This window comes from Cupriavidus sp. IDO (assembly GCF_000812465.1).
GTDB lineage: Bacteria > Pseudomonadota > Gammaproteobacteria > Burkholderiales > Burkholderiaceae > Cupriavidus.
This window is the reverse complement of record NZ_JWMA01000063.1, coordinates 1-57,286: the sequence shown is the minus strand read 5'-3', so window position 1 is coordinate 57,286 and position 57,286 is coordinate 1. Positions and strand designations below refer to the sequence as shown.

Genomic DNA, 57,286 nt, shown 5'->3' with positions numbered 1-57,286 from the left:
TCGGAGCGCAGCTCCTGGGCTTCGAAGCCGGCCTTGTCCAGGCGGGCCCTTGCCGACTTGTCGGTGATCGAGACGAGCCAGATGCCGAGGAAGCCGATCGTCATCGAGAACAGTGCCGGGGACGTGTACGGGAACGGCGCGCTCTTGAAGTGGAACACGTCGACCCAGACGGCCTGCGACAGGATGGTGAGAATCACCGCCGACAACAGCCCCATGAAGCCGCCTATTGTCGCGCCTCGCGTGGTGCAGCCCTTCCACAGCACCGACATGAACAGCACCGGGAAGTTGGCCGAGGCCGCAACGGCGAAGGCAAGCGACACCATGAACGCAATGTTCTGCTTCTCGAAGACAATGCCAAGGACCACCGCGACCAGGCCAAGGATGACGGTCGTGATGCGCGATACGCGCAGTTCATCGCGACTGCTTGCGTTGCCATGCTTGAACACCGTCGCATAGAGATCGTGCGAAACGGCTGATGCACCGGCAAGCGTCAGGCCGGCAACAACGGCCAGGATCGTGGCAAACGCCACCGCGGAGATAAAACCGAGGAACACGTTCCCGCCTACCGCGCTGGCAAGGTGTACGGCCGCCATATTGACGCCGCCAAGCAGCTTGCCGCTCCCATCCTGGAAGCTCGGGTTCGTTCCTACCAGCACGATCGCGCCGAAGCCGATGATAAAGGTCAGGATGTAGAAGTAACCGATCCAGGTCGTCGCCCAGAACACCGACTTGCGCGCCTCCTTGGCGTTGGGCACGGTGAAGAACCGCATCAGGATGTGCGGCAGGCCAGCCGTGCCGAACATCAGGGCAATGCCGAACGAGATTGCCGAGATGGGGTCCTTGATGAAGTTGCCGGGACTCATGATGGAGTCCTTCTTGGCGTGGACCTCGACGGCTTTCGCAAACAGGGTCTCGGGGCTGAAGTGATGCTGGGCCAGCACCATGAAGGCCATGAACGAAGCGCCGCCGAGCAGCAGGCAGGCCTTGATGATCTGCACCCACGTCGTTGCGGTCATGCCGCCGAACAGGACGTACACCATCATGAGCGTACCCACGATGACCACCGCGATCCAGTATTCCAGCCCGAACAGCAGCTTGATCAGTTGCCCGGCGCCCACCATCTGCGCGATCAGGTAGAACGCGACCACCACCAGCGTGCCCGACGCCGCGAACGCACGGATCGGACCCTGTTTGAAGCGGTACGCCGCAACGTCGGCAAAGGTGAACCGGCCAAGATTGCGCAGCCGCTCCGCCATCAGGAAGGTGACGATCGGCCAGCCGACGAGGAAGCCAATGGAATAGATCAGGCCGTCATAGCCATTGGTGAAGACTGCGGCCGAAATGCCGAGGAATGACGCTGCCGACATGTAGTCGCCGGCAATCGCCAGGCCGTTCTGGAAGCCGGTGATGCCGCCCCCGCCCGTGTAGAACGCCGCTGCCGATTTTGTCTTCTTTGCCGCCCACTTGGTGATGAACAGCGTGCCGATGACAAATACGACGAACATTCCGATCGCCGTCCAGTTGGTCGGCTGCCGCACCGCCTGCCCAAGGTCTCCACCAGCCGCGAGCGCGGCCGATGACAGAAGCAGCGCCCCGCAGGCAACGATAGCGTGATTCGCTTTCATGCCACCTCCCGCTTGATCTGCTCTGTGAGCTTGTCGTAGGTACCGTTGGCATGGCGCACATAGAGCCCGGTGATGGCAACGGTAAAGACGATCACGAACAGGCCGATCGGCATGCCCCACGTCATCACGCCACTTCCCATCTTCGTGGCAAGCAGCTCCTTGTCGAAGGCAATCATCAGGACGTAACCGTAGTAGATAACGAGCATGATCGCGGTCAACGACCATCCGAGCCTTGAGCGCTTGCGGACAAGCTCGCGATATCGGGGATTTGCCTTCAGTCTTGCGACCAGATCTTCATTCATCTATGTCTCCTGCCAGGGGTGCCTTGCAATGCCGGATGCAGCCGGTACAGCGCCGGACGCGAGGGTTAGCGTCAATGTGCGGTGCCGATAAGGCATGCACGGCGGCGTCATCCGAAGTCCGTGCTGGATAAGTTAACGTGCGCCGCTTACCCACTTCTTACACGGGCCGTCGAATTGCCCCGGGGTAAACGCGTAGCCGGTACGTGCGAAGGACGGAAACGCCACCACCCGCTGCGTGGGGCTGCGATGGAGTGTCGGAATCGGCACGGAGTCCAGGTGTGGGAGGCTGATACTTCGAAGGAGAAATAAAGTTCTTCGCCGGATTGCGGCGTTTGGGTTCTTGGATGCGCTGCTGTTTCGCCGGCGTAGCCGGCGACTCCCTTTTTGACTGCGCCAAAAAGGAAGCAAAAAGCGCCTTCTTGCCCGCCGGGCGGGAGTCTTATCGTAGCGTGCCTGCGTTTTTGTACGGGTATTCGCTTCAGGGCATAGCTGGACTGCCTGCCGCGCAGATCGCCAGGGGCAACGCCGGGAACGGCGCTGTCCTCCTGACCTCGTGAGAGCGGAGTGGCTCCATAATCTAAGGGCGTGCCTACGGCAAGAGGTTCTGGACCACAACCGTGGTGCGCGATGTCGCTGGGCATACTGACTGGCATCAAGCTGCTTGCCACTCCCCTCTCACGAGGTCGGGAGGACGGACTGTCAATGCCTCGCGCCGTCTCGTCACAACGCGGCAGGCATCGTAGCTATGCCCTGAAGCCAATACCCGTACAAAAACCGTCGAACACTACGATAAGACTGGCCGTCCGCCGAGGACAGACGGCGCCTTTTGCCTACTTTTGGGCGCCGTCCAAAAGTAGGTCGCCCGGCAGGGCGAAACGGGGCCGTCGACCTTCGACAACGCCAGCCACAGCCACTACCCTCAGTCACATCAGCAACAGCCCCTCCAATACCCCAGCCCCACAAATCGGCGAACCCAAAAAAAGCCCCACGGAATGCGTGGGGCCAGATGGAACTACACGTCATTCGCCTTACGGCCGGTCAACCGAGATGTCGTAGAAATTATCAGCGGGATTGACGCTGACCGATATGCTCAGACCCGTGTTGGGCAGGTTCATGCCGATCGTTTCCTTGGCGCCGGTCGACGCCGCACGATAACGCAAGCCATCCGACGGCTTGTTGTTCTGCCAGGTGTCGATACGGCCGTCGCTGGTACGTTTGCGCGTATAGGTATTCGCGGTCGTGTCTACGGCTGTGACCGTGACGGAGTCCGTGGTCAGGTTGGTGGGGTCAGGGATCAGGCCGGCGCCATTGATCACCGCATCCCAATAGGAATTGGTGGACCCCACCGCAGGCAGGCTGCGCGGCGTCGGCCGCTTTGCGATCATGAAGCCGTTCGCATGCAGGATTACGACTGCCATTTGCCCGTCGACGCCCTTGAAGGCGAACGCACGCGCGGTACCCGTCGAATCCGTGACGGTGAAGCCGCCGTTCGTGTTGACTGAGATCGCAGGCAGGTCTCCGGCAGGCCAGGGAACGCAGCCGCTCAGGTTGCAGTCGGCAGCGCCGGTGAACTTTCCGGCGCCGTCCACGGTGAACTTGATCATGCCGGGCGAGAGCATGCCGCCGCCGTCGGGCCGCTCGTAGCCCAATGCAACCCAGTCCCCGGCGAGTTCGCTCAGCGGAATGGTCTGTTCAGGGATCACGAGGCTTGGCGCGCCGGCGCGGCGCTCAAGGGTGATACCCGATTTGGAGACCATCAGCCGGGCGTTGGTGTTGCCAATGCGGCAGGCCTCGGTTGCGTTCGGCTGGAACTGCTCGACGGCCCCGGTGGTAACGTTCGTTCTCGTCAGGTTCACCGCATCGACGGTGAACCGCTGCGCGGTGTTGGTGGTGAGATCAACTTTCTGGACGTTGCCGCTGCGGAACGACGCACAGGAAGCCGCCGCAGGCTGAAGGATAGTTTGCACCCCGCCCGCCGAGCCTGTATTGGCCGCTACCGCGGCGGACAGGTCGGAAATGGACGTTTGCGAGGATTTGAGCGCGGCGCCCAGCGTATCGAGCCTCTGGTCAAGCGCGTTGCCCGGGGTATCGCCGTGCGCGGCGACCAGCGTGTCCTTGAGCGGATCCAGCCCGGCCAGGTCCACCGTCCCGGTCAGGATCAGCTTGACGGCGTCCAGCGCGGTGGACACACCGTCCGTGGTCAGCTTCGCCTGTGCCTGGGCGTCAAAGCTGTCAAAGAATGCCGCGGTGCTCCCACCGGCGATCGAAGCGGTGACCAGCTCGGTGAGAGGGGTGATGTTGGCTACGGCAGCGGTGCCGGCTCCGGCGTCCACGATCGAGTGAAGCGTCGTGCCATCAGGCGTTACGACGCTGAGCACGCACGGACGCGTGGCATTGGGGATGCTGATGGTAAACGTGCCGTCAGCAGCCGTGGTGGCCGTGCCGCTGCCATTGGCGCATTTGGCCTGGACCGTGGCATTGGGGAGCGCGGCCCCTACAGCCGCCGTGCCCGCGATCCTGGTGGTCGGAGTGATCGGCGCTTGTGGCGCTGACGACTGCGTGTCTGACCCGCCTCCGCACGCGCTCAGCGCCGCCGCCGCGATGGCGGACACAAGAAGTTTGGTTTTCATTGGTTGGATTTCCCCCGGACTTTAATAAAAATGAATGAGGGATCGTCGTCGTTCCACCCGATCCCGCTGGGCAATCGAAACCACCCGGCGCGATTCTCCGAAAAACACGGGTCGGCGCGCATCATTCATTCAGATGAAATTCAGGCAACACCCCCAATGCGAGGGGCATGAATTCTCCGATTCCTTGTGCAAGCTGGAGCAAGCCGGAAACAAGACTGTCAACACGACAGCAATTAAGCACCTGCAGAAAAAAATGGCTTGGGGAGAAGGGGAATTGCCAACGGATGATTTAATCGGGGACCTCTATGAGGCCGCGCTCCGACAGGAAGGCTTTCTGGATGTGTTTCAGCTTGTCACCGAAAGTCTGGGGGCCAATGTATTCCACATGTTCAGCTGGGATGGGCTGCGCAATGCGCCCCAACTTTCCATATACACGCCGGACGTGAACTGGGATGCGGTCATCCAGCGCTACGAACAGTATTACGGCGCCCTGGATCCACGGCGTGCCTTTGTTGAAAGGGCCGCCACAGGCGAATTCGTCTTCTGTCAGGATCACCTCAGCGAGCAAGACGTCGCGCGCAGCGAATTCTTTCAGGACTACCAGATTCCGTCAGGTTTGCGCTATCTGACGGGCGTACGCCTGGCTCGTGCAGGCGGCGATGACATTCTTCTGGGCCTGCTGCGAGCGAAGGAAAGACCGCCCTACACGGAGCGGGACCGGGCAGCCGCGGCGAGCATGGCCGGACATTTGCAGCGCTCCATCAACCTCTGGCAAGACGCCAGGATCCTGCATCGCGACGCGGCGCTTGGCAATGAACTGATGGAACAGCTGGGCCTTGCGGTGTTCGCGCTGGACAGAAATTCCCGGGTCGTCTTTGTCAACCAGGCCGCTGAAGCCATGCTGCGCGCGACCAGTTGCCTGAGACTGGACCACCAGCGACTGGCTGCGACTGTCGCGGCCGAAAATGACGGATTGCAGGCAGCCATGGCGCGCGTGGAAAAAACACGCAAGGGCGAAAGCCTGGCGTTGCGTGCAGCATCGGGGGCGCCGCCTGAAATCTTCCTGAGTATCGCGTACCTGCCCGGCCGGGATACGCGTGCGGCGTTTGGTGATGCCACCATCCTCGTCACGGCCAGGCGGCGCGGCACGACACCGCTGGTTAGCGCCAGACAGTTGCAGGAGGCCTTCAGGCTTACCGTCGCCGAGGCGGCCGTGGCTGAGGCGTTGATCCGCGGCAAGGCCCCTGACGAGTATGCCGCCAGCGCGGGCGTTTCGCTCGCCACCGTGCGTACGCAATTGCGCGCAATTTACGACAAGACAAACACGCGATCCCAGGCAGAAGCCGTGGGCGCGATGCTGTGGGTGCTATCGCAGGCCAGGAACGAGCGTTAGCGCTTCCTGATACCGCGGCCCGGACTTCTCGATCGGCTCATGGAGCCTGTCTCCGGCGACTGGCATACTCAATGAATCACGGACCACAAGAGTAGCCAATGAACGTACGCACACTTGGCGCACAAGACCTTGAGCTTGTCTGCTGGCATCGGGAAGACATGTTCCGCGACGCGGGTTGCGCCGAGGATGTGCTACAGACCATGACGCAGCACTTTCGCAACTGGCTGCGGCCCCGCCTTGGCGATGGCACGTATTTCGGCTTCATCCTGTCCGAGGACGGACAGCCGGTGGCGGGAGTCGGCCTGATGCTGATCGACTGGCCGCCCCACCCGTCGCACCCCGCACAGGACAAGCGAGGTTACGTGCTCAACCTGTATGTCGAGCCCGCCTGCCGACGCCGCGGACTGGGCCATGAACTGATGCGCCTTGCAGAGGCCGAACTCGCCGGGCGCGGCGTCAAGTTTGCGGTGCTCCACGCCACGCAGAAAGGGCACGACCTCTATGCCGGGTTGGGCTGGAGCGGCACAACGGAAATGTCGAAGCCTGTCAGCCACGCCAGTCCGGGTTGACTTGCGCCGCGCTGTAGCGGGAAGGACGCGTACCTTGGCGGCTGGCCGCGAAAGCCGGCACGCTCAGAACGCCTTGGTAAGCTCCAGGCCGCCGTAGAACGCGCGCGGCACGCCACCAGTCTTCTTGACGCCGCCATAGAAGCCGAGCTTCACAGTCTGGCCCAGCGAAATGCCGGTGAGCACAAGGCCGCCCTGCGTGGCGTGGTAGAACGGGTCGCCGTGCTTGATGATTTCCGCGCCGGCCCACGCTTCGCCGAAGACCTTGTAGAGAAGCCGGCCGCGCGCCCAGTACGCCTTGGGTCCGAAGGTGTAGCTCGCGATCCCGTTGACGGCCCAGTGTTTCGCAAACTCCTGCTGGCCGAGAACCGTCAGCGCCAGGCCCCATTCGCCGCCGTCCGAGCGATTATCGGCACCCTCGGGCGACACGCGGTTATAGCGGTAGCGCGCGCCGGCCGTAGCCTCGGCCCATCCGGTCTCCCAGCCTTTCTGCACGCCCAGTGCCGCCTCTGCCGACTGCCCGTTCACCGTCACGGTCGTGCCGTTCGAACCGTATTTGTAGTGGTAGTCGCTCACGACGAGCTTCTGCGTCAGGAACGATACGGGCAGCAATTTGCCGGTGAGGCCGACATACTCGCTGCGCTCGCCGCCGCCGGCGAAGGTGGCACCGCCGAACAGCAACGGACCGGCCTGGGCCGCCACGGTGCCGAATGTCGCTGCACCGCCCAGCAAGGCTATGGCGAGTATCCGGCAAGTGTTCTCGATGCGCGCGTCCCGCGTCATGCTGTTTTCCCCTGTCAAGCCGCCGAGCTGTGCGGCGCGATGTTGTAGAGATGGAAGTCCCCCGTCGGCGTGATGAGCCTGCCGGTCGGAGTGAGGCTGACCGTTTCCTCGGCCCTCTTGCCTCCAAGCGGCTGCCGCAGCGTGGCACGGACGTTGAGATCCAGTTCGATGCTGCTGAACAGCAGCGGTGCCGCGCCCTCGATGGTAGCGATGGCCACCGGCAGCATGCCCGAGCGCAGCGGCTGCATCAGCAACCCGGCTGCCCAGCTTTGCGCGAGCGAAGGCGCCTTGCCGTCGCGGCGCAGCAATTCGGCCAGTCGCGTGAGCGGCGGTGTCTCGGTTTCGCGCAGATTGCCCATGTCGAGCTGAAGCCTGCTGCCAAACAGGAAGGTTTCGAGCGCGCCCGTATTGCCGCGCGCCTCCCAGTTGAAATTCAGGCCGATCGACGTGCCGGCGGTACTGCCCGGACCAGGGCCCTTGATGAACGTCGCCACGGCGGTATCCCGCACGATCAGGTTGGGCAGGTGGATGGCCACGTCGATGTTGCCCCCACGCGTCAGCGGTGGGATCCCTTCGCCGATATAGAGCGCACCGTTTGGCGACAGGTCGGATGTCAGGCCCAGATAGGTCTTGTCATGCATCGTCAGCGTGACCGGCACCCGCAGCGGAAAGCGGTACTCGCCGCGGCGGTTGCGCGAATGCTTGTACGAGTACAGTGCCACGATCAATGCCGTGCCAAGCGTCGTCAGCGTCCAGAACAGCGTTACCAGGCCCGCGCCCACCGGAATGCTGCTGTTGTACATCCGGTACAGGCCGACCGGCACGCTTGTCGCCGCCACGCCGGCGATGATCAGCAGCGGTGACAGCCACAACCACATCTTGCCGGTCTGCGACAGTTGCTTGTCGGTCACCGCGAACGGAATATTCTTGCGGAACAACCCGACGCTGGTCGACATGAAGGCGAAGAACCGGGCCATCGCGAACTGCTCGCTCAGGAACAGCGAGTTGTAGCCGCGCCCGAGTTCCAGGTGAACCAGCATCGACAGCAGGTAATACAGGCAGAACAGCACCAGGAACGTGTCCAGCGGCGCAACAATGGGCAGCACGCCAAACAGGAAGACAGCCGGTGGGGCGAGAAAGAACACCAGCTTCTGCCAGCCCTCGAAAAAGAACAGCGCCGATGCAAAGTAATTGAGCCGCTGACCCAGCGTCAGCCCCCGCCCGAACAGGATATTTTCACTGCGGAACACCTGCATGGCACCCATGCCCCAGCGCATGCGTTGCTTCAGGTAGGTATCGATGCTGTGCGGCGCCAGCCCGAACGCCAGCGACTCGGCGTGGTAAACGGAACGATACCCTCGCTTATGCAGCCTGACAGCCGTGTGCACGTCTTCGGTCACCGTCTCCGTCGCAAAGCCACCGATCTCCTCGATCGCGGAGCGGCGGATGACGGCACAGCTGCCGCAGAAGAACGCAGCGTTCAGCGCATCCTTGCCACGCTGGATGACCTTGAAGAAGAGCGCCTGTTCATCCCAGACGCGCTTCTTGCCGAGCCGGTGGTTGAACGAGTCGATATTGAAGAAATCCTGCGGCGTCTGCACGAAGGCGACCAGGGGGTCGCGGAAATAGCCCAGCGTCTTGACCAGGAAATCATTGCGCGGTGCGTGGTCGGCGTCGAAGATCGCGATGAATTCACCCTCGCTGTACTGCAGGGCATGGTTGAGATTGCCGGCCTTGGCGTGCGCATTGTTGTCGCGGGCGAGATAGCGGCAGCCCAGCTCCTCGGCCAGTGCCCGCATCGATTCGCGGCGGCCGTCGTCCAGCAGCCAGGTGACATGCGGATAGTCCATCCGCCTGGCGGCGAGCAGCGTCCGGCGGATGAGGTCGACCGACTCGTTGTAGGTCGGCACGTAGACATCCACCACGATGCCCGGCTCTGGCGGCGGCGCCTCGCGCACGCTGAGCCGGTAGGTCATCAGCACGAACAGCAGCCCACTGATATAGCCGTACAGCTCGGCCGCATAGAGCGGGATGGAGACCACCGGGGCCGACATATTGACTGTGCCCACGCGCCAGCCCATATAGACCAGGCCGCACAGGATGTACAGCGCGACAAGCCACGTGATGTAGGGTTTGGGCTGCTCAGTCTTCATTTTGGCTTCCCATGCGGAAACCTTTTCAGCCTGGACCGCGACGCCCCCCTGCACACCAGAGCAAGGGGACAAGAGTCGCTCGCCCCTGACCATGGCCGCGGGGCAGAACGGCCCGCTGTCAGAATTCGCCAGACCTCAAGGCAGTAAGGACGAGTTAGTTGTTCGGCCGGAATCAGGGATCTCAACCGACACAAACCATGTTCATCATACGTGACATGAGGCCCTTTCTGTTGCCCGGCGCACAGACTTTTTTACTAACTACAGGGTTGCTTCATTCCGATTCCGCTGCGCGACTTCCAGAACGAAGAAAGCGCCGGATACGGCGCATCATGGTGCAGGCCAGTGCACGGCAAGTCATGCGACCGGGCGGGCATGGCGAGGACGGTGTTCTAAACAGATGTTCGAAGGGATCGCACTTCTTGCAAGCAGCAGGCGACTTGGCGAATGTGCGCGACGAGGCACCGCCGCGCACACCGCGTACAGCCCTCAGGCCGTCCGCCGCACCACCCTGGCCCGCAGATCCCCCATCAGCGGCCAGACCAGCACAAAGACAGCCAGCGCCATGATCGTGCCCACCAGTCCGTTCGACCAGAAGATGTCCAGCGCGCCCGACGACACCAGCATGGTCTGGCGGAACGCATTCTCGGCACGGTCGCCCAGCACCAGCGCAAGCACCATCGGCGCCAGCGGATAGTCCAGCTTTTTCAGCACGTAGCCGATCACGCCGAAGATCAGCATCAGCCAGACATCGAACAGCGCGCCGTTGACCGTATAGGCGCCGATCGCGCAGATCACCAGGATCAGCGGCGCGATGATCGAGAACGGGATGCGCAGGATCGCGGCGAACAGCGGCACCGTCGACAGCACCACGATCAGGCCGACGATATTGCCGAGGTACATGCTGGCGATCAGCCCCCATACGAACGGGCCCTGCTCGGTGAACAGCAGCGGACCGGGTTGCAGGCCCCAGATCATCAGGCCGCCCAGCAGCACGGCGGCGGTCGCGGAGCCGGGAATGCCGAGCGCCAGCATGGGCAGCAGTGCGCTGGTGCCCGCGGCGTGCGCCGCGGTTTCCGGCGCCACCACGCCTTCGATATTGCCCTTGCCGAACGAGTCCGGGTCCCTCGCCATCCGCTTGGCCACGCCATAGCCCATGAACGACGCCGCCGTGGCGCCGCCGGGCGTGATGCCCAGCCAGCACCCGATCACCGACGAGCGCAGCACCGTCATCCAGTAGCGCGGCAGCTCGGCCCAGGTCTTCAGCACCACCTTCATGTCGATGCGCGCCTGCTTGCCGCGGAACGCCACGCCCTCCTCCATCGTCATCAGGATCTCGCTGATGCCGAACAGGCCGATCACCGCGACCAGGAAGTCGAACCCGCGCAGCAGTTCGGTCGAGCCGAAGGTCATGCGCAGCGTGCCGGACACCGTGTCCATGCCCACCGCCGCCAGCACGAAGCCCAGGCACATCGCAATCAGGATCTTGGGCCTGGACTCCTTGCCCATGCCGACAAAGCTGCAGAACGTCAGCAGATAGACCGCGAAGAACTCCGGCGGACCGAAGCGCAGGGCGAACCTGGCGACCAGCGGCGCCAGGAAGGTGATCAGCAGCACCCCGGCCATCGCCCCGAGACAGGAGCCGGTGAAGGCGGAGGTCAGCGCCTTGCCGGCCTCGCCGCGCTGCGCCATCGGGTAGCCGTCGAAGGTGGTGGCCACCGACCAGGCTTCACCGGGAATATTGAACAGGATGGACGTGATCGCCCCGCCGAACAACGCGCCCCAGTAGATGCAGGACAGCATGATGATGGCGGAGGTCGGGTCCATCGAGAAGGTCAGCGGCAGCAGGATTGCCACGCCGTTGGGGCCGCCCAGCCCGGGCAGCACGCCCACCACGATGCCCAGCAGGATGCCCACGAACATCAGGCCCACGTTCTGCCAGGACAGGGCGACGGCAAAACCGCCCATCAGTGCATTGATTTCTTCCATGGCCTGCTCCTCAGTAGCCCAGCATGGCTTCGATGGGGCCCTTCGGCAGCGGCACGCGGAACTGGATCTCGAAGATCCAGAACAGCACCGCGTTGACGCCTACGCCGATCAGCACGGCCCGGTACCACCGGGACTTGCCGATCCAGACCATGAATCCCGCCATGAAGACCGACGAGGCCACGTAGATGCCCAGCACGCCGATCAGCGAGACATACACCGTGAGCGGCACCAGGATCACGCAGACCTGCCGCAATTGCTGCCAGGTGGCGAAGATTGCCTGGTTGTTCGCGCGCAGCCCCTGGTATGCCACCAGCACGCTGCACACCAGGATGATGGCGCCCACGCGTAGCGGGAAGTAGCCCGCTTCCGGGCCGTCCGGCGCCCAGCCGGCGCCAATGCTGTAGTTGCTCCAGATCACCACCAGCGCGCCTGCCAGCAGGCACAGCGCCACCACCAGCTCCATTGCCCTGACTGAGATGCCGCCTTGCCCGGGCATCTCCGCTTGCTTCGCATCCATTTGAACGACTCCCCCGCATCCGGTTGGTCATTGGCTCCGCCCCGCGGGGCGGAGCCGTGCTCGCTTATCGCGACGCGACGAATCCGGCCTCCCTGATGATGTCGCGGTGCGCGGCCTCGTCCTTCGCCAGGAAGTCGGTAAGCGCCTTGCCGGTGATGAAGTCATTCTTCAGCGCGCTCTTTTCCAGGTACTCCTTCCACTCCGGCGTGGCGACGACCTTCTGCATCAGGTCGACGTAGTACTTCTGCTGCTCCGGGGTGACGCCGCCGGGCAGCATGAACACGCGCAGCATCTGGTACTGGACGTCCAGCCCCTGCTCCTTGCAGGTGGGCACGTCATGCCAGCTCTGGGTCTGCGTGACCTTGTTGCTGTAGCTCATGCGCTCCGGCGCAAATACGCACAGCGCGCGATGCTCGCCCGCACGCCACTGGGCCACCGACTCGGATGGGTTGTTGACGTTGGCATCGATGTGCTGGCCAGAGAGCTGGGTCGCGGCCTCGCCGCCGCCCTTGTAAGGCACGTAGATGAACTTCGCGCCGGTCTTCTTCTGGATCAGCGTGGTGATGATCTGGTCTTCGCGCTTGGAGCTGGTGCCGCCCATTCTGGTCTTGCCGCCGCTGGCCCTGGCCGCATCGATAAACTCGCTGACGGTCCTGTACGGTGCGGCGGAATTGGTCCACAGCACGAACTCGTCCTGCGCCACCATCGCCACCGGCGTCAGGTCGCGCCAGCTGAAGGGCAGGTGGCTCACCATCGGCACCGTGTAGAGCGCGGACGAAGCCACCAGCAGCTTGTGCGGATTGCCCGGCGAAGCCTTGGTGTCCATCAGGCCTTCCGCGCCGCTGGCACCCGCCTTGTTCAGCACGATCACGGGCTGGCTCATCAGCTTGTGTTTGGCGATGATGCCCTGGATCGAGCGCGCCATCTGGTCCGAGGCACCGCCGGCGCCAAACGGCACCACGATTTCAACCGGCTTGTTGGGTTCCCACGCGATTGCCGGGGTGCTCACCGCGGCCATGGCGCCGATTGCGAGGGCCAGAAACTTCCAGGCGTTCTTCGTCTGCATGCTTGGTCTCCGTTGGTTGGACTACCGTGGCCGCTTGGTTGCGGCTTTCTTTATTCAGGCCAGCGTCACGCGGCCGGGTACTAAACCTGACTTTCCGGCTGCAGCGCCATCGCCAGGACGCGCGCCACGTGCACAGCCTCGGCATCGGCGCCGTCCAGGATCTGGTGTCGGCAGCTGGTGCCGTCCGCGACCACGATGGCATCCGCCGCCCGCTTGCGCACCGCCGGCAGCAGCAACAGCTCCGCCATCGCCTGCGAGGCATCGAAATGCTCGGCTTCGTAGCCGAAGCTCCCCGCCATGCCGCAGCACGACGATTCCACCGGCGCAACCTTCAGGCCCGGAATCCATCCCAGCACGGTCTGCACCGGCGTGAAGGCATCGAAGGCCTTCTGGTGGCAATGGCCGTGCACCACGGCTTCGGACGCTCTCAGCGGCTGGAGCGGCAACGCCAGCCGGCCGGCCTTCTGCTCCCGCACCAGGAATTCCTCGAACAGGAACGACAGGCTGGCCAGCTGCTTCGCTTCCTCGCCATAGCCATAGCTGAGGAACTCATCGCGCAGCGACAGCAGACAGGACGGCTCCAGCCCGACTACCGGCACGCCCCGTTCCACGTAGGGACGGAACGCGTCGAGCACGCGCCTTGCCTCTTCCTTCGCCTGGTCGACCAGCCCGGCCGCCAGGAAAGTGCGGCCGCAGCAGAGCGGGCGCTCGCCGGGGCGGATACTGAAATGCACGGTGTAGCCCGCCGCTTCCAGTACCGCCTGGGCGGCACGCGCGTTCTCCGGCTCCATGTAGTTGCTGAAGGTGTCGACGAAGAGCAGTACCTCGCGGCTGCCCGCGCGGTTATCGGCTTTCGGGCTGGCATGGCGCGATTGCAGGAACGGCTTTCGAAAGCGTGGCAGCGAGCGCTGCGGGGCAAACCCGATTACGCCCTTGACCCATCCGGATACGCCCGGAATGCTGTCGGCCAGCGCCAGCAGCCCGGACACGCGGCTGGCCAGCGCCGCATAGCGCGGCATGTAGGCCACCAGCCGCTCGCGCAGGCTGATGCCATGCTGCTTCGCCCAGGCATGGCGGGCTTCGATCTTGAGCTTCGCCATGTCCACGCCGGTCGGGCAGTCTCGCTTGCAGCCCTTGCACGACACGCAGAGATCGAGCACCTCCTTCACCTCGGGGCTGGCCAGCCCTTCCGGCCCGAGCTGGCCCGATACCGCCAGCCGCAGCGTGTTGGCGCGGCCGCGCGTCACGTGCTGCTCGTCCTTGGTCACGCGATAGCTCGGGCACATGGTGCCGGCGTCGAACTTGCGGCAATGGCCGTTGTTGTTGCACATCTCCACGGCCGAGGCCAGCCCGTGCGTGGCCGTGTCGGTGCCGGGCGCGGTCTCCTCGCCGGTCATCGGATCGCGCCGCACATTCCAGGCCGACCAGTCCAGCGCCGGCGTGAGCGGCAGCGCGGCATAGCCGGGCGCGAAGCGGAAGTTCTCGCGCGCATCCATCTTCGGCGGCCGCACGATCTTGTCGGGATTGAAGCGGTTGTCCGGATCGAACAACACCTTGATCTCGCCGAACGCGGCGTTGATGCGCGGGCCATATTGCCAGGCCACCCATTCGCCGCGGCACAGGCCGTCGCCATGCTCGCCCGAATACGCGCCCTTGTACTCGCGCACCAGTTCGGCCGCTTCTTCGGCAATCTCGCGCATGCGCACCGCGCCGTCGCGCCGCATGTCGAGGATCGGCCGCACATGCAGCGTGCCGACGCTGGCGTGGGCGTACCACGTGCCTTCGGTCTCGTGCCTGTGGAACACCTCCGTGAGCCGGCGCGTGTACTCGGCCAGATGCTCCAGCGGCACCGCGCAGTCCTCGATAAACGACACCGGCTTGCCGTCGCCCTTCATGCTCATCATGATGTTGAGGCCGGCCTTGCGCACGTCCCACAGCGCTTTCTGCGCGCCGGCCTCCGGCATCTTCACCACGCTGTCGGGCAGCCCCAGATCGCCCATCAGTTCGGCAAGCTGCGCAAGCTGTGCGAGCAGCGCCGCGCGGTCCTCGCCGGCGAACTCCACCAGCAGGATGGCCTGCGGATCTCCGACCAGCGCCTTCTCGACCACGGGGCGGAAAGCCGGGTTCTCCATCGACAGGTCGATCATGGTCCGGTCGACCAGTTCCACCGCCACCGGGCGCAGCTTCACGATATGCTGTGCCGCGTCCATGGCCTGGTAGAAGGTGGGGAAGTTCACCACGCCCAGCACCTTGTGCGCCGGCAGCGGCGACAGTTTCAGCGTGATCTGCCGGCTGTAGGCCAGCGTGCCTTCCGATCCCACCAGGATGTGCGACAGGTTGGCGTAGCCGTCGTCGGTATAGGCGCGTGGGTTCTGGCAGTCGAACAGGTCGATGTTGTAGCCCGCCACGCGGCGCAGCACCTTCGGCATGCGCTCGGCGATCTCTCCGCGCTCGCGCATGGCAATGCGCTCCAGGCCGCGCAGGATGCCTTCGGCGCGCCCCGCGGCAACCGGTTGCGCCAGTGAACCGAAATGGCACTCGCTGCCGTCGGCCAGCACTGCGTCGATGCCGAGCACGTTGTGGACCATGTTGCCGTATTCGATCGAACGCGAGCCGCACGAGTTGTTGCCGGTCATGCCGCCGATGGTGCATTGCGCGCCGGTCGAGACATCGACCGGGAACCACAACCCATGCGGCTTGAGCCATGCGTTGAGGTGATCCAGCACGATGCCGGGCTCGACGGTGACGGTGCGCGCCCCGGCGTCGAAGGCAACCACGTTGTTCAGCCACTTGCTGTTGTCGATCACCAGCGCCTCGCCCACGGTCTGGCCGCACTGGCTGGTGCCGGCGCCGCGCGCCAGCACCGGCACCTTCTGGTCGCGGGCGATGTCCAGCGCGCGCAGCAGGTCGGCCTGGTCGCGCGCCACCACCACGCCGATCGGCATGATCTGGTAGATCGAAGCGTCCGTGGCGTAGCGGCCCCGCCCTGCCAGGTCGAACAACACGTCGCCGCGCAGCTCCTTGCGCAGCAGCGCGGAAAGTGGCGTGGTGGCGCGGCTCTGCGACGGCACCAGATGGATCGGCTTGACGAGCAGGGATGAGGATGAATGGTTCATGGTGTTCCACGCGCTTGCCTTCTCCGTGCTTGCCGCACCGCTGACGGCCCGGGCTTGCGGAGGACGGCGGTCTGCCGGAGATGAGGTCTCTCCGCATGATGAATTTTGAATGCAAAATACTCTAGCAGACAAAATCTGTGCATCCAAGGCGAAAGACACAGGCCAGACGCTCTCGTATACCCAGAGCTACTGGACAGCTGCGGCGATGCAGTAGAATGGGCGAAACGTAGGAATAAGGACTTTGTATGCAAAATCCAGTCAGTGGCGACCCTTCCCGGTCAGGCCCGGTACTGCCGAAAGTGGAGCGGCAACGCCTGCATGACACGGTGGTGGACCACCTGCGCAAGTTCATCGTGGAAGGCGTGCTGGCGCCGGGCATGAAGCTCAACGAGCGCGAGCTGTGCGAAACGCTCGGCATCTCGCGCACGCCGCTGCGCGAGGCCTTCAAGGTGCTGGCCGCCGAAGGCCTGATCGATATCTCGCCCAATCGCGGCGCGAGCGTGTCGCGCATGACCGAGGCCGAGATATGGGAAAGCTTTGAGCTAATGAGCGGACTGGAAGCGTTCTCCGGCGAACTCGCCTGCGAGCGCATCACGCCCGCGGAGCTGGCCGAGATCAAGGCCCTGCACTACGCCATGCTGGCGTGCCGCGCACAGAACGACCTGCCCGGCTACTACAGCCGCAACCAGGAAATCCACGACCGCATCAACGAGGCCGCGCGCAACTCGGCGCTGCGCCAGACCTACCAGTCGATCAACCGTCGCCTGCAGGCCATGCGGTTCCGCTCCAATCACCAGAGCGACAAATGGGACCGCGCCGTGCACGAGCACGAAGACATGATCAAGGCGCTGGAAGCGCGCGACGGCAAGGCGCTGTCCGCCATCCTTCGCCGTCACCTGCTGGAGAAGCGGGACTCGGTGCTGCAGATCCATCCGGACCCGGTTGGCGAGCCGCCGCAGAACGCCTGAGGGGCAGGAATCGCCGCGGCCTCGGGGTCGCGGCGCAAGGAGGCCATGCGGCTTGCAATGCACGTTTGGGGAGCATTCGCGACCGGATCCGGGGAATTGCGATCCCCCCTGCACTGCCGGGAGAAATCATTGAACGCTGCCGCCAATGGCTGCCTAAAATGAATCCCCACCCTTCCAGCAGGAGCCGCGATGAACCCCGAGACCGTTGCCGTGACGGAAACGACGCCTGAAGGCCTGACGGCCCTCACCAGCCACATCGCAAACGCCGCCGCGCAAGGTCAGCTCGACCCGGAGTTCGTCCGCAAGCTGTGCAAGCGCATCGGCAAGGAGCTGGAGCTGATGCAGGCGGCGGGCATGCTCAGCCCGCCTGCCCTCGCAGGCCTGGAAGAAGCGGTGCAGGCATTGCGGTGCACCGCGGACCACGAGGAGAGCGCCATGCTGACCCGGGCGCTCCGGCGCCTGCGCGAAGAGGATTCCGGTCCGCACGGCAACGCAGCAGGAAGTCCCTGCTGAGCCACCACCGGCGGCGACCTGAATTCGTGCCGCGCATCGCGAGGTCCGCTCAGGTCAGCAACGCCAGCAAGGCGCACTGCGCGGACTCGCCATCGCGTGCGCGCTTGCGCTTGTAGCGGCCGTCCGGCTCCATTTCCCACGCGTCACGCTTGTCCCGCAGGTATAGCTTCAGGCCCTCTGCAATCACCCGTTTCTTCAGGCGCGCATCCAGCACCGGAAAGCAGATCTCGATGCGCCGGAACAGGTTGCGGTCCATCCAGTCCGCGCTCGACAGCATCACGTCTTCCGCCTTGTCGTTGTGGAAGTAGAAGATCCGCGAGTGTTCGAGGAAGCGTCCGATGACGGAGCGGACACGGATGTTGTCGGACAGCCCCGGCACACCGGGCCGCAAGGCACAGGCGCCGCGCACGATCAGGTCGATCCGGACGCCGTCGCGCGACGCATCATAAAGCGCCTGGATCAGGCCGGGCTCCAGCAGCGCATTCATTTTGGCAATGATCCAGCCCTTGCGCCCGGCCTTGGCGTGCTCGGCCTCGCGCCGGATCGCCTGCAGCAGCGCCTTGTGCATGGTGAACGGCGACTGCCATAGCTGCGCCATCTTGCTGGTCTGGCCCAGCCCGGTCAGCTGGCTGAACACGTGCGCCACATCCTGCGTGATTTCCGCATTGCTGGTCAGCAGCCCGAAGTCGGTATAGAAGCGCGTGGTCTGGCTGTGGTAGTTGCCGGTTCCCAGGTGCGCGTAGCGCCTGAGCTTCCCGCCTTCGCGCCGCACCACCAGTACCATCTTGGCGTGCGCCTTGTATCCGACCACGCCATAGACCACATGCGCGCCGGCCTCTTCGAGCTGCGCGGCCCAGCCGATATTGGCCTCTTCGTCAAAGCGCGCCAGCAGCTCCACCACGGCGGTCACTTCCTTGCCGTTGCGCGCGGCTTCGATCAGCGCGGAAAGCAGCACGGAATCATGCCCGGCGCGGTAGACGGTCTGGCGGATCGCCACCACGTCCGGGTCCTGCGCCGCCTGCCGGACGAAGTCCACCACCGGCGCGAACGACTGGAACGGATGATGCAGCAGGATGTCGCCGTCGCGGATGGCGCGGAAGAGGTCGGGCTGCTGCTGCAGCGCCTTGGGCAAGCCGGGGCGGAACGGCGCGTACTTGAGATCCGGCCGGTCGACCTTTTCCGGGACATTCATCAGCCGCACCAGGTTGACCGGCCCGTTGACCGAGAACACCTCCGTCGGGGACAGGCCAAACTGGCCTTGCAGGAACGCGGTAATCGCGGGCGGGCAGTTGTCGGCCACCTCCAGCCGCACCGCGTCGCCAAGGTGCCGCTGCGGCAACTCGCCCTGCAAGGCTTCGCGAAGGTTCTTGACCTCTTCCTCGTCAACGAAGAGTTCGCTGTTGCGCGTCACGCGGAACTGGTAGCAGCCGCGCACCGTCATGCCGCTGAACAGCTCGCCAACGTGCGCGTGAAGAATCGAAGACAGAAAGACAAAGCCGTGCTGGCAGCCCGCAACGTCCGACGGCAGCGCAATCACCCGCGGCAGCGCACGCGGCGCCTGCACGATCGCATTGCCGGAGCTGCGCCCGAACGCATCCTTGCCCTCCAGCTCGACGGCAAAATTCAGGCTTTTGTTGAGCACGCGCGGAAACGGATGCGCCGGATCCAGCCCGATCGGCGTCAGCATCGGCATCAGCTCATTGAAAAAATACGCGCGGATCCACTCCGCCTGCACGGGATTCCACGACGGGCGGCGCAGGAAGCAGATCTGCTCCCCGGCCAGCGCCGGGGTCAGTACCTCGTTGAACATCCGGTACTGCAAGTCGACCAGCTCCCGCACCCGCGCATTCACCAGGTCGTAGAGGGCCTGCGCGGACAGTCCGTCGGGCCCGGTGGCCGGCGCCTGCACTAGGCACTGCTCCTTGAGCCCCGCGACGCGGATTTCATAGAACTCGTCGAGATTGCTGCTGAAGATGCACAGGAAGCGCAGGCGCTCCAGCAACGGCGTGGCCGGGTCGGCGGCCTGCATCAGGACACGCCGGTTGAACTCGAGCTGGCTCAGTTCCCGGTTGACATAGAACTCATTGCCGCTCAGCGCCGCGGACAACGGATCGGGCACCGCGGGCTGGTCCAGGTCGGCATCGAGGGATAGTGCGCTTTGCGAGGGATTCGAATCGTCTTCCATGTGATGCCGGGTCGAAGGTTGCCGCCGCTGTATCAGCGGGGCCCCGAATCGATTCTAGTCCACTGAATCATTGATCCAGGGGATCTGTTGGCTCGGCCGGCAATCTGAAGCGGGCTAACGCCAGATAGGAGAGCCGTAGAACGTGCCGGTCCGGGGATTGGACACAACGTAGTCGTGGCTGCGCGCCCATAGTTGCGCCTCGAGGAAAACCTCCGGCTCGCGCCGCCCCCATTCGCTGGTCATCAGCGGCTCGGTCTCTTCATCGGAAGTCAGGTACACGGCGGCCCTGTGCTGCGCGGGGCGACCAGGTGTTCCGGGCATTGTTACGGTACGAATCGTCACTAGCATGGAATCGCGTCGGAATGCCATTGGGTTGCCAGGCTATTATGCCGGATAAACATGACTTTCCCATGAAATTCCCGTTTAGCCAACCCGATCTGAGGACGAAACCGGCCTCTTATTACCGCTTATTACCCGACTGAATTCCGCTTCCATTCGCCCGGATTTCAATCCGCAAGGGGAAACCCGAATTCGTTCCGCGCGAGGTCTTTCTCAAAATCCGGAATCCAGGATCCCCCGCCCGTGGCGCGATAGACCTGCAACGCCCCGCCCACGACGCGCGCTACCGTCACCGAGCGGATTCCTTCTCCTGCGCGCTGATCCGGTTCGTCAGCACTGACTTCAAAGTCTTCGCTGACAAAGCCATGCCGCGCACACGCCAGCGTAAAGGCGTCGCGCTCATTCCCCGGGAAATCGTAGATGCGCTTCTGGACCATGGCTGATCTCGCACCTTCCGGCAGGCGCCGGCAATGATTGGCAGGGCGGGAACCACGAATGCTGCACCTCGCACGGAAACGAGGTGAGTATAGGAAAGCGCGGGCGCCGCTTCAAAGGGTATTGCAGGACCCGGCCCGATTCCGGCAGGCACGCATGCAGTCCCACGCTGGAACTTTGCACGCCTGCCGACTACGCTACAGGTCGGCCCGCCCTACCCGTGCGACACGGGACGCCGGCGGACACTGACATGCTGGAGGACCCATGAAGACCGCTATTGCATTCGCCATTGCAGTTCTCGTACCGGCAACCGTCCTCGCCGCCGGCCCGCAGAATCCCGCTGACCGCTACGACTACAACATGCGGAGCACCAACAAGGACGGCTACGTGCCGGACACGGAACGGGCGACCAATAAGGAGGGCTACGTTCCGGATACCGCGCGGGCCAACGACAAGTTCGATCCGTATACCCAGGGCGCCAACAAGAGCACCGCCTCCGCGCTGACGGATGACAAGACGACCGCCCAGAAAGGGTCGAAGAAGTCACACAGCCACAAGAAGGCGCCGACGACCGGCATGGACAAGTAAGGCCACGGGCCAGCCGCCGGCGCCCGGCTCACCCGTCAACGCGGGAGGGCGCCGCGGCCACCCCATGCATCACGAACCGGTCCCGGCCCGAACGCTTGGCCTGGTACATCGCGGCATCGGCTTTCTCCAGCAGGGGATCCAGGTCCTCTGAAGCCGGCCGTTCGCACACCGCCCCGACGCTGACCGTCACGAATGGCTGCGCCGCCGCGCCGGCATGCTCGAGCTTCAGGCTGCGGACCGCGGCCACCAGCGCCTCGCCCAGGCTGCACGTCACTGCCGCGCCGGCGCCCGGCAGGACCAGGGCAAACTCCTCGCCGCCCAGCCGTGCGCAGAAATGCGCAGGATCGGTAATGGTGCAGGAAATGGCGGCCGCCACCTGCCGCAGGCATTCGTCGCCGGCGACATGGCCGTGCCGGTCGTTGTAGTGCTTGAAGTTGTCCACATCCAGCACCAGCAGGCCGAGCGGAGAGCCCTTGGCATGGGCCGTCAGCACGGCAGCCGTGGCGGCACGCTGGAAGTAGCGGCGATTGAGCAGGCCGGTCAGGGCATCACGGTCGAGATCGTCCGCCAGCCTCGACAGCTCCTGCTCGGTTGCATCGAGACGCACCGTCAGGGCATTCTCCCGCGACCGGTAGTGGCTGACATCGCGCAGGAAGGCAATGGTGCCGATCGCCTTGCCGTCCAGGCGGCGCACCGGTTCGAGCGTCAGTTCGTATTCGGCGCCGCCGGCCGCGACCGGCAGGAACGATTGCGGCGCAAGCGTGCCCGCCCGGGTCGCCTCGATCGCGTCCGCCCACGCCGCGGGCACGCTGTCACCCGGCTGCAGCCCCGGCAGCAGGCGCAACGAAGCCGGATTGAAATCCACCACGCGTTGGTCGGCATTGACGATGACGCAGCCCTCGCGCAGCGCATCGAAGACGCGCAGGCGGGCATAGTGCCCGATATCGTCCAGGTGGGTGCGCAGCGCGCACAGCCAGACCAGCACGCTCATCATCGAAAACGTGGCCGGGGTCAGGTCGCCGCCCAGCCGTCCGGTCCAGCCGTTCAGGTACGCGATATGGGCGCACAGCGGCAAGGCAAGGCCGCAGGCCAGTATGGTGCGCCCGCCACGCGTCAGGCTCGCATTCGGCACGCGCGCGGTCAGCAGGAAGTACAGGCTGGCAAACAACAGCAGGTATGACCATGCGGCGATCACGAAGTAGGCCGCCCCGTGCACGAAGATCGCCGGCGGCCGGCTGCCCGGCGGGGCCAGCGTCACCGAGCGCCAGATCAGGTGATGCCGCTCGTTGGTGAAGACCAGCACCAGCGTCAGCAGGTTGATCAGCACCGGGATCGTCAGCCGCGACCATGGCATGACATAGCGCGGGCGGCTCAGCTGGATCATCGCGCACAGCCACGCAAGCGGAACGGCCACGATGCCGAAATACTGGAGCTTGGCCCACAGGATCCGGCTATCGAGATCGGCCGAACTCAGCTCCATCAGCCTGCCGCCGCTCCACAGCGCAACGCCGGCCGTCAGGGCGAGGAACGCCTTGACGACGGGATCATCCCGGCGGGACCAGGCCGCGACACCAGCGCCCAGGCTGGCAACCACTGCGAAGGTAAGGCACAGGACAAGAAGGTACGGGGGCATTCGACGAGTTGCGGGCTGGCGGGCAGCGGCGCTGCGTGGGTCGAATTATAAGCAGAGCGATGAGGGGCGGGATTGTGGCGGTCCGCGGCACGCTCGCTGGCCAGCGCGATCGCCGGCCGCCTGGCCCGGTTCGCGAAGCTACGCACCGAGCAAGGCGGCTAGTGTCCTGTCCTGCTCAGGCCGCCACCAGCGCCTGCTCCAGATGACCGCGCACGACATCCTCCTCGCCCGGCGCAAAGCAGCCGATAAAGACAAGCGCCGATTCGGCTTCGGCGGACGCCGGCAGCGCACTGATGCGCATGCGCCCGCCCACCAGATGGAGCTCATGCGGATGCGCACCGGCTTCCAGGCGAACGATGCCCTTGGCGCGCAGCAGCCGCACCGGCAGATCGCGCAATGCCTGCCTGAGCTGGCCCTTGTCGAAGCGCCGCCCGGTCCGGTACGAGAAGCTCGTGATCGCCTGGCCAGCCGGGCGCTGCCAATGCCCTGATGCGCCGAGCAGCGCGCCGGCCGTTGGCGGTGGCAAGGGCGCGGCATCCAGAAAGACGGACAGGGGCAAATCCCCGCGCTGCGCCTCGAGCACCGTGGCGCGTGGCGCGATGGCGGACGCGGTGCGGACAGCGCCGGCGGTAGCGGGTGCGCCGGCGAGGTCGGCCTTGGTAAGCACCAGCGCAGTCGCCCCGGCTATCTGGCGATGGACCATATCGCCCACCTGCGGGTCCTGCAGGTGGGCGTGGATGTCCTGCGCATCCACCGCCACGACGATGGCGTTCAGGCGGAAAGCCGGGTCGAGCAGGCCAACCTGCGCAATGCGCACCGGATCGGATACCCCGCTCGCTTCGATCACCAGCAGCTCCGGCCGCTCGGCCCGTGCGCCGATGGCGACCAGCGCCTCGGCCAGCCGGCCGCCGATGGAGCAGCAGATGCAGCCGTTCTCGAGCTGGATCACATCGTCGCTGCGCATGCGGATCAGCGCGGCATCGATATTCACTTCGCCGAAGTCATTGACCAGCACCGCCACGCGCCGGCCGCCGGCATTGGCAAGCAGCCGGTTAAGCAGCGTGGTCTTGCCCGCGCCAAGGTAGCCGCCTACCACCACCAGCGGGATCGGCGTCTGCGCGTTCATCGCGCCGGCGCCTGGAAAATGCGGCCGCCCAGCACGGTGCCCCACACGCGCACGTCCTTCAGGCGCTCCGGCGCAACAGCGCCTGGGTCTTCCTCGAGCACCGCGAAGTCGGCCAGCTTGCCAGGCTCGATGCTGCCGATCATGTGTTCCATCTTCAGCGTATGGGCTGCGCCAAGGGTAATGGCGTGCAGCGCGTCGGCTACGGACAAGCGCTCGTCCTCGCCGAGCACGCGGCCGGTGGCGGTCTGGCGCTGCACGGCGCACCACGCGGTGAAGAGCGGGTTCAGCGGCGTGATGGGCGCATCGGAATGGATCGCGAACGGAATGCCGAGCCGCCGCGCCGATCCGGCCGGGTTCATCCGCGCGGCGCGTTCCGGGCCGACGGTCTGGCTGGCGTGCGCATCGCCCCAGTAATAGAGATGGTTGGAGAAGAAGTTGATGCACATGCCCAGGCGCGCGGCGCGCTCCAGTTGCGCGGTGTCGGCCAGCTGGCAGTGCTGCAGCGTGTGGCGGTGGTCCGCACGGGGGTGTTGGATCAGCAGCGTCTCGATGATATCGAGCACGACCTCGGTCGCCTCGTCGCCGTTGGTATGGATATGCAGCTGCAGGCCCGCCAGGTGGAACGGCGTGAACACTTCCAGCAGTTGCCCGGGCGGGATCAGCCAGAGGCCGTTGGGCTTGCCACCCACATAGCCCGGCGCTCGCAGGCGGGCGGTGAAACCCTGGATGGAGCCGTCGACGATGAACTTCACCGCGCCGAAGCGCAGCTTGTCCGTGGCGGACGCCATGGCGGTCTGCACGCGCCCGGCGCCGCCTTCCGGACTGCGCTGCGGCGCGAAGGCCGGCACGATGCGCAGCGGGTACGACGCCTCGGTCGTCACCTCGTGCAGCGTGGCCAGCCCGAGCGGCGAGAGATCGTTGACCAGGTCGGTGGCCGTGGTCACGCCGGCCAGCTGCGCCACCCGGCCGAACTTCCAGATCGCTTCGGGCTTCTCGGCGGCAGCCAGCGACAGGCCGCTGCCGATCACCCGATGCACCGGGAACATTGCCGCGAACTCCTGCAGTTCGCCGGTAGGCTGCCCGTCGGCGTCCTTGTGCACGCCGTCGATGTCGGTATCTTCGTCGATGCCCGCCAGCGCCAGCATCGCCGAATTGACGTTCATCAGGTGCACGCTGGCGTGCAGCACAACGATGGGCCGGGAGGCCGACACGCGGTCGAGCTCGCGCACCGACAGGCGGCTGCCGCCAAACAGGATGGGGTCGAAGCCCCACGCCAGCAGCGGCGCATCGGGGTCTTCGAGCTGGCTGGCGGCGCTGGCCAGGCGGTCGATCACCTGGTCCAGCGTGCGCAGGCCGCGCCACAGCTTTCCGTCGGGGTTGCGCCGGTCGAAGTAGCCGACGTAGACCGCATCCCACATCGCGCCTTCCATCAGGTGGCAGTGCCCTTCGACCAGGCCGGGCATGAGCACCTTGTCGCGGAAGGTGGCCACGCGCTCTGCATCGGCCCACGGGGCCATGTCGGCTTCGGCGCCTACCGCCAGGATCTTGCCGTCGCGCACCGCCACGTGAGTCGCCTCCGGCCGGTCGGGATTCATGGTGAGGATCTTGCGCGCCGCGAACACCTGCGTGCGGCCGGTTTCGTTCTCTTTCATTTGCGCTTTCGAAGTCTTGAGTCAGGCCGGCTGCACGCGAGCCAGCCGGGGGGCGTAGTTCACGGCCGCCGTCACCAGCAGGTTCACCGCGAGGCTGATCAGGCCGAGGTTGATGCCGCCGAAGTCGGGTTGCAGGATATAGAGCCCGATCGCCAGCACTTGTCCGCTCAGGATGCCAAGTGCAATCGCCAGCGGCCGCACCTTCAGCGAGAACAGGATCACCATCACGCCGGGGAAGAACTGCGTCACGCCGTAGTAGGTGGTGTTGATCAGTGTCAGCATCAGGTTGGGCGTGAGCAGGGTCATCACGATGGAGAGCAGCAGGTAGATCACGATCACGATCTTGGCGCCGTGCTTCTGGCGCTGTTCGGGCATTCCCGGCAACAGGTTGCGCGTGACGATGGGCCCGATCGCCAGGCAGATGCCCGCCAGCACCAGCAGCCCCGACAGCGCCGCCCCGGCCGCCACCAGCCCCAGCAGCCAGCCCGGCAGCAGCCGGACCGCCGCCGCGAAGAAGGCCTCATTGGGCGAAGCGAGCTGCAGGTTCTGGCTGATCGCGTAGTACGAGGCCAGCACCAGGAACGGATACATCAGCATGTACAGCGGCATGGCCACCTGCGTGCGGCGGATGGTGTTGGCGCTCCTCGCGGTGAAGAAGTTCTGCGCCGCGAACGGCATCATGTAGAAGCCCAGCGCCTGGAACAGGATGGTGCTCATCGAGAAGCGCAGCTGGGTATCGTTCATGTGGTTGCTCACCTGCGCGCTGGCCGCCTGGAACACGTCGCCCACGCCGGCCTGCCAGCCCACCGCCACGCCGGTGGCAACAATGGCCACCACCATCAGGATGTCCTTCAGGATGGCGATATAGGCCGAGGCCCGCACCCCCGAGATGGCGATATACGTAAAGGCCAGCCCCGCGGAAATCAGCACCAGGTAGAGCGGCTGGAATTCCCACCCCAGCCCCTTTAGCGCGGCAACGAGCCCGGTGAACTGCAGTTGCCCCCAGGGCAGCAGGAACAGGATCGAAGAGCCGGCCACGATCAGCTCCAGCGCGCGGCTGCCGTAGTGCCCCTTGAACAGGTCCGGCAGCGTGATGGCGTTGTAGCGGGCGCCGGCCTTCCAGATCTTCGGGCCGAGAAAATAGCCCAGCGGATACGCCAGCAGGATGTAGCCGAGAAACCAGACCCCGTAGGTCGGCCCCTTGGCGTAGATGCCGCCGGGAAAGCCCACCATGGTGCCGATGCTGTAGATCTCGCCCGCGGTCAGGAAGAACACCAGGTAGGCGCCGAACTGCCGCGAGGCCACGAAGAAGTCGTGCATGCTCTGGCCGCCGTGGCCTTTCCCGGAGCGGACCGCGAGGTAGAGGGAGAAAACGATGAAGCCGAGGAACACCGCTGTGGTCATGACTGTTCCCCGGTCAGGCGTCTTGCGCCGCGTCGGCGGCGTGGCGGTCGAACAGCATCCAGCACGTCAGCATGCAGCCCGACGTCAGGACGAACCACGCAAAGATCCAGGCATAGATGAAAGGCACGCCGAGCACGAAACGCTCGACCGACGCCACCCAGGGCAGGAGCCCGATCACCCCGAAATACGGGATGCCGAGGCCGATGAACAGCTTGAGCATGAGTTGTCTCCGTTGATACCGATGGACGGCTGGCGGTGCGCCGGCGCAGAAGCCGGGCCCGCTCTTTGTGACCATCATAGGGATCACGGATGTATGATTCAAATGCAAATATCTAACCGAAACCATAAGGAATGCGCATGGATACCCAGAAGCTGCTGCACCTGCTGGCCGTGGTGGAACACGGCACTTTCTCGGATGCGGCGCGCGCGGTACACCTGACGCAGCCGGCGCTGAGCCGCAGCATCCGTGCGCTGGAAGACGAACTCCGGGCGCCGCTTTTCGACCGGGGCGCCCGCCGTGCGCGTCTCACCGTGTTCGGCGAACTGGTGGCCGAGCGCGCCCGCCGCATGCGACTGGAAGAGACCCAGCTGCGGCGCGACCTGGACCTGCTGCGCGGCGGCGAGGAAGGCTCGCTGGCGATCGGCGTGGCGCCCGCGCCCGCGACACTGCTGCTCACGCCCTTCCTGATCCACATGGCACAAACCCGGCCGCGCATCAAGGTGCGCACCGAGACCGGCGCCACCAGCGCATTGCTGGAGCAGCTGCGCAATGAGTCCATCGACGCCATCGTCGGCGACGCCTACGTACTGCGCGCCGCCGACGACATCGACATGGAGCCCCTGGGCGAGCTGCCAGCCGGCCTGGTCTGCCGCGCCGGCCATCCCATCCTGAGCAAGCGCCGCGTCGATATCGACGCGATCCGCGCCTACCCGGTGGCCACCACCACGCTCAGCTCCACGGTCACGCGCCAGCTGGCCGAGCTCTGGGGTCCGGAAGCGGCGCCGGACAAGCTGTTCTCACTGCATTGCGACAACCTCGACATGCTGCGCAGCGTGACGCTGGCGACCGATACCCTGCTGTTCGGCGTGCTGCCCATCACCCGGCAGGAGCGCGCGAGCGGCCTGATGGCCGAAGTGCCGATGCCGCCCGATCCGCGGCGCTGCGGCCGCTATGGCATTGCACGCATGTCGGCGCGCACGCTCTCGCCGGCGCTGGAAGCGCTCTACAGCTTCACACGCGCACACTGGCGGGAACTGGCGTCGGAGCAAGTGCGCACGTAGCGGGCGGTGGCTAAAGGAAATTGCCGGCCTGCCGTTTAAACATCCAGGGGGGAAACGAACGACCGCGCGAACGACAGCGCGGAGGACAGGGCCAATCACGGCAACCCTTATGGACACCATCACCAACGCAACGGTACGCACCGACCTGCCCGTCACCGAACCACTGACACCGGAAAGAACCTCGGCACCAGCACCAGCCGGCAGCGCCGGGAAAAGCCAGGACGCAAGCATCCGCATTTCCGCCGGCGGGCGCTCGCTGGCCTCGGCCGCCGCATCGCGCAACAAGGCCGCCAACGCGGCGATCGAGAACAGCAACCTGCCCGACCAGGTCAAGAAGCTGCTGGTGCGCATCCGCGAACTGCAGGAAAAGCTGCGGGAAAAGGCCGAAGAGCTCGCCCGGATCGCCGCGCAGCAGAATATGGACCCGCGCCAGCGCACCATGAAAGTCGCCGCGCTGCAGACGGCCATCTCCACCATCACGGGTTCGCTCAACGACGCCAGCGCCATGCTGAACAAGGCGCTGACGCAGATGCGGGCCACCAGCGATCAGCGGCAGCTGGTGGGGGCGCTGCTGATGATGTAAGGCCCCGGGCCAGCCGGGCCTTGCCCGCTCAGGCCTGCGCGGCAACCCCAAATCGCGCGGCCGGCTTGCTGTGCGACAGGTTCGGCCCGAGGGCGGCGCGTGCCGATTCGAAGGCCTGCCAGTCAGCGGTATCGGGAAGCGACGGCACCGTGACCAGCTCGCCCTGGTCGAACCCGGCGAGTGCGGCATCGACCATATCCGTTGCCTCCATCACGATGGCCTGCGGCAGGTCCTCGACCGGCCGGCCGGCGACGTCCCAGAACTCCGTGCGCGTCGCACCGGGCAGTACCGCCTGCACGCGCACGCCCTTGCCGGCAAGCTCGTGATGCAGCGACTGGCTGAAGGCGAGCACGTATGCCTTGCTGCCGCCGTAGACGCCATTCAGCAGTTCCGGTGCCACTGCAACGACCGACGCGATATTGATGATCGTGCCCTGGCCGCGCGCGGCGAACTTCGGCGCAATCGCATAAGTCAGCCGCGTCAGCGCCGTCACGTTCAGGTTGATCATCGCTTCCATCTTGTCCGGATCGGATTCGAGCAGTTGCCCGGCGCCGCCGACGCCAGCGTTGTTGACCAGCATGGTGATGCTCGCATCGGTACGCAGGATTTCCTCGACACGGCGCACATCCTGCGCCTTGCCCAGGTCGGCGGCGACCACTTCGATCGCGCGGCCGGTTGCGTTGGTGAGGCTGTTGGCGAGCTGATCGAGCCGGTCGCGCTTGCGCGCGACCAGGATCAGGTCATAGCCGCGCCTGGCCAGGCGGTCCGCATAGATGGCACCGATGCCGGTAGAAGCGCCGGTAATGAGGGCGGTGCCCTTGTGTGTGGTGTCGCTCATCAGGAATCTCCGTCAATTGCAGCCCGTGAATTCGGCCTGCGATGGAGGCAGAATAGGTGCATAATCGGATGGCTCAAATGTCAGAGAAGCAACGTTTTACGCCATCACCGGAGGTACGCCATGCTGCGCGTCGGAATTGTGCTGTATCCGGGTTTCCAGGCCATGAACCTGGCCGTCACGACAGTCTTCGAATTCGCCGGCCTCGCCGCGGGCGAACCGGCCTATGAGGTTGTGCTGCTTTCCGAACACGGCGGGCCCGTGCCCACCTCCGGCGGCTTCGCGGTGGCGACGCAGCCGTTCGGCAGGCGCCACTTCGACACCGTGATGGTGGTTGGCGACAATGACGTGATGGAGACGCCGCCCGCCGTGGTCGCCTTCCTGAAGCGCGCGGCCGGGACGTCACGGCGCATCGCCTCCACCTGCACCGGCGCGTTCAACCTCGCGCAGGCCGGCCTGCTCGATGGCCGGCGCGCCACGACTCACTGGCTCTTCGCGTCCCGTTTCCGCCACGCTTATCCGAACGTGAAACTGGAAGAGGACCGCATTTTCATTGTCGACGGCCCCGTGTGGACCTCGGCCGGCATGACGGCGTGCATCGACCTTGCCCTGGCACTCGTCGAGAGAGACCTGGGTCCAGATATTGCGCGGCAGGTGGCGAAGAAGCTCGTGGTCTATCATCGCCGCGCGGGAGGCCAGTCGCAGTTCTCCGCGCTGCTTGAGATGGAGCCGCGCTCCGACCGCATCCAGACCGCACTGGCCTATGCCAAGCAGAATCTTCAGGCCGAGTTGTCCGTCGAACAGCTTGCCGAAGCGGCACATCTGAGCGCGCGGCAGTTCAGCCGCGCATTCCGTGCCGAAACCGGCCAGTCGCCCGCCAAGGCCGTCGAGCATTTGCGGCTCGAGGCAGCGCGGCTGATGCTGGAATCCGGCAGGCATCCGATTGACGTCATCGCGCGCGATACCGGCTTTGGCGACCGCGAGCGGATGCGGCGCGCATTCCTGCGCAACTATGGCCAGCCGCCGCAGATGATCCGGCGAGCGTCGCGAGGCGTGGAGGCCAGGATTTCCGGCTAACGAGCGCCAAGGCGCGCGGAAGCGGGCAGAATCCTGCATGGCGACGCCCTCGACGGCGTCGGCTCGCTTGCCGTGACAGCCTGGAGAACAACATGCGGCCTCATCGGTTGCATCACGTGGTTATGTTCCGCCCATCGGCGCGGGACACTTCATCCGGAGCCGCAAATTGAACTTCGCGCAACCGACGCCCCCGAAAGCCACCGTACAGCCATCCTCCGCCTCCGGCGCTCGCCGGCGCACCATGTGGCTCGGCTGCATCCTCGCCTTCGTCGCCGGCTACGTCGACGTGATCGGCTTCACCACATTGTTCGGCCTGTTCACCGCGCATGTGACCGGCAACTTCATCATGATCGGCATCGAGCTGGCGGGCTCGTCGGCCGGGCTGCTGGCGAAGATTCTCGCGCTGCCGGTCTTTGTCGTGGCGGTCGCCGCCACAAGACTGGCGGAATCGCGTATCGCAAAAACGGGCCGAGCGCCGGCCGCTCCCCTGCTCTTCGTCGAAGCCGTTATCCTGCTGGTCTTCATGGTGGCCGGACTCCAGGCCCTGCCGATTACCGACCCCGCTGCGCCGGCAGCAATCGCTACCGGCCAGATCGCGGTCGTCGCGATGGGCATCCAGAACGCGCTGTCGCGCACGGCGCTGGCCGAGCACGGCCCGACCACGATCGTGACGGGCAACACCACGCAGATCGTCATCGATCTCGTGGATCTTCCCGGCGCACCGCCGGCGCAGCGTGATGCCATTCGCGGCCGCCTCGGCAAGATGGCACCGGCACTCGCGGGATTCGCGGGCGGAGCCACGCTCGGCGCGCTCGCCTACGCGGGAATGTCCATGTGGAGCTTGCTGGTGCCCGTCGTGCTGCTCGTACTGGTGTGCCAACTCGTCAGGTCCGGATCCACGTCCTGAGCGGCTTCGGCATTCGAAGCGGGCAAGGCACTGGAGAAGCTGAAACTCTCCGAGGGTAGACCGTACCGTCGCCGCGTCATGACAAGACTGTCATCAAGGCGCAATCCGGCGGTCGGCATTCGATTCCTAGACTGCTTTCCACGGCGCGACGATGTCCGCGCCGCACAATCAACAGGAGAGTGCCATGATGCCTACCCGCCGAATCATCCTTGCCACCGTGCTCTGCACGGTACTGGGCTCCGCCGCGTCCTTTGCCTCGGCGGCGACCGACCCGTCCAGCGACACGAACGGGGCCGGCAGCACCGACCAGGTGCACCGCCAGCGCGACCCCTTCACCGACGGCGCCAACAACAGCGCGCGCGATCCGTACCTCGACGGCGCACACCTGCCTGCGCAAGCCTGACGCCCTAGCCCGGCGCCGGGCCGCCTGGGAAGATCAGGCGGAAGCGGGTCATCTGCCCCGGCGTCGATTCCACCTGCACCGCGCCATGGTGCAAGTCCATGATGGTCTTGACGATGGCAAGCCCGATGCCTGACGACTCCCCCGAGTTGGCTCGCGCGGGATCGCCACGGAAAAAGCGGTCAAACAGCTTCGGCAATTGGTCGGCCGCGATGCCGGGGCCCGGGTTCGACACCTCGATCCGCGCCTCCGCGCCCGCCTGCCGGGCCAACAGGCGGATCTCCGCACCGCTCGGCGCGTACCGCACCGCATTCGAAATCAGGTTGCTGACGGCGCGCCGCAGCAGCGTCGGATCGGCAAGCACCCTGCCCTGCGCATCCACGCGAATGGTGATCCGCCGGGCCTCGGCCAGCAATTCGAAGTAGTCCGCCTGCCGCGCCAGTTCGGCGGCCAGGTCCAGCTCCGCGTAATGCAGCGCCACGCGCGCATTGTCGGCACGGGCGAGGAAGAGCATGTTCTCGATCATCCGTGCCAGGCGCTCGTACTCTTCCACGTTTGACGCGAGCAGCACCTGGTATTCCTCCGCGGACCGGTCACTGGACAGGGCCACCTGTGTCTGGCCGAGCAGGTTGCCGATCGGCGTGCGGAAATCGTGTGCCAGGTCCGCGGAGAACAGCGACAGCCGCTCATAGCGCTCGCGCAGCCGCCCGATCATCTGCTGAAGCGCCTGCGCCAGCTCGTTCAGTTCCGCCGGCAGTTGCGAAGGATCGACCGGCAGCGCGCCACTGGTGAACGTCACGGTCTTGGTGCCGGCGGCAATCCGCCGCAGCGGTGCCATGCCGGCGTGCAGGGCCGCATACCCAAGCACGCCCGCGCCGAGAGCACCGAGGCAGGTTGCGATAAGCAACTTCCAGCGGTAAGCACGCAGCAGCGCTGCACGGGACGCCGCCACCTGGTAAAGCGTCACCTGCGCCGGCACCGGATCCGCGCCGGTGCGCACGAGCATCGAGATGCCGCGCACCGGCAGGCCATCGCCGCGGCTCCATGTCTGGATCGACGCCAGTCCGATCGGCGCTCCCACCGCCAGCACCGGCGCTTCCGGCAGGCCGCCCGGATCGGCCCCCGCCGCCAGTAGCGGCGTGCCGTCGAGCGTGCGCGCGCGCAATCCGTACTCGTCGTTGCCAGCGACAACGCCGCGCAGTTCCCGCCACCGCTCCGCGGGTGTCCCGTCCGGCTCGGCCAGTTCGGTGCGGGCGCGGACCGCCTTGCGCAGCAGTTCCGCGTCATCCCGCTCGATGATCTGCATGGCCAGCGCGTGGTAGAGGTAAAGGCCGACTCCGGCAAAGGCGCAGCCCGCGATGATGGCAAAGGCCAGCGCCAGACGCGCGGTCAGCGAGCCGGGTCGTTTCACGGTTGCCGCTTTTCCAGCACGTAGCCAATGCCGCGCACGCTGTGGATCAGCTTCGGCGCGAAATGGTCGTCCATCTTGGCGCGCAGCCGCCGGATGGCAACATCCACCACGTTGGTGTCGCTGTCGAAGTTCATGTCCCAGACGTGCGACGCGATCTGGGTGCGGCTCAGCACTTCGCCGTGCCGCCTTGCAAGGAAATGCAGCAGCGCAAATTCGCGCGGTGTCAGGTCGATGCGCTGACCGGCGCGGGTAACGCGGTGACGGATCAGGTCGATCTCGAGGCCTTCGATCTCGATCCGGTCGGCTTCCCGCACCGGCCCGCGCCGCAGCAGCGTGCGCACGCGGGCCAGCAGTTCCACGAACGCGAACGGTTTGGCCAGATAGTCGTCGCCGCCCAGTTCCAGTCCACGGACCCTGTCCTCCAGTTCGTCCCGGGCAGTCAGGAACAGTACCGGCGTGTCCTTGCGCTCGCGCAGTTGCTTCAGCACGTCCCACCCGTTCATGCCAGGCAGCATGACGTCGAGGATGACCAGGTCATAGGCGTGTTCCGTGGCCTGGTGCAGGCCATCGGCGCCGGTCACGGCCACATCCACCACGAAGGACGATTCCGTCAGGCCTTTGCGCAGGTACTCCGCCGTCTTGGGCTCGTCTTCCACCACAAGAATCTTCATTGCCATACACTCCCTGCCCACCGCCCTGTCTCGCTTCCTTCCCGCGATGATATCCGCCGCGCCGTTCGGCCTGAATGACAAGACTGTAATCGTTCTGACGGCATTTGCCGCCCCGCCGCCTACCTGGAATCCCGCCAGGTGACTCGCTTCGCCAAGGCGAACGGAATGTGGATTGTCAGGCTCGTGCAGCAGCGGCCTTATACCTTTATCGTGCTGGCCGGGCCAGAAGTCCGCCAGGCTGCAGGGAACGGGCTGCGGAAGCCGGCAATCCAGCCGCGTCGCTGCATGCAGATTCGGGCGGCAGACAAGACTTCGCCACTGCCCGTCCGCTGGCAGGTTCTCCCCTGCGCCCGGTTGCGCGGCCCCTTATTGGTGGATATATTCTTCCCACGATGACTCCATCGGGGAGGCTCCCCAATGAGCATATATGTCGCACGCAATCGAGCCAGCGCGATTGAGCACATCAGCTCGCGCGCCGAGGGCGAGGTCGACCTGGACTATGAGACGGCCTGGGAAGATGCGCTGGAGCTCGGACGACTCGGGCAGCGGTGCGGCGTCGTCGTACAGTTCAGAACCACCGAGCATATCTCGGTCGAGTCCGCGGATGCACTAGCCCGGGGATTGCGGGGCGAGAAACTCACATTCCGGCAGCGGTACCTCTATTGCCGCTTCGATCTGACGGCATTATCCGAGGACTGCCTGTGCGAACTCGAAGCGCTCGCCATCGGGCACGGTGATTACATCCTGCCCGGCCACTTGCTGCAGGAAGCCACGCTTATCTGGGACTAGTGTCCTGTTCCGCCGCCCTGCCGCCGATACACCACGCCTACCCTCAAGCCTGCCCCGGCGGGCAGAATGCCGGCTTCCCGACATCCCGGCCAGATTTGCGTTCGGGCGCTAGCATATCTACTTAAGAGGAATCCCTACAGGCGCATGCCCCCCTACATTAGTAGGATAGAAGGACGAACTTTGCATGAAGGTGCACACATGCGTCCGCATTATGCGACTGACAAGGACTGGCCGGAAGTTGAAGCGCTCCTGAGCGCCGCCTCCCTGAACGTCGATGGGATACGCGAGAAAATCGGCGAATACATCGTGGTCCGGGACAATGCCGGAATTCTCGGGTGTGCCGGCATCGAGCGATATGAAACGACCGGCGTGCTTCGCGCGCTGGCCGTCGCTCAGCGCGGGAGGTCCGCCGGTCTCGGCGAATTCCTGCTTTCCGCCGTCGTGGCGGACGTGCGGCAGCAGGGTGTCGAGTCGATCGTGCTGCAGACCAGGACTGCGTCCGGCTATTTCGCGCGCCTGGGTTTCATGCCTGTCAGCATTTCCGACCTTCCACCTGCGGTGCGGCCATCCCGGGCAATCAACCCAGACCTGGCGGATGCCGGCACCCTGATGCAGATCGCCTTGTGACAGGCCGTATCCAACGCTAGGGATGGCCTGTCCTGCGTCCAACGACTTTCAGAAAGCGGTAGCCTTGAATCGTGACCTGGGGCCGGCTGCGGTCGGGCCCGAGACGCTCGAGCGTGATCAGCTGATGGGCGAGCAGCGTCTGTACATCCGCGCGGTCCAGCTCGGTTGGGTCAGAGCTGTCGTTTACCAGTACCAGCGTTGCGAATTCATGATGGCTCAGCACAGTCGTCTCCTAAGCAATGGGTCTATGTTTGCTACGGGACTGCATTACTGTCCGTGACAGCTAGTCTGACTTGTACAGACCGTGTCTTTCCTCGGACTCGAGGTGGCTGGCGGGCGCTGGTGTCCGCGCCCGAGCATGCATAGTAGTCGCTCGCCGCCTTGTGTTCAATGCATCTTCGACAGCATGGCGATGGCCGCTGGACTCTCCGTCTCCAACGCGTTCCTGCAGGCTTCAAATGTCACGGCATGACATGTATGCGCTGCGCCTGCAGCTATTCGCCGACCGACCGGACGGCATGTATTGGCACTACTGGCTGGAGGCCGCGACGAGCGTTGCCAGGTGCGCGCATTGCCCGAAGCAGAAAGAGAAGACCGTCTCGCTGCACCAAAAAAGAACCCGCGTTGCCTTGGGTGGTGACGCGGGTGGTAGCAGGACTACAGGGCGATTCTATATTGACTTAAAAATTTCTTAGGTCAGAATTAAGAGGAATGTTGGCCTCAAATCCGGGCGAGACCCTATGCCTCCGGTAGGTGCGAGCGAGGGCGTCAGCCAGGCCAACGCAGCTGAAAAAGATCTCGCCACAGGCCAGAGCGAAATAACAAGATTGAGTTGAACTCAATGGGACGCAGACGCCAGCAGGCGTCCGCGCTGGTGGATTTGAAAACGGGGGCAGAAATGACGACGGCTCGAGCTGGGACCAGAGGGGAAGCCATCAGGCTACTTGAGGCAAAAGGCGTTGGACTCGTCGAGCTGGACTACGAGTCAGGCTGGCAAGACGCTACTGAACTCAGGCACCTGGGCCGGAAAGCGGGAATCCGCGTGGAATATCGCGGCCACGAGAGCATTGCGGTCAAGTCACCGGCGGCGCTTGCTGCCGGATTGAAGCGGCCAAAGCTGACGTTCCGTCATCGCAATCTTTACTGCCAGTTTGAGCTCGGCAGCTTGCCGGCAGGCGAGCTGGAACTCCTGGAAGCAAGAGCGGCAAGGCTTGGGGACTACATCCTTGCCGGGCACCTGCTACGGGAAGTTGATGCGACGTGGTAGTCGTCGTTGGTCGCGCGGCTTCCACGCGCTACACCATGATCAGCCCGTGCCGCATGCCCAACATCACCGCTTCCGTGCGGCTGCTTGCACCGAGCTTGCTGAAGATGGATGCGAGGTGGAACTTCACGGTGTTGTCCGAAATATCGAGCTGGCGCGCGATCGACTTGTTGCCCAGCCCTTCGGCGAGCATCGCAAGCACTTCCGTCTCGCGCGGCGTCAGGGCTTCGATTAGCACTGCCGAGGCTGTCGGGCGAGGCAGCCGCGGGCCGGCCAGCATGCCCGCAAGCATTTCCGGCGCCAGCACGCAAAGGCCCGCGGACACGGCTTCGATGGCGGCGACGATTTCGTCGGGCGTCGCGTCGCGCGGCAGGATCGCGATGGCATGGCCGGGCAACGCCTCGCCGATCCAGGCGCTGTCCACCTCGTCGGCCAGCATGACCAGCGCCGGTAGCGCCGGAGTGCTGTCGAGTCCCGGCCGGATGATGTCGCCTGCGTCCGGCTCCAGGTCGATGACGATCACATCGGGCATGGCACCGGCAAAGCCATCGGCGAGTGCGCCCGCGTCCGCCGCACCGCCCACGGACTCGAATGCCGGCGTGGCGTTGGCAAGCGCCAGCAGGCTTGCGCGCACCTGCGGCGAACCGGCGATCACTGCGACCCGGACCGGGCTCATCTGTGCCATCTGTCCACCTGTTACCGACCGGCTATCTGACCCTTGCTAACACGAATGGCGTTGCGGGCGCTCGCCCACGATGACCGAGCACTCGCTGCGCTCCCCGCCCCGGATCAGTGCCACCTTCAGCGGTTGCCCGATGCCAGCCGAGCCAAGCGCGGCGTGCAGGTCATCCATATCGTTGCAGCGCTTGCCATCGAGCTCGACCAGCACATCGCCGATCAGCATGCCCGCCTGCTCGGCGGGGCCGTTCGGGGCAAGCGAAACTACCAGCAATGCGCGATCGGACGACAGGTTCAGCTTCGCCATCGATGCTTGCATCAGCTTCACCGGCTGCGTGCCCACGCCGAGGTAGCCGCGCGAGACGTGTCCTTTCGCCAGCAGTTCGCCGGCGACACGCGTCACCGTCAGCGCGGGAATCAGGATGCCGGCACCACGCGCGAGTGCCGATGTGCAGATGCCCATTGCCAGCCCGCGCATATCCGCCAGCGCCGCGCCGGAGAAACCCGGGCGCAGGCCGCCGTCAAGCCGCACGAAGGCATCGAACTGCCCGCCCCGCCACGTGCGCCAGGCGCCGGCGGCGGTGCCGACCACGCCGAAATCCGCGCTGGCGCCGGTTCCGTCCACCCGCGCAACCGCGAGCACAAGATGACCTGCCTTGAGCGACCCGGCATCGCCGGACTCGACCGGGTCCTGATCCACGCCGTCCAGCCTGAGCACGGCGAGGTCGGTGCCCGCGTCACGCCCGGCGAGGACCGCGCCGACCGTACGGCCATCGGGCAGCGTGACCTCGATCCCGTCGTCGCGCCTGAGCGTGTGCGCAGCCGTGACGACGACGCCTTGCTGCCAGATTACGCCACTTGAAGGAATGCGATGCCGGCCGTGCACCGCGACCACGCCCTGCCCGATGCGCTCGACGATACCTGCCAGATGGTCGGAAAGGTCCTGCAAGGGATTTCCGTTGAATGCTGAGGCAACCATGTGATGTCTCCTGCCAGTTGCAATGCGACCCGCTCGAGTTCCGCGCTGCCTTGGCAGGCGACGCGCTGACGAGCGGATTCACAATGGCAGAACGGATACGCGCCCACACCACCCGAACGGGTAGCCGGCCCAAGCATGCCGACGGCGGCGGCCACGCGCACACGGGAAGCGCGGATATGCAGGGATTCGCGTTGTCAGGGCTGGCGTCTATATTGAGTCATATTGGCGCCGTCCTATCGCGCAAGCCGCGCTCGACGCGACGCCAAATGTGCCGCAATGCCGACTATCTGGTCGCGGCGGCTCCATATCACGCTGGCGAAGCCCGGGCCCGGTCCGACCGCCTCGCCGGCCGGAGGCTGAGCCCAAAGGACGCGCGTGGCACTGACAAGGTTTTCGCCGGCTCGATTCCGGAGCTCTATGACACGTACCTGGTGCCGTTGATCTTCGCGTCGTATGCCGCCGACCTGGCCGCACGGGCAGCATCGCGGCAGCCGGAAAAGGTGCTCGAAATTGCGGCTGGCACGGGCGTCGTAACAAGGGCGCTGGCCAGTGCATTGCCTGACAGCGCCGTTATCGTGGCGACCGACCTTAACCAGCCGATGCTGGATCGCGCCCAGGCCATCGGCACGTCCCGGCCAGTGGCATGGCACCAGGCCGATGCCATGCAATTGCCATTCGAGGATGGCGAGTTCGACCTGGTGGTGTGCCAGTTTGGCGCGATGTTCTTTCCAGACAAACCCGGGGCGTTCGCAGAGGCGCGCCGCGTCCTGGCGCCGGGCGGCGCATTCCTCTTCAACGTCTGGGACCGGATAGAAGACAACGCCTTCGCGCATGTCGTCACGAACGCCCTGGCCACCCTCTTCCCCGCAGCGCCGCCGGCATTCCTGGCCCGAACCCCGCATGGGTACCACGAACGGCAGGCCATCGCGCAGCACCTGCGGCTGGGCGGCTTCCATTCAGAGCCCGGGTTCGAAACCGTCACGTCGCGCAGTCGCGCCGCCTCCGCCCGCATCCCGGCGATCGCCTACTGCCAGGGAACGCCCTTGCGCAATGAGATCGAAGCGGCTGGCGCCAATGCTTTGGCGCGCGCCACGGACATATGCGCCGTGGCCATCGCCGAAAAGTTCGGGGCCGGGCCCGTCGACGGGAAAATCCAGGCACACGTTGTGTGGGTCACGGCCTGAAAAACCGCCTGGGCCTGGTGGGCTGTCCGTTATCCCGGCATCACTTTGGATGCCGGATTTGAAATGGCCGGAAATCCGGCCATCCTGCCGGCTTAGCCGACAAATGCCTTTTCCAGCACGAAATGGCCGGGGTGGCTCATATTGCCCTCGGTGAAGCCGCGCTCTTCCAGGATCGCGCGGACGTCCTTGAGCATGTCGGGGCTGCCGCACAGCATGATGCGGTCGTTCTCGAGCGAGAACGGCTCCACGTCCAGGCGCTCGAACAGCTCGCCGGAGGCGATCAGGTCGGTGATGCGGCCGCGGTTGTCGAATTCTTCGCGGGTCACGGTCGGGAAGTACACGAGCTTCTCGCGCACCAGTTCGCCCAGGTGTTCGTGCTGCGGCAGGTGTTCCTGGATCAGCTCGCGGTAGGCCAGTTCTTCCACGAAGCGGCAGGTGTGCGTCAGCACGACCCTGTCGTAGCGCTCGTAGACGTCCGGGTCGCGGATGATCGACAGGAACGGTGCCAGGCCGGTGCCGGTGGCCAGCAGCCACAGCGTCTTGCCGGGCAGCAGGTTGTCCACCAGCAGCGTGCCGGTCGGCTTCTTGCCGACGTAGATCTGGTCGCCCTCGCGCAGGTGCTGCAGGCGCGACGTCAGCGGGCCATCGGGCACCTTGATGCTGAAGAACTCCAGCGTTTCCTCGTAGTTGGCGCTGGCGATGCTGTATGCGCGCAGGAGCGGACGGCCATTCACTTCCAGCCCGACCATCGCGAACTGGCCATTCTCGAAGCGGAAGCCAGGATCGCGCGTGCAGGTGAAGCTGAAAAGCGTGTCGGTCCAGTGATGGACGGAAAGAATGGATTGCTGGTTTAGATTACTCATGGCGTAACACCGGACTGCGCCAAAGGTGGCTGGAAACACAGGATCTTAACGCATGCCGGCGTTATCCGTGGATGGCGGCATCTGGCGCCGGGCACTGCACTCCGGCGCCGCGCGGCAGGTACCGGATGACTGAAACGCGCGGCATCCGGCATCGGTGGGCTGCGCCCCGGGGCTCACGGCCTCCCTATGCAGCTGCCACCGGGTCCGGCAGATGGTCCAGGTAGGCCCCGACCACGCGCTCCAGGGCGCCAAGCTTTCCCGTGAAGAAGTGGTTGGCGTCAGGCACGACGACAACCGGCAAACCCTGTGGCCTGGCCCAATCGAACACGGCAGCGAGCGTCACGCGCTCGTCCTTCTCACCATGAATCGCCAGCGTGGTTGACGGAACAGGCGGGGTTTCGTAAGACCGCTGCGCTTCAACGGTGCCCCATGGCGTGCCCGCAAGAATGAGGTGCGGGCATTCGACACCGCTGGCGCGAAGGCTCTGCGCCGCGCGCGCCATGACGAATGCACCAAAGGAAAAGCCCGCAAGGACCAGCGGCAATCCGGGGTACGCCTGACGCATGTGGCTCACCACGGCAACCGTGTCCACGGTCTCTCCGTTCCCCGCATCGTGTTCGCCTTCGGAAGCGCCCACGCCCCGAAAATTCGGGCGTGCCGCCAGATAGCCTCTCGCAACGAGCGTCTTCGCGAGCACGTGAGGCACCTTGTGCCCGGCCGACCCGCCTTGCAACGGATGCGGGTGAGCGATGACGGCGATGCCGCAAGGCGGAGACCGGGGCGTATCGACCAGGATTTCGATATTGCCCGCTTCACCCGGTATCAGAACCCGCTCAGTTACAGTATGCGCAGCCATAGCCCTCGCCCAAACGATTTTCCCCGGATGGTACAGGCTGTCGCTCCCACACGCGGCATGTCACGCTGACCGCCGTATCAGCGAATGGTGAACGGATTGCCACTGGCTGCACGGCGAATGTCGCGCCCGCCAGCGACGACATCAGTACCTCCAGAACAGGAAGTGCCGATGCTGTTGCGCATGGACCTTGCGAGGAGCCCGGGTCTCGGGGCTGAACCGCGCATCCGGATCGATAACCCGCGCACGCAGCGCCATATCGTAGAACGCGCCCACCATCGGCAGGGCGCTTTGCGCGCCCTGGCCCCAGTAGTTGCCGAGCGTCACACGTCCATCGTCAAAACCCACCCAAGCGCCCGCGACCAGTTGTGGATGCATCAGGATGAACCAGCCATCCGCGTTGTCCTGCGTCGTGCCCGTCTTGCCGGCCACGTCGGCGCGAATCCCGAAGCGCGTCCGGATGCCTGCGCCGGTGCCCCGGATAACGACGTCGCGCATCACATCGACGAGCGTTTGCGCCGCGCCGGCGGGCAATGCCTGTTCCGGCGATGCGCTCGCAAATTCGGCGAGCACCTTGCCGTCGTGATCCTCGATGCGGGTGACCATGCGTGGTTCAACATAGGCGCCGCGGTTCGCGATCGTGCTATACGCCGATACCATTTCCTTGAGCGTGACCGGGCTCGTGCCGAGCGCGAGCGACGGCACCGCTTCGAGTGGACTGTCGCGCACGCCCATCGCCCGCGCGAGCCGTGCGACCTTCTCGGGTCGCTCCTTTTGCATGAGCTGAGCGGTAACGCGGTTGCGCGAATACGCTAGCGCGTCACGCAGCGTCATCGGCCGGTCGGTGGGCGGGTCCGCGTCGGTAGGCCGCCAGATCGCTTGCCCGGTCAATGGAATGGCAACATTCCGGTCTACGATCGTATCGCTCGGCCGCGCGCCGTCCGCGAACGCCGCGCCGTAGACGAATGGCTTGAATGTCGAGCCCGGCTGACGTCGGGCCTGCTGCACGTGATCGAACGGTGCCTCGCCGAAATCGCGACTGCCGACCCATGCCTTGATATCTCCGTTGCGCGGATCGATCGCGACGAAACCCGCCTGGACCTGAGTCTTGCTCCGGCAGAGTGCGCGGACGAACGTTGGGTTCGTGCCGAGCTTCCTGAGCGCCGCCTGATCCGATTGGCCAACATCGCGTGCGGCGCGATAGTCAGGCGTTTGCCGGACAAATGCCCGGAACAGGTCGTTGCCCGGCCAACAGCCCGTGCGTTCGTTCCATGCCCCGTTCGCGATCCATTGCAACTGGTTCGTCTGCCAGTCCATCGCCTGCGTCGCCATCGCCTGCAGACGGGAATCTATCGTCGTGCGCACGACAAGCCCGTCGGCGTAGATGTTGTAGCCGTTGCGCTCGGCCCATGCGATCAGCCACCTGCGCAGTTGCGCGGAAAAATGCGGCGCCGCGCTTCGCGGCGCGGTCTGCAACGCGAAATCGACGTTGAGTGGTTGTCGCGTCAACCAGTTGTAAGCATCGGGCTTGAGCTTCCCGTACTTGTTCATCTGCCCGAGTACTGTGTTGCGCCGCTGCAATGCGCGCTCGGGATTGAGCACAGGGTTGTAGGTGCTGTTGGCCTTCAGCATGCCGACGAGTGTCGCGCTTTCGAGGATGTCGAGCTGACGGGCCGATTTGCCGAAGTAGGTGCGCGCGGCCATTTCCACGCCGTAGGCGTTGTACAGGAATGGCACATTGTTCAGGTACGTCTCAAGGATCTGATCCTTGCTGTACACGGCTTCGATCTTGAGCGCCGTGATCGCTTCCCTGAGTTTGCGTGCGAGGGTCGGCGCGCGGCCGATTTCGTCGGGATACAGGTTGCGCGCGAGCTGCTGCGTAATCGTCGAGCCCCCCTGTCGTTCGCCGGAGAACGTATGCAGCGCGGCCGAGGCGGTACGCAGCCAGTCGATGCCGTGATGCTCGTAGAAGCGGCGATCTTCGGTTGCAATCAACGCAGCCACCATGTGTGGCGAGATCTGCCCCAGCGAGACCCATTCGCGATTGACCGGTTTGAATTCGTCGACCACTCTGCCGTCGGCCGACACGATCAGCGCTGGCCGATCGATGCGGGCTTTGCGGATGTCGCCGATGCCCGGCGTAAATGGCACGAGCGCAAGCACGTACAGCAGAAACAGCGCCGGCACTGCGGCGAGCGTCAGCATGATGCCGCGTCGCGTCGGGTGGCCAAGGCGGCGCAGCGCGCCGTTAAAAACGCGTCTGGCTATCGCGATGCTGGCAGCCGCCAGCGGTTGGACGCGGATAAGCCGCCGTGCGCAATACTCACGAAACAACGATACATAGCGGCGATTCACGGTGGCGGGACGCTTGGCGGAAAGAGCGGGATCGTACCAAAGCAAAAGGACGCATCTGTTGTCAAAAGAGGGCTGCGGGGCGCGACATTAACAAACGATTACACCTGTTTCGAGTGGACAATGTTCGCTGCCTGTGTCTCCGGCTTTAACACTGGATAGATGCCCCAACAGATTGGCTGCCTCCGGTCCCTTGTCCTTGTGACGAGGTGATGAAATCGCTTTGGCCAGGGGGCTTAGTGTTTCCCCGATTGTCTTATCGAATGTATGCACCAATAATCCTGCCCTCTGCCGGCACCATATTGGCGCATCGACGCTCGAAGGCCATGTTCAAGAACAACAAGACAGGAGGTCCACATGTTTCGATTTGAGTATGGGGAAACCAATGTCTACGCGCAGCTTGGCTTCGCGGACGCCGAGGAAATTCCGCTCAAGGTGGAAATCGTGAAGGACATTGCGGTATGCATAAGAGCCGCAGGCATCACCTTGGCCGACGCTGCAGCCATGCTTGGGACGGTCCAGTCGGATCTCGCCCTGGTACTCTGCGGTAAGTTTCAAGACATTCGCGCAGATGAGCTGCGCGGTTGGCTCGCGCGGCTTATCTCCCGGTTGTGGTGATTGCAGCGCGACCCAAAGAGAGTTGCCCGCCAGCGCCGATATGAAGACGCGCGCGACCAGATTTCCCGGTTCCCGGCCAAAATAACGGGGCAATCGCATCTTCCCCGTCAACCGTCAATCATGGAGCAGGCATGAACAACAACGTTGTTTCGACTATTTCGGTCGAACCCCATGCAAACCCGGTGGCAGCCGCTGAACGCGAACGTCTGCTTCAGGACCCCGTTTTCGGCCGCGTCTTCAGCGACCACATGGCCACCATCCATTACACGGAAGCGCTTGGCTGGCATGACGCCAGGATCGGTCCCCGCGGCGCCTTCCAGTTCGATCCCGCCACGCTGGTGCTGCACTACGCCCAGGAGATCTTCGAGGGAATGAAGGCCTACCGGCAGCCTGACGGCGCCGCCGCCTTGTTCCGGCCGGGCGCGAATGCACGGCGCTTCCAGAACTCCGCCACCCGCCTGGCGATGCCGCCGCTGCCCGAAGCGCTCTTCCTCGAATCGGTGCGCGAACTGGTACGCGTGGACCGGAACTGGATTCCCGCGGCGGAAGGCGCGGCACTCTATCTCAGGCCGTTCATGATCGCCACCGAAGCGGTGCTGGGCATGAAGCCGTCGTCCGAGTACACCTACTGCGTCATCGCGTCGCCGGTGGGCTCCTATTTCAAGGGCGGCGCGCGCGCCGTCACGCTTTGGGTTTCCGATCAGTACACGCGGGCGGCGCCCGGCGGCACCGGCGATGCCAAATGCGGCGGCAACTATGCCGCGAGCCTGGCCGCGCAGGCCGAAGCGATCCGCGAGGGCTGCGACCAGGTGGTCTTCCTCGACGCCGTGGAACGGCGTTGGGTGGAAGAACTCGGCGGCATGAACGTGTTCTTCGTATTCGAGGATGGTTCGCTGCAGACCCCGCCGCTGACCGGCACGATCCTGCCGGGCATTACGCGCGACTCCATCATCATCCTGGCCCGGGACATGGGTCTGACGGTGCGCGAAGAGCCCTACTCGATCGACCAGTGGCAGGCCGACGCCACCAGCGGGCGCTTGCGCGAAGCGTTTGCCTGCGGCACCGCGGCCGTCGTCACGCCGATCGGCACGGTGAAAGGACGCCAGCACAACTTCACGATCGCGGACGGCGGGACCGGCGCGCTGACGGCCCGCCTGAAGGCAGCCCTGCTGGACCTCCAGCAAGGCCGCGCCGCCGATCCGCATGGCTGGCTGGATCGCCTGGTCTGATGCGTCCGGTCAGCCCGATGGGACGCCCCATCGGGCTGACTGAATGAGCAGGCTAACCAGGAGGCAGCCCTAGTTAGCAGGGAGAACGGGTGCGCGGTTAGCCACTTCTTTGCTATCCGGTCCTTCTTGAGCTTGCCGGATGGATTCGCTGCGCGGAGCAGCATTGCATACGCCTTGCGCAGCTCAGCCAGCGGATCTTGCGTCGCCGCTGCCTGCGCCTGCCTCGAGTCGGCGGCCGGGCCGGTTGTTGAAGGCCCGCTGCAGTGCTAGGCTGAATGCGTCGTCTTGCCGACTGGGCGGAGACAAGCGAATGATAGAAGCTTCCGGACTGAAGGCGGGCATGGTCGTCATGCTTGAAGGCGAGCTCCATACTGTTGCCAGCGCCGGGTATCACGCCGGCGGCGGCCAGCAAGGCAGCGCGGTGTTTGCCAAATTCAAGAGCCTGAAGACCGGTCACGTCAAGGCATTGCGCTTGCACCCGGGCGACAAGCTCGAAGAGGTCGTGCTCGAGCACAAGGTGATGGAGTACTTGTACACGGATGGCGTCGCCTTCTACTTCATGAATCCCGACACCTTCGAACAGATCAGTTTGCCCTCGGAAACCATGGGCACATATGAGAAGTTTCTTCAGCCCAATATGCGGATCCCGGTGCAGCTCCATGAGGGCGAGCCCGTCACCATCGCATTTCCCCAAGCGGTCGAGTTGACCATCGTGTCCACGCCGCCTGCCCTGCACGAGCATGAAACCTCTACCTTCAAGACTGCCACGCTCGAGAATGGCATGGAAGTTCTCGTTCCGCAGTTCATCAAGGAAGGGGACACCGTGCGAATCGAGGTCGTCTCTGGCAAATATCTCGAGCGGGTAAGAGGCGGGGCGCGAAAGCCATGACTTCGCGTTTCTTGTCCTGCCAGTAGCACGACCTGCTTCTACCGGAGACGTCATTGATGAACAAAGAGCGAAAGACGGCGCGCCAGATCTTGTCCGAGAAACCTCGCGACGTGATCTCGGTCGGACCCGATGACTCGGTACTGACGGCGCTGCGGCTTATGGCCGACAAGGACGTCAGCACCGTGCTGGTGATGCAGGGCGACAACCTGGCAGGCATCCTCTCCCAGCGCGACTATGCCCGCAAAGTGGAGCTGGCCGGCCGCCATGCCGGCGACACCAGGGTCTCGGAGATCATGACCACGCAGGTGGTCTACGTCACGCCCGCGCACACCTGCGAACAATGCCTGGCACTGATGCACGCGAAGCGCATCCGGCATCTGCCCGTCATCGAATCCCGGCGCGTCATCGGCATGCTGTCCAACAATGATGTCCTGGAAGAACTGATCCTCGAGGACGAGCACCTGATCAAGGATCTCGAGCATGACGTGCTCAACCTGACCATTGATACTGGCGGCTCCTACTAGCGCAATGACGGGCGCCGGCCCGCTCACCAAGAAGGAGAACAACGTGCTGAGCTTCCTGATCGTCCTGGCCGCCCTCTTCTTTCTGATGTTCGTCGCCTACCGCGGCTTCAGCGTCATCCTGTTCGCGCCGGTCGCCGCGCTCGGCGCGGTGCTCCTGACCGACCCGACCCTGGTGCCGCCGATGTTCACCAGCGTGTTCATGGACAAGATGGTCGGCTTCGTCAAGCTCTATTTTCCCGTCTTCCTGCTGGGCGCGGTGTTCGGCAAAGTGATCGAGCTGTCCGGCTTCTCCAAATCCATCGTGTCGTCGGTGATCGCCCTGGTGGGGCGTGAGCGGGCGATGCTGTCGATCGTGGTGGTATGCGCGGTGCTGACCTACGGCGGCGTATCGCTGTTCGTCGTAGTGTTCGCGGTCTATCCGTTCGCCGCCGAGATGTTCCGCCAGGGCGGCATTCCCAAGCGGCTGATCCCCGGTACGATTGCGCTGGGCGCCTTCACCTTCACCATGGACTCGCTGCCGGGAACGCCGCAGATCCAGAACATCATCCCGACCACCTTCTTCAATACCAACACCTGGGCGGCGCCCTGGCTGGGAGTCGTCGGCACGGTCTTCATCCTGGTGGTGGGCCTGGCCTACCTCAACTGGCGCCGGCGCCAGGCCGCAGCCAGCGGCGAAGGCTATGGCGAAGGCCATAGCAACGAACCCGAGGCGTTCGAGCACGGCAAGCTGGCAAATCCCTGGATCGCGATCCTCCCGCTTGTCCTGGTCGGCGTGCTGAACAAGGGCTTTACCGAGCTGATCCCTCGTTTTTATGGCAAGACCCATGAGCTCACGCTCGCTGGTGCCGCCAAGCCGATCAGCACCGAGGTGTCAAAGGTGGCCGCCATCTGGGCAGTTGAAGGCGCGCTGCTGGTGGGTATCCTGGCGGTGCTGGTGTTGGCCTTCAGGCCGGTGAGCCAAAAATTCGCCGAGGGTTCCAAGGCGGCGGTGGGCGGCTCGCTGCTGGCCTCGATGAACACCGCATCGGAGTATGGCTTCGGCGCGGTGATCGCCGGCCTGCCTGGTTTCCTGGTGATTGCCGACGCGCTCAAGTCGGTCCCGAACCCGCTGGTCAATGAAGCGATCACGGTTACCGCGCTGGCCGGCATCACCGGCTCGGCTTCCGGCGGCATGAGCATCGCGCTAGCCGCCATGGCCGACCAGTTCATCGCGGCAGCGCATGCCGCCGGCATTCCCCTGGAGGTCTTCCACCGCATCGCCTCGATGGCCAGCGGCGGCATGGATACCTTGCCGCACAACGGCGCCGTGATCACGCTGCTCGCGGTGACGGGACTGACGCACCGCCAGTCGTACGGCGACATCTTCGCGGTCACCTGCATCAAGACCCTGGCGGTGTTCTTCGTGATTGCCTTCTACTACCTGACCGGGCTCTATTAAATCCACCGCAAACGCCGATAGCGCAAGGTTTGAACATGAACACGCAAGCCACCACGAGTCGTCCGTTGCCAGCCGTCCATTCTCGCGAGAACGGCAAACTGGTCTCGGCGCGCGAAGCCGTTCGCCTGATCCGCGACGGCGATACGGTGGCGACCGGGGGCTTCGTCGGCATCGGCTTCGCGGAAGAAATTGCCATTGCCATCCAGGAACTCTGCCTGGCGCAGGATGACGATGCGCCAGTCAACCTTACGAAGCCTGGCAACCTGACCCTCGTCTACGCCGCCGGGCAGGGAGACGGCAAGGAACGGGGCCTGAACCATTTTGCGCTGCCCGGCCTGGTGAAGCGCGTCATCGGCGGCCACTGGGGCCTGGTGCCGAAGCTCCAGCAGCTCGCTGTCGGCAACCAGATCGAAGCCTACAACCTGCCGCAGGGCGTGATCACCCATCTGTTTCGCGATATCGCCGCAGGAAAGCCAGGCCACCTCTCGCGGGTCGGGCTTGGCACCTTCGTCGATCCGCGCTTTGGCGGTGGCAAGCTGAACGAACGCACCACCGAGGATCTGGTCGAGCTGATGCGTATCGGCGACCAAGACTACCTCTTCTACAAGGCCTTCCCGATCAACGTTGCAATCGTGCGCGGCACCACGGCCGATCCGGACGGCAATATCACCATGGAGCGCGAGGCCCTGACGCTTGAAGCCCTCGCGATCGCCATGGCCGCGCACAACTGTGGCGGCCTGGTGATCGTACAGGTCGAGCGGATCGCCGAAAGAGGCTCGCTCAATCCCCGCCAGGTAAAGATCCCCGGCGTGCTGGTGGACTGCGTGGTGCTGGCGCGACCCGAGAACCACCAGCAAACCTTTGCCACCCCGTACAACCCTGCGTTCTCCGGCGAAACCCGGGTGCCAGCGAGCAGCGTGGCACCGATGCCGATGAGCGAGCGCAAGGTGATCGCCAGGCGCGCGGCGATGGAACTCAAGCCCAACAGCGTGGTGAACCTCGGCATCGGCATGCCAGAGGGCATCGCCGGCGTCGCCAACGAGGAACGGATCCTCGACCTTGTGACGCTCACTACAGAGCCCGGCGTGATCGGCGGCATCCCTGCCGGAGGATTGAACTTCGGCGCAGCGGCCAATCCCCACGCGATCATCGACCAGCCTTACCAGTTCGACTTCTACGACGGCGGCGGACTCGACATCGCCTTCCTTGGCCTGGCGCAGGCCGACCGCATGGGCAACCTGAACGTATCCAGGTTCGGGCCGCGCCTGGCCGGCGCCGGTGGCTTCATCAACATCAGCCAGAATGCGAAAAAGGTCGTGTTTGTCGGCACCTTCATGGCCGGCGGCGGCGAGTTCGCGGTCGTCGACGGGAAGCTCCAGATTCACCGCGATGGCAAGGCCAGGAAGTTCATCCGGGAGGTGGAGCATTGCACGTTTTCCGGCCCATACGCGGCGGCGGCCCTCAAGCCTGTGCTCTACATCACCGAGCGTTGCGTGTTCGAGCTGAGCGCGCAAGGCATGGAACTTATCGAGATTGCACCTGGCGTCGATCTGGAGCGCGACATTCTCGCCAGGATGGATTTCGCACCGATCGTGCGCTCCCCGGTGCCAATGGACGAACGGATCTTCCGCCCCGAACCGATGGGACTGCGCGCGGACGTGTTGCGCCTGCCGCTGGCAGCACGCTTCAACTACGACGATGCGAAGAACATCCTGTTCCTGAACTTCGAGCAGCTCGAGGTGAAGCGCCCGGAAGACATAGCAGCGATCCGCGCGCAGGTATGCCGCATCTGCGAGCCGCTGGGCCATAAGGTCTACACCGTGGTCAACTACGAAGGATTCATGCTCGACCGCGCTGTGGAAGACGCCTATGTCGAAATGATCGAGAACATGGTGCAACGCTACTATCTCGGCGTGACCCGCTTCACCACCAGCGCCTTTATGCGCACCAAGCTCGGTGACACCCTCGCCCGGCGCGGGCTCGCCCCCTATGTTTATGAGACCGAGGCCGAAGCGCAGGCGTCCTTGCGCGATCAGCCGGCAAGCCGATGACGCCAGCTTGCCTGTCCCAATGGCAGACGCAGCTAAGCGGATTCAGGACGGCTTTGATAATCATATGGCCGGCCAAGGCCTCGCCCTCCGGTTGACCGCGCCCGCGCCGTGGCTTCCTGGTCACTGGCTGTCTCACACCACGACAGCAAAGTGCACGGCCGACCGCTTTCTCGCGCTCTTGAGACGACCGAATCTGGGATCCGGAAATGACGCCATCACCCATCCAAAGGCTGAGGGGCACAGGATGCCCTGGCGTGTCGCCCTCGACGACCTCAAATTAAAGTAGTTGCCTTTCCGCTTGACACGGCACGCTTGACGTCTACGCTTGATGCACACCACACGGCACACCGCCCATGCGCCCCACATGGAAGTTCCCGCCGCTCGCGACTCTACTACTCTTTCCCTTGGTTGGGATCGCGCAACCTGAGGCTGTTCCGGCGTTCAGGCAAGTGGACTCCCTCGAAGCCAGGGTGCAAGGCTGTGTTACCTGTCACGGCCAGAGTGGCCAGGGAACAAGCAACGGCTACTTTCCCCGCATTGCGGGCAAGCCGGCCGGGTACCTCTATAACCAGTTGGCCGCCTTTCGCGACGGCACGCGGCGGTATCCGCCGATGAACTACCTGGTGGCCTACCTGCCGGACCCCTACCTGAAGGAAATCGCCGAGTACTTCGCCAAGCTACGGCCGCCGTTCGCGCCCACAGAGCGCACCAACGATGCCCCGACCGTGCTGGCGCGTGGTCAGGCGCTGGTGACGAAGGGCGACGCCGGCCAGGGCATTCCGGCCTGTGCCGCCTGCCACGGCAATGGGCTGACCGGCATGGAACCGGGCATTCCGGGGCTGGTCGGGCTGCGCCGCGCCTATGTCGTCGGCCAACTCACGCGCTGGAAGGTAGGCGAGCGCCATGCGGCCGAGCCGGACTGCATGAAGCGCATTGCCGGCAGGTTGAGCGACGCCGACGTCTCGGCGGTGGCGGCGTGGCTGTCGCAGCAGCCGGCCCCGCGCGACTCGTCGCCGGAATCCTCCAACCTCATTCGCATGCCGCTGGCGTGCGGCAGCCAGCGGTGATGCGGTGAAGCGCTGGCCCACGCTCATCCTCGGCATCGCGGTCATACTCGCCGTCGTGGTGCTGGCGATGCGCTTCGTGCCGCGGCCGGTTTCCGCACCGCAGCAGGCGGGCTCGCCGTCGGCAAAGCCCGTCTCGGCCGGACCGGCTGGCGCTGCCACGCAGATCATCACCAAGGGCGAGTACCTGGCCCGCGCAGGAGATTGCGTGGCCTGCCACACCGAGCCAAACGAAAAACCCTTTTCCGGCGGACGGCCAATGGCCACCCCCTTCGGCAACCTCTACGTGCCCAACATCACGCCCGACGATGAGACCGGTATCGGGCGGTGGAGCGCTGACGACTTCTACAAGATGATGCACACCGGCGTCTCGCGCGATGGCGCCCTGCTCTACCCGGCCATGCCGTTCGCCTCGTACACGAAGGTGACGCGCGAGGATTCGGATGCCATTTATGCCTACCTGATGTCCGTGCCGCCGGTGAAGCGCCCCAACCGGCCACACGAGCTGCGCTTTCCGTTCAATAAGCGCGAGTTGCTGATCGGCTGGCGCACCCTGTATTTCAAGGAAGGCGAGTACCAGCCCGATCCGAAGCAGACGGTGCAATGGAACCGTGGTGCCTACCTGGTGGACGGGCTGGGCCATTGCGCGATGTGTCACACGGCGATCAATGCGTTGGGCGGCTCGAGCGAATCGAAGGAATTCGAGGGTGGCATGATCCCGAACCAGAACTGGTACGCACCGTCGCTGACCTCCAATCGCGAGGCGGGACTGGGCAACTGGCCGATCAAGGACATCACCGACCTGCTGCAGGTGGGCATCTCTCACCGGGGCACGGTGTATGGACCGATGGGCGAGGTGGTCTACAACAGCCTGCAATACCTGACCGATGCGGACGTGGAAGCCATGGCCGTCTACCTGAAGTCGCTGGCCCCGCGCGACACCGAAGCGCCGCCTACCAGCCAGGCGCGGCTGGTCCAGCCAGCGGTGATGGAACTGGGCCGGCAGGTCTACACGCAGCAGTGCGCGATGTGCCATGCCGAAGACGGCAAGGGCCATTCGCCCTCCTTCCCGCCGCTGGCCGGCAACCAGTCGATCACGATGGCCTCGCCGGTCAATTCCATCCGCATGGTCCTCAACGGCGGCTATGCGCCCGGCACCGCCAAGAACCCCCGTCCGTACGGCATGCCGCCGTTCTCGCACATCCTTGACGACGAAAAGGCTGCCGCGGTCGTCACCTATGTCCGCGTAGCGTGGGGCAACGCCGGAACGCCGGTCGCCCCCAAACAGGTGAATGAGTTGCGCAGGCTGCTACCGGAGTGAAGCCGATGACCCTACCCAGTCCGACACCCGGCGCGAAACCGGGCGCCCCCGATCCTGACCAATTCGAGCCGACCGAGGCCGACCTGCACCGCGTGGTCAGCGCGGGGCCGACCGGCGCTTTCGCCGTGGCGGGGGTGGCGACGGCCATCGTCGTGCTGATCTACCTCGCCTTCTGGTTCTTCATCCACGTGCCGAGGGGGATGGTCCAGTGAACGCAGCGACGCCGCCTTCCAGTCCGTCCGCCGCCCCCGACGGCCATCACGCCGAGGCGGTCGCGGTCGCGGCCGAGCGGCGCTGGGCCGTGGTGGTCGGACTCATCATCGCCGTGATCATTCTGTTGATGATCTTCGCCGGGCTGCACTGGGCGTCGATGCCGCCATCGCGGGTGGAGACGGTGAATGTGAAAACATTGCACCTGCGCGGCGAGTTCGCCGAGGGCAACCTGGGCACCGCGGTGGACGCCGATGGCAAGGTCACGGTGCGGCTGATCGCTCAGCAATACTCCTTTGAGCCGCAGTGCATCGTGGTGCCTGCAGGCGTGCCGGTAACCTTCCGCGGCACCGCCGCCGACGCCATCCATGGCTTCATCGTCGGCACGACCAACGCCAACACCATGCTCATCCCCGGCTTCGTCGCCACTTTCACCACCACCTTCCCCAAGGCTGGCGAGCACCTGATGCCCTGCCACGAGTACTGTGGCACGGGCCACGAGGCGATGTGGGCCCGGGTGGAGGTCCTGCCCCGGGAGGAGTTCATGGCCCGCGCGCGTAGCGCGGAAAGGATGAACTGTGTTTCTCGCTAGAAAGCTCGTCCTCGCGCATTTCTGGGTGGCGTTCGTCGCCTTCCTCGGCGCTATCCTGCTCGGCGAATGGCAGATGTTCATCCGCAGCCCGCTGGCTCAGTGGGTCAACAATCCCGAGCACTACTACCGCTCCGTGACCGCCCACGGCACGATCATGGCCTATGTGATGCCCACGCTGGTGGCGATGGGGTTCGGCTACGCCGTCACCGAGCTCGCGCTGAAGCGGCCTCTGCTGGGGCTGCGCTGGGCGTGGCTCGGCTTCTGGCTGTTGATTGCGGGCACGGTGCTGGCGGCCATCGCCATGGGACTGGGCAAGGCGTCGGTGCTCTACACCTTCTACCCGCCCATGATTGGCAGCCCGTTTTACTACCTCGGCGTGGTGCTGGTAGTGGTGGGCTCGTGGGTGTGGGTGGCGCTGATGTCGGTGAATCTGCACGCCTGGCGGCGAGACAACCCCGGCGCAACCGTCCCACTGGCGATGTACGGCACAGTGGCCGGCGCCTACCTGTGGGCGTGGACGTCGTTGGGTGCTGCGGTCGAGGTGCTGGTGCTGATCCTGCCCGCGTCGCTGGGGCTGACCGACACCATCAACGCCGGGCTATCGCGTGTGTTCTTCTCGTGGACACTGCATGCCATCGTCTACTTCTGGCTGATCCCGGCCTACGTGGCCTTCTACAGCATCGTGCCGCGCGCCATCGGCGGGCGGCTCTACAGCGACACGATGGGGCGGGTAGCCTTCGCGCTGTTCCTCGTTTTCTCCATGCCCATCGGCATCCATCACCTGTTTGCCGATCCGCAGGTCGGCGCGGGCTTCAAGTTCGTCCATGCGGCCATGACGGGGCTGGTGACAGTGCCTACGCTGCTCACAGTGTTTACCATCGTCGCCTCGGTGGAGATCGCGGGGCGGCTGCGCGGCGGCAAGGGCGTGTTCGGCTGGCTGACGGCGCTACCGTGGCACAACCCGATGATGCTGGCGATAACGTTCTCCTTCATCATGCTCGGCCTGGGCGGCGCCGGCGGCATTATCAACATGAGCTACCAGCTCAACGAGACGGTACACAACACGCAGTGGGTCACCGGACATTTCCACCTGATTTTCGCCGGCGCCATCGTCATCATGTACATGGTGGTCGCCTATGACCTGTGGCCGCAGCTCACTGGCTGCGCGCCGCTGCAATCGGGGATGGTGCGCCTGCAACTGTGGCTGTGGTTCCTCGGCATGCTGGTGCTGTCGCTGCCATGGCACTGGGTGGGCCTGCTCGGCATGCCGCGCCGCATGGCCTACTACGACTACAGCCACCCGGCGCTCCATCCGCAGGCATGGACGGTAACGGCCTCCACTTTCGGGGGGCTGGCGATGGTCGTCTCGGCCATCCTGTTTGTGCTGATCCTCGCCCGCGCCCAGCGGCGCCCCGGGCCGGCGCCCGCCCCCTACACCTTCAGCCAGCCGCTGCATCCCGGCGCCCGGCCGCCAGCCGCGCTGAACGGCTACGCGCTGTGGGTGGGCATGATGATCGCGCTGACGCTGGTGAACTATGGCTATCCCATCGTGCAACTGGCCATGCTGGACAACGCCCGCGTGCCGGTGGTGCCTATCGGGAGCCGCTGATGCAAGACAACCGTACGCCCCCGGACCGCAGCCCGCTCGGCAGGCAGAGTGTGGTGGCTCTGGCCCTGCTCACCGCCCTGCTGATGCTTGTCGGCTTCCTGTGGCTGCCCATGGCGCAAGGCGACTTTACCGTGCGTGGACTGTGGGACACGATCTGCCGCGCGGCGGGCGTACCATCCCAATGGGCCGGCAACAGTGCTGCCCGGACCGGCCACGTCGCCACCAACGTCGTGCTGGACCGCGCAATGGCCCATGCCGCGCCGGCCGACGCCGTGGGCCGTGGTGCCACCCTCGCGCTGAACTGCACCATGTGCCACGGCGCGCAGGGCATGAGCGCATCCAATGCGCCCAACCTCGCCGGACAGTATCCGGAAGTTATCAGCAAGCAATTGCAGGACTACAAGACAGGCAAGCGTGGCAGTCCCATCATGGAGACGCTTTCCCGGAATCTCTCTGAGCGCGACATCGCCGACCTCGCGGCCTACTACGCTTCGCTTCCCAAGGCCCGCACGGCTCCGACGACCTACGACGAAAACCTGCCCGCGTTGGTGCGCGTGGGAGACCCGCTGCGCAATGTGGCGCCCTGCATTGCTTGCCACGGCGGCGTGGATCAGAAATTCGGCGCGCCGTGGCTCGAAGGCATGCCACTGGCCTATTTGACAAGCCAGTTGCATGCATTCCGCGAGGGTACCCGCCGTAATGACAGCGAGGCGCAGATGCGCAATATGGCGCGAGCAATGAGCGATCGAGAGATCGAGGAAGTTTCGAAATTTTACGCAAGAAAGAACAGTGCGGCGGAGGGGCGCTAGCAATCGCATCTACGACGCAATGGATGGTGCCCATATCAGCCCTTTGAGATCATGCACGAGAATGCATCCGCAGAAGCCCGCTTGCCGTCCCGCGCGACCTTGCGCGACGGACGGCGGGTAGTCCTGCGCCAGATCCTGGCGCAGGACAAGGCCGGCTTGCTGGCAGCCTTTCACCGCCTGTCCGACGATTCGCGCTATACGCGCTTCATGGCTTCCATGCGCGAATTGCCCGACGCCATGCTCGAATCGGCAACGCACCCGGTGGCGGGACGCGAGTTCGCGCTGGTAGCCGTGTCCGACGACGGTGAAGCCGGGGCCATCGTCGGTGGCGCACGCTACGCCGCGGGTCCCGGTAGCGATACCTGCGAGTTCGCCATTACCGTCGCCGACGACTGGCATGGCGTTGGATTGGCGAAGTGCCTGATGCATAGCTTGATCGCCGTTGCCCGTGCTGCCGGCTATCGAAACATGGAGGGCTATGTCCTGGCCTCGAATACTTCCATGCGACGGCTTGCCCGCGGGCTGGGCTTCGTTGATACAGCCTGCCCGGAAGACAGCACGCTGCGCGTGGTCGTGCTTGGCCTGGCTGAGGAGCCGGGGGCCGCATGAGAGTCAGCAAGGCCGGAGCCTTGCGAGCATTCGTGACGACGGATGACACGGCTTATCGGCAGACTTATGCAACGAATTTGCGATTCAGGACACTAGCAAGCCTGCCAGCAGTGACTCAATCCAGATTGCGGCACATATAGTGAATGCGGGCCCCGAAGCGGCGCAGAAAGTCCTTCGACAGTTGCATCTCCCTTACGATGCTATCCACCGGAGTCAGCGTAAATCCGTGTCTGGCGAAGAATCCAGGGTGTTCATCTGTCAGTACGGTTGCCTTCGTACATCCGGCGGAGCGTGCTCTCATCAAGAGAGCGCCGACCATGTAAGTGGCGATCCGATGCCCGCGGTATTCGCGTAGCACGGCAACGGTGTGAACAGCGAAGGTATGGCCGTACTGCTCGCCGTGTGCGCAACCAACGACCATCTCGCCAAGAACCGCGACATGAAAGAGACCTGCCCCCTCAGTCAAGTCACTGAGTGGCAAACCACACGCCTCTAGTGCAGCGTTCCATTCTGTTTGGAACTTAAGCGGCGGTTGGCGCGAATGACTTTCTGCAAGATGTCGCGAGCGCTCTTGGTCCAGATGAACGGC

At 64.8% G+C, this 57,286-nt stretch carries 54 protein-coding genes (1 of these 54 cut by a window edge); 27 read left to right on the top strand and 27 right to left on the bottom strand.

Annotation, left to right across the window (positions count from 1 at the left end; all coding sequences use genetic code 11):
• The 3 genes from RM96_RS19620 to RM96_RS19605 form a co-directional block, all read right to left on the bottom strand.
• Positions 1-1,625, bottom strand: partial view of a cation acetate symporter gene (locus tag RM96_RS19620; RefSeq protein WP_039013000.1) — the 5' portion only. It extends 37 nt beyond the left edge of the window; 1,625 of the gene's 1,662 nt are visible here — the first part of the coding sequence; the start codon lies at positions 1,623-1,625; its stop codon lies off the left edge, out of view.
• Entirely contained in the window at positions 1,622-1,927 is a 306-nt protein-coding gene (locus RM96_RS19615; protein WP_039012998.1) for a DUF485 domain-containing protein, read from the bottom strand. Before RM96_RS19615 ends, RM96_RS19620 begins: the two co-directional genes overlap by 4 nt.
• A 1,028-nt stretch (positions 1,928-2,955) precedes the next feature.
• Entirely contained in the window at positions 2,956-4,557 is a 1,602-nt protein-coding gene (locus tag RM96_RS19605) for a hypothetical protein (RefSeq protein WP_039012995.1), read from the bottom strand.
• Between the two features lie 274 nt (positions 4,558-4,831).
• Between RM96_RS19605 and RM96_RS19600 the strand changes: the two genes are divergently transcribed.
• Positions 4,832-5,950 (top strand): helix-turn-helix transcriptional regulator, encoded by a 1,119-nt coding sequence (locus RM96_RS19600; RefSeq protein ID WP_152624161.1) that lies wholly within the window; start codon positions 4,832-4,834, stop codon positions 5,948-5,950.
• 98 nt (positions 5,951-6,048) lie between these two features.
• Positions 6,049-6,519: a GNAT family N-acetyltransferase gene (locus RM96_RS19595; RefSeq protein WP_039012993.1), complete on the top strand. Its 471-nt coding sequence runs from the start codon at positions 6,049-6,051 to the stop codon at positions 6,517-6,519.
• A 63-nt stretch (positions 6,520-6,582) separates the two neighbouring features.
• Here the strand turns inward: RM96_RS19595 and bcsS are convergent, their stop codons facing one another.
• The 6 genes from bcsS to RM96_RS19565 all read right to left on the bottom strand — a co-directional run bounded on the left by bcsS (position 6,583) and on the right by RM96_RS19565 (position 16,137).
• A complete protein-coding gene (bcsS, locus tag RM96_RS19590) occupies positions 6,583-7,299 on the bottom strand; it encodes a cellulose biosynthesis protein BcsS (RefSeq protein WP_039012992.1) in 717 nt (238 codons plus the stop codon).
• Between the two features lie 14 nt (positions 7,300-7,313).
• A complete protein-coding gene (locus tag RM96_RS19585) occupies positions 7,314-9,452 on the bottom strand; it encodes a glycosyltransferase (protein ID WP_039012991.1) in 2,139 nt (712 codons plus the stop codon).
• A 486-nt stretch (positions 9,453-9,938) separates the two neighbouring features.
• Positions 9,939-11,438, bottom strand: coding sequence for a tripartite tricarboxylate transporter permease (locus RM96_RS19580; protein ID WP_039012990.1), 1,500 nt, complete (start codon positions 11,436-11,438; stop codon positions 9,939-9,941).
• A gap of 10 nt (positions 11,439-11,448) precedes the next feature.
• A complete protein-coding gene (locus tag RM96_RS19575) occupies positions 11,449-11,955 on the bottom strand; it encodes a tripartite tricarboxylate transporter TctB family protein (RefSeq protein WP_039012989.1) in 507 nt (168 codons plus the stop codon).
• A 64-nt stretch (positions 11,956-12,019) separates the two neighbouring features.
• Positions 12,020-13,021 carry a Bug family tripartite tricarboxylate transporter substrate binding protein gene (locus tag RM96_RS19570; RefSeq protein ID WP_039012988.1) on the bottom strand — a complete coding sequence of 334 codons (1,002 nt, stop codon included), beginning with the start codon at positions 13,019-13,021 and terminating at the stop codon, positions 12,020-12,022.
• An 80-nt stretch (positions 13,022-13,101) separates the two neighbouring features.
• Positions 13,102-16,137 (bottom strand): FAD-binding and (Fe-S)-binding domain-containing protein, encoded by a 3,036-nt coding sequence (locus RM96_RS19565; RefSeq protein ID WP_039012987.1) that lies wholly within the window; start codon positions 16,135-16,137, stop codon positions 13,102-13,104.
• Positions 16,138-16,382: 245 nt separating this feature from the next.
• On the opposite strand from RM96_RS19565, the gene RM96_RS19560 reads away from it, so the two are divergent.
• Both RM96_RS19560 and RM96_RS19555 read left to right on the top strand, forming a co-directional pair.
• Positions 16,383-17,105 carry a GntR family transcriptional regulator gene (locus RM96_RS19560; RefSeq protein WP_039012986.1) on the top strand — a complete coding sequence of 241 codons (723 nt, stop codon included), beginning with the start codon at positions 16,383-16,385 and terminating at the stop codon, positions 17,103-17,105.
• Positions 17,106-17,294: 189 nt separating this feature from the next.
• Positions 17,295-17,618, top strand: coding sequence for a hypothetical protein (locus tag RM96_RS19555; RefSeq protein ID WP_039012985.1), 324 nt, complete (start codon positions 17,295-17,297; stop codon positions 17,616-17,618).
• Between the two features lie 49 nt (positions 17,619-17,667).
• On the opposite strand, the gene ppk1 is transcribed toward RM96_RS19555, so the two are convergent.
• The 3 genes from ppk1 to RM96_RS19540 all read right to left on the bottom strand — a co-directional run bounded on the left by ppk1 (position 17,668) and on the right by RM96_RS19540 (position 20,579).
• Positions 17,668-19,713, bottom strand: coding sequence for a polyphosphate kinase 1 (gene ppk1, locus RM96_RS19550; RefSeq protein ID WP_443112264.1), 2,046 nt, complete (start codon positions 19,711-19,713; stop codon positions 17,668-17,670).
• Positions 19,714-19,917: 204 nt separating this feature from the next.
• Positions 19,918-20,082: a CDP-diacylglycerol pyrophosphatase gene (locus tag RM96_RS19545; protein ID WP_238587324.1), complete on the bottom strand. Its 165-nt coding sequence runs from the start codon at positions 20,080-20,082 to the stop codon at positions 19,918-19,920.
• 227 nt (positions 20,083-20,309) lie between these two features.
• On the bottom strand, positions 20,310-20,579 hold the full coding sequence (locus tag RM96_RS19540; protein WP_039012984.1) for a hypothetical protein: 270 nt from the start codon (positions 20,577-20,579) through the stop codon (positions 20,310-20,312).
• A 262-nt stretch (positions 20,580-20,841) separates the two neighbouring features.
• Between RM96_RS19540 and RM96_RS19535 the strand changes: the two genes are divergently transcribed.
• Positions 20,842-21,165: a hypothetical protein gene (locus RM96_RS19535; RefSeq protein ID WP_039012983.1), complete on the top strand. Its 324-nt coding sequence runs from the start codon at positions 20,842-20,844 to the stop codon at positions 21,163-21,165.
• A gap of 28 nt (positions 21,166-21,193) precedes the next feature.
• On the opposite strand, the gene RM96_RS19530 is transcribed toward RM96_RS19535, so the two are convergent.
• From RM96_RS19530 to RM96_RS19510, 5 genes are all read right to left on the bottom strand, one after another.
• The gene (locus RM96_RS19530; protein WP_039012982.1) at positions 21,194-22,798 is read right to left on the bottom strand and encodes a histidine kinase N-terminal 7TM domain-containing protein; all 1,605 of its coding nucleotides are present in this window, start codon (positions 22,796-22,798) and stop codon (positions 21,194-21,196) included.
• Positions 22,799-22,973: 175 nt separating this feature from the next.
• Entirely contained in the window at positions 22,974-23,924 is a 951-nt protein-coding gene (locus RM96_RS19525; protein WP_039012981.1) for a CobW family GTP-binding protein, read from the bottom strand.
• A complete protein-coding gene (locus RM96_RS19520; protein WP_039012980.1) occupies positions 23,921-25,576 on the bottom strand; it encodes an amidohydrolase in 1,656 nt (551 codons plus the stop codon). The genes RM96_RS19525 and RM96_RS19520 overlap by 4 nt, the downstream gene beginning before the upstream one ends.
• A gap of 21 nt (positions 25,577-25,597) precedes the next feature.
• Positions 25,598-26,980, bottom strand: coding sequence for a sodium:solute symporter family protein (locus RM96_RS19515; protein ID WP_039012979.1), 1,383 nt, complete (start codon positions 26,978-26,980; stop codon positions 25,598-25,600).
• Between the two features lie 13 nt (positions 26,981-26,993).
• The gene (locus tag RM96_RS19510) at positions 26,994-27,200 is read right to left on the bottom strand and encodes a DUF3311 domain-containing protein (RefSeq protein WP_039012978.1); all 207 of its coding nucleotides are present in this window, start codon (positions 27,198-27,200) and stop codon (positions 26,994-26,996) included.
• Between the two features lie 137 nt (positions 27,201-27,337).
• Between RM96_RS19510 and RM96_RS19505 the strand changes: the two genes are divergently transcribed.
• Complete coding sequence (locus tag RM96_RS19505) at positions 27,338-28,261, top strand: LysR family transcriptional regulator (RefSeq protein ID WP_039012977.1); 924 nt, start codon at positions 27,338-27,340, stop codon at positions 28,259-28,261.
• A gap of 109 nt (positions 28,262-28,370) precedes the next feature.
• The gene (locus RM96_RS19500; RefSeq protein ID WP_052279598.1) at positions 28,371-28,844 is read left to right on the top strand and encodes a hypothetical protein; all 474 of its coding nucleotides are present in this window, start codon (positions 28,371-28,373) and stop codon (positions 28,842-28,844) included.
• Between the two features lie 28 nt (positions 28,845-28,872).
• Here the strand turns inward: RM96_RS19500 and RM96_RS19495 are convergent, their stop codons facing one another.
• Entirely contained in the window at positions 28,873-29,682 is an 810-nt protein-coding gene (locus tag RM96_RS19495) for an SDR family NAD(P)-dependent oxidoreductase (protein WP_039012976.1), read from the bottom strand.
• A gap of 120 nt (positions 29,683-29,802) precedes the next feature.
• On the opposite strand from RM96_RS19495, the gene RM96_RS19490 reads away from it, so the two are divergent.
• From RM96_RS19490 to RM96_RS19480, 3 genes are all read left to right on the top strand, one after another.
• Positions 29,803-30,756 carry a GlxA family transcriptional regulator gene (locus RM96_RS19490; RefSeq protein WP_039012975.1) on the top strand — a complete coding sequence of 318 codons (954 nt, stop codon included), beginning with the start codon at positions 29,803-29,805 and terminating at the stop codon, positions 30,754-30,756.
• Between the two features lie 241 nt (positions 30,757-30,997).
• Positions 30,998-31,663, top strand: a complete 666-nt coding sequence (locus RM96_RS19485; RefSeq protein ID WP_039012974.1) for a YoaK family protein — start codon at positions 30,998-31,000, stop codon at positions 31,661-31,663.
• Between the two features lie 184 nt (positions 31,664-31,847).
• Positions 31,848-32,066: a hypothetical protein gene (locus RM96_RS19480; RefSeq protein WP_039012973.1), complete on the top strand. Its 219-nt coding sequence runs from the start codon at positions 31,848-31,850 to the stop codon at positions 32,064-32,066.
• A gap of 4 nt (positions 32,067-32,070) precedes the next feature.
• Here RM96_RS19480 and RM96_RS19475 read toward each other — a convergent pair whose 3' ends face one another.
• On the bottom strand, positions 32,071-33,474 hold the full coding sequence (locus RM96_RS19475) for a heavy metal sensor histidine kinase (protein WP_039012972.1): 1,404 nt from the start codon (positions 33,472-33,474) through the stop codon (positions 32,071-32,073).
• On the bottom strand, positions 33,471-34,145 hold the full coding sequence (locus tag RM96_RS19470) for a heavy metal response regulator transcription factor (protein WP_039012971.1): 675 nt from the start codon (positions 34,143-34,145) through the stop codon (positions 33,471-33,473). The genes RM96_RS19475 and RM96_RS19470 overlap by 4 nt, the downstream gene beginning before the upstream one ends.
• Before the next feature lie 417 nt (positions 34,146-34,562).
• Here RM96_RS19470 and RM96_RS19460 point away from each other — a divergent pair, with 417 nt between their 5' ends.
• The gene (locus RM96_RS19460; RefSeq protein ID WP_039012969.1) at positions 34,563-34,934 is read left to right on the top strand and encodes a hypothetical protein; all 372 of its coding nucleotides are present in this window, start codon (positions 34,563-34,565) and stop codon (positions 34,932-34,934) included.
• A 144-nt stretch (positions 34,935-35,078) separates the two neighbouring features.
• Positions 35,079-35,561, top strand: a complete 483-nt coding sequence (locus RM96_RS19455; RefSeq protein ID WP_238587323.1) for a GNAT family N-acetyltransferase — start codon at positions 35,079-35,081, stop codon at positions 35,559-35,561.
• 16 nt (positions 35,562-35,577) lie between these two features.
• Here the strand turns inward: RM96_RS19455 and RM96_RS37270 are convergent, their stop codons facing one another.
• Positions 35,578-35,784, bottom strand: a complete 207-nt coding sequence (locus RM96_RS37270) for a hypothetical protein (RefSeq protein ID WP_082016609.1) — start codon at positions 35,782-35,784, stop codon at positions 35,578-35,580.
• A 675-nt stretch (positions 35,785-36,459) separates the two neighbouring features.
• Here RM96_RS37270 and RM96_RS19440 point away from each other — a divergent pair.
• Positions 36,460-36,828: a hypothetical protein gene (locus RM96_RS19440; protein WP_039013094.1), complete on the top strand. Its 369-nt coding sequence runs from the start codon at positions 36,460-36,462 to the stop codon at positions 36,826-36,828.
• Between the two features lie 28 nt (positions 36,829-36,856).
• Here RM96_RS19440 and RM96_RS19435 read toward each other — a convergent pair whose 3' ends face one another.
• Together RM96_RS19435 and RM96_RS19430 are read right to left on the bottom strand one after the other, a co-directional pair.
• Positions 36,857-37,510, bottom strand: a complete 654-nt coding sequence (locus tag RM96_RS19435) for a response regulator transcription factor (RefSeq protein ID WP_443112263.1) — start codon at positions 37,508-37,510, stop codon at positions 36,857-36,859.
• A gap of 36 nt (positions 37,511-37,546) precedes the next feature.
• Positions 37,547-38,482 (bottom strand): S1C family serine protease, encoded by a 936-nt coding sequence (locus RM96_RS19430; RefSeq protein WP_052279597.1) that lies wholly within the window; start codon positions 38,480-38,482, stop codon positions 37,547-37,549.
• Positions 38,483-38,838: 356 nt separating this feature from the next.
• Between RM96_RS19430 and RM96_RS19425 the strand changes: the two genes are divergently transcribed.
• A complete protein-coding gene (locus RM96_RS19425) occupies positions 38,839-39,666 on the top strand; it encodes a class I SAM-dependent methyltransferase (protein WP_039013091.1) in 828 nt (275 codons plus the stop codon).
• Between the two features lie 92 nt (positions 39,667-39,758).
• Here the strand turns inward: RM96_RS19425 and RM96_RS19420 are convergent, their stop codons facing one another.
• The 3 genes from RM96_RS19420 to RM96_RS19410 all read right to left on the bottom strand — a co-directional run bounded on the left by RM96_RS19420 (position 39,759) and on the right by RM96_RS19410 (position 43,737).
• Positions 39,759-40,529 carry a ferredoxin--NADP reductase gene (locus tag RM96_RS19420; RefSeq protein ID WP_039012965.1) on the bottom strand — a complete coding sequence of 257 codons (771 nt, stop codon included), beginning with the start codon at positions 40,527-40,529 and terminating at the stop codon, positions 39,759-39,761.
• A gap of 184 nt (positions 40,530-40,713) precedes the next feature.
• Positions 40,714-41,385, bottom strand: coding sequence for an alpha/beta hydrolase (locus tag RM96_RS19415; RefSeq protein WP_039012964.1), 672 nt, complete (start codon positions 41,383-41,385; stop codon positions 40,714-40,716).
• 141 nt (positions 41,386-41,526) lie between these two features.
• Positions 41,527-43,737 carry a penicillin-binding protein 1A gene (locus RM96_RS19410; RefSeq protein ID WP_039013090.1) on the bottom strand — a complete coding sequence of 737 codons (2,211 nt, stop codon included), beginning with the start codon at positions 43,735-43,737 and terminating at the stop codon, positions 41,527-41,529.
• A 354-nt stretch (positions 43,738-44,091) separates the two neighbouring features.
• On the opposite strand from RM96_RS19410, the gene RM96_RS19405 reads away from it, so the two are divergent.
• From RM96_RS19405 to RM96_RS19340, 13 genes are all read left to right on the top strand, one after another.
• A complete protein-coding gene (locus RM96_RS19405; protein WP_039012963.1) occupies positions 44,092-44,352 on the top strand; it encodes an XRE family transcriptional regulator in 261 nt (86 codons plus the stop codon).
• A gap of 131 nt (positions 44,353-44,483) precedes the next feature.
• Complete coding sequence (locus RM96_RS19400) at positions 44,484-45,581, top strand: branched-chain amino acid aminotransferase (RefSeq protein ID WP_039012962.1); 1,098 nt, start codon at positions 44,484-44,486, stop codon at positions 45,579-45,581.
• 310 nt (positions 45,582-45,891) lie between these two features.
• Positions 45,892-46,470 (top strand): elongation factor P, encoded by a 579-nt coding sequence (locus RM96_RS19395; protein ID WP_039012961.1) that lies wholly within the window; start codon positions 45,892-45,894, stop codon positions 46,468-46,470.
• A gap of 56 nt (positions 46,471-46,526) precedes the next feature.
• Complete coding sequence (locus RM96_RS19390; RefSeq protein ID WP_039012960.1) at positions 46,527-46,994, top strand: CBS domain-containing protein; 468 nt, start codon at positions 46,527-46,529, stop codon at positions 46,992-46,994.
• Positions 46,995-47,040: 46 nt separating this feature from the next.
• Positions 47,041-48,432, top strand: coding sequence for a GntP family permease (locus tag RM96_RS19385; protein WP_039013089.1), 1,392 nt, complete (start codon positions 47,041-47,043; stop codon positions 48,430-48,432).
• A gap of 35 nt (positions 48,433-48,467) precedes the next feature.
• Positions 48,468-50,483: an acyl CoA:acetate/3-ketoacid CoA transferase gene (locus RM96_RS19380; protein ID WP_039012959.1), complete on the top strand. Its 2,016-nt coding sequence runs from the start codon at positions 48,468-48,470 to the stop codon at positions 50,481-50,483.
• Between the two features lie 353 nt (positions 50,484-50,836).
• Entirely contained in the window at positions 50,837-51,550 is a 714-nt protein-coding gene (locus tag RM96_RS19370) for a c-type cytochrome (protein WP_039012957.1), read from the top strand.
• 4 nt (positions 51,551-51,554) lie between these two features.
• Complete coding sequence (locus tag RM96_RS19365) at positions 51,555-52,868, top strand: c-type cytochrome (protein WP_039012956.1); 1,314 nt, start codon at positions 51,555-51,557, stop codon at positions 52,866-52,868.
• A 5-nt stretch (positions 52,869-52,873) separates the two neighbouring features.
• A complete protein-coding gene (locus RM96_RS19360; protein ID WP_039012955.1) occupies positions 52,874-53,080 on the top strand; it encodes a hypothetical protein in 207 nt (68 codons plus the stop codon).
• Positions 53,077-53,670, top strand: coding sequence for a cytochrome c oxidase subunit II (locus RM96_RS19355; protein WP_039012954.1), 594 nt, complete (start codon positions 53,077-53,079; stop codon positions 53,668-53,670). Before RM96_RS19360 ends, RM96_RS19355 begins: the two co-directional genes overlap by 4 nt.
• Positions 53,657-55,279 (top strand): cbb3-type cytochrome c oxidase subunit I, encoded by a 1,623-nt coding sequence (locus tag RM96_RS19350; protein WP_039012953.1) that lies wholly within the window; start codon positions 53,657-53,659, stop codon positions 55,277-55,279. The genes RM96_RS19355 and RM96_RS19350 overlap by 14 nt, the downstream gene beginning before the upstream one ends.
• A gap of 53 nt (positions 55,280-55,332) precedes the next feature.
• The gene (locus RM96_RS19345; protein WP_238587322.1) at positions 55,333-56,088 is read left to right on the top strand and encodes a c-type cytochrome; all 756 of its coding nucleotides are present in this window, start codon (positions 55,333-55,335) and stop codon (positions 56,086-56,088) included.
• A gap of 51 nt (positions 56,089-56,139) precedes the next feature.
• The gene (locus RM96_RS19340; RefSeq protein ID WP_039012951.1) at positions 56,140-56,697 is read left to right on the top strand and encodes a GNAT family N-acetyltransferase; all 558 of its coding nucleotides are present in this window, start codon (positions 56,140-56,142) and stop codon (positions 56,695-56,697) included.
• A gap of 115 nt (positions 56,698-56,812) precedes the next feature.
• On the opposite strand, the gene RM96_RS19335 is transcribed toward RM96_RS19340, so the two are convergent.
• On the bottom strand, positions 56,813-57,286 hold a 474-nt coding region (locus RM96_RS19335), incomplete at its 5' end, for a GNAT family N-acetyltransferase (RefSeq protein ID WP_338011421.1).

Excerpts from the sequence above, each read along its gene's own strand:
- RM96_RS19615 (WP_039012998.1), bottom strand. The coding sequence starts at position 1,927 with ATGAATGAAGATCTGGTCGCAAGACTGAAGGCAAATCCCCGATATCGC.
- RM96_RS19605 (WP_039012995.1), bottom strand. The coding sequence starts at position 4,557 with ATGAAAACCAAACTTCTTGTGTCCGCCATCGCGGCGGCGGCGCTGAGC.
- RM96_RS19595 (WP_039012993.1), top strand. The coding sequence starts at position 6,049 with ATGAACGTACGCACACTTGGCGCACAAGACCTTGAGCTTGTCTGCTGG.
- bcsS (WP_039012992.1), bottom strand. The coding sequence starts at position 7,299 with ATGACGCGGGACGCGCGCATCGAGAACACTTGCCGGATACTCGCCATA.
- RM96_RS19585 (WP_039012991.1), bottom strand. The coding sequence starts at position 9,452 with ATGAAGACTGAGCAGCCCAAACCCTACATCACGTGGCTTGTCGCGCTG.
- RM96_RS19580 (WP_039012990.1), bottom strand. The coding sequence starts at position 11,438 with ATGGAAGAAATCAATGCACTGATGGGCGGTTTTGCCGTCGCCCTGTCC.
- RM96_RS19575 (WP_039012989.1), bottom strand. The coding sequence starts at position 11,955 with ATGGATGCGAAGCAAGCGGAGATGCCCGGGCAAGGCGGCATCTCAGTC.
- RM96_RS19570 (WP_039012988.1), bottom strand. The coding sequence starts at position 13,021 with ATGCAGACGAAGAACGCCTGGAAGTTTCTGGCCCTCGCAATCGGCGCC.
- RM96_RS19565 (WP_039012987.1), bottom strand. The coding sequence starts at position 16,137 with ATGAACCATTCATCCTCATCCCTGCTCGTCAAGCCGATCCATCTGGTG.
- RM96_RS19560 (WP_039012986.1), top strand. The coding sequence starts at position 16,383 with ATGCAAAATCCAGTCAGTGGCGACCCTTCCCGGTCAGGCCCGGTACTG.
- RM96_RS19555 (WP_039012985.1), top strand. The coding sequence starts at position 17,295 with ATGAACCCCGAGACCGTTGCCGTGACGGAAACGACGCCTGAAGGCCTG.
- RM96_RS19540 (WP_039012984.1), bottom strand. The coding sequence starts at position 20,579 with ATGGTCCAGAAGCGCATCTACGATTTCCCGGGGAATGAGCGCGACGCC.
- RM96_RS19535 (WP_039012983.1), top strand. The coding sequence starts at position 20,842 with ATGAAGACCGCTATTGCATTCGCCATTGCAGTTCTCGTACCGGCAACC.
- RM96_RS19530 (WP_039012982.1), bottom strand. The coding sequence starts at position 22,798 with ATGCCCCCGTACCTTCTTGTCCTGTGCCTTACCTTCGCAGTGGTTGCC.
- RM96_RS19525 (WP_039012981.1), bottom strand. The coding sequence starts at position 23,924 with ATGAACGCGCAGACGCCGATCCCGCTGGTGGTGGTAGGCGGCTACCTT.
- RM96_RS19520 (WP_039012980.1), bottom strand. The coding sequence starts at position 25,576 with ATGAAAGAGAACGAAACCGGCCGCACGCAGGTGTTCGCGGCGCGCAAG.
- RM96_RS19515 (WP_039012979.1), bottom strand. The coding sequence starts at position 26,980 with ATGACCACAGCGGTGTTCCTCGGCTTCATCGTTTTCTCCCTCTACCTC.
- RM96_RS19510 (WP_039012978.1), bottom strand. The coding sequence starts at position 27,200 with ATGCTCAAGCTGTTCATCGGCCTCGGCATCCCGTATTTCGGGGTGATC.
- RM96_RS19505 (WP_039012977.1), top strand. The coding sequence starts at position 27,338 with ATGGATACCCAGAAGCTGCTGCACCTGCTGGCCGTGGTGGAACACGGC.
- RM96_RS19500 (WP_052279598.1), top strand. The coding sequence starts at position 28,371 with ATGGACACCATCACCAACGCAACGGTACGCACCGACCTGCCCGTCACC.
- RM96_RS19495 (WP_039012976.1), bottom strand. The coding sequence starts at position 29,682 with ATGAGCGACACCACACACAAGGGCACCGCCCTCATTACCGGCGCTTCT.
- RM96_RS19490 (WP_039012975.1), top strand. The coding sequence starts at position 29,803 with ATGCTGCGCGTCGGAATTGTGCTGTATCCGGGTTTCCAGGCCATGAAC.
- RM96_RS19485 (WP_039012974.1), top strand. The coding sequence starts at position 30,998 with ATGTGGCTCGGCTGCATCCTCGCCTTCGTCGCCGGCTACGTCGACGTG.
- RM96_RS19480 (WP_039012973.1), top strand. The coding sequence starts at position 31,848 with ATGATGCCTACCCGCCGAATCATCCTTGCCACCGTGCTCTGCACGGTA.
- RM96_RS19470 (WP_039012971.1), bottom strand. The coding sequence starts at position 34,145 with ATGAAGATTCTTGTGGTGGAAGACGAGCCCAAGACGGCGGAGTACCTG.
- RM96_RS19460 (WP_039012969.1), top strand. The coding sequence starts at position 34,563 with ATGAGCATATATGTCGCACGCAATCGAGCCAGCGCGATTGAGCACATC.
- RM96_RS19455 (WP_238587323.1), top strand. The coding sequence starts at position 35,079 with ATGCCCCCCTACATTAGTAGGATAGAAGGACGAACTTTGCATGAAGGT.
- RM96_RS19440 (WP_039013094.1), top strand. The coding sequence starts at position 36,460 with ATGACGACGGCTCGAGCTGGGACCAGAGGGGAAGCCATCAGGCTACTT.
- RM96_RS19435 (WP_443112263.1), bottom strand. The coding sequence starts at position 37,510 with ATGGCACAGATGAGCCCGGTCCGGGTCGCAGTGATCGCCGGTTCGCCG.
- RM96_RS19430 (WP_052279597.1), bottom strand. The coding sequence starts at position 38,482 with ATGGTTGCCTCAGCATTCAACGGAAATCCCTTGCAGGACCTTTCCGAC.
- RM96_RS19420 (WP_039012965.1), bottom strand. The coding sequence starts at position 40,529 with ATGAGTAATCTAAACCAGCAATCCATTCTTTCCGTCCATCACTGGACC.
- RM96_RS19415 (WP_039012964.1), bottom strand. The coding sequence starts at position 41,385 with ATGGCTGCGCATACTGTAACTGAGCGGGTTCTGATACCGGGTGAAGCG.
- RM96_RS19405 (WP_039012963.1), top strand. The coding sequence starts at position 44,092 with ATGTTTCGATTTGAGTATGGGGAAACCAATGTCTACGCGCAGCTTGGC.
- RM96_RS19400 (WP_039012962.1), top strand. The coding sequence starts at position 44,484 with ATGAACAACAACGTTGTTTCGACTATTTCGGTCGAACCCCATGCAAAC.
- RM96_RS19395 (WP_039012961.1), top strand. The coding sequence starts at position 45,892 with ATGATAGAAGCTTCCGGACTGAAGGCGGGCATGGTCGTCATGCTTGAA.
- RM96_RS19390 (WP_039012960.1), top strand. The coding sequence starts at position 46,527 with ATGAACAAAGAGCGAAAGACGGCGCGCCAGATCTTGTCCGAGAAACCT.
- RM96_RS19380 (WP_039012959.1), top strand. The coding sequence starts at position 48,468 with ATGAACACGCAAGCCACCACGAGTCGTCCGTTGCCAGCCGTCCATTCT.
- RM96_RS19370 (WP_039012957.1), top strand. The coding sequence starts at position 50,837 with ATGCGCCCCACATGGAAGTTCCCGCCGCTCGCGACTCTACTACTCTTT.
- RM96_RS19360 (WP_039012955.1), top strand. The coding sequence starts at position 52,874 with ATGACCCTACCCAGTCCGACACCCGGCGCGAAACCGGGCGCCCCCGAT.
- RM96_RS19340 (WP_039012951.1), top strand. The coding sequence starts at position 56,140 with ATGCACGAGAATGCATCCGCAGAAGCCCGCTTGCCGTCCCGCGCGACC.